This is a genomic window from Delftia sp. UME58 (genome assembly GCF_014170385.1).
GTDB lineage: Bacteria > Pseudomonadota > Gammaproteobacteria > Burkholderiales > Burkholderiaceae_C > Comamonas > Comamonas acidovorans.
The window spans coordinates 1-54,252 of the sequence record NZ_LZZV01000114.1; the positions used below are offsets into that span (position 1 = coordinate 1).

Sequence of the window (54,252 nt, forward strand, 5' to 3'; positions counted from 1 at the left end):
GGGGTGTTCATGGGGGCGGGCTCCCGGGACACGGCGGCCTCACTGCCAGGCGGGCACGTTGGCCAGCCGCTCGACCGGGAAGCGATCGATCTCCTGGAGCAGTTGCACGAAGCGCCGGGCCACATGGTCGAGCACGGCCGCGCCCTTGTCGGCGCTGGCGCGCGACGCATCCCCGGCGGCGCCGGCGGGATTGATGTCGTGCATCTGCCAGCCCAGCTTGCCGCTGGGCGTGATCGACAGGAAGCGGTTCTCCTCGGCCAGTTGCTCCGTCATCGACGGGAAGTTGCGCAACTGGTCGCGTCGCACATGCGCGGGCGCCAGATGCAGCATGACCGAGCTTTCCAGATCGCCGGCGTGGATGCCGTGCCTTTCCTCGTGCGCAGTGAACAGGCCCTCGGGCAGGCCCAGCGTGTACCAGTGGGCTGCGACCACCATCATGCCGTGCGCCTCGCGCAGGTCGCGCGCCACGATGTCCATCACGCTCATCTGCCCGCCGTGGCTGTTGTAGAGCACCAGCTTGCGCACCCCGGCCCTGGCCACGCAGGCGCCAATCTCCGTCCACAGCGCCATCAGCGTGCGCGCCGACACCGTGAGCGTGCCTGGATAGCGTGAATGCTCATTGCTCTTGCCATAGGCCACCGTGGGCAGGAACAGCACCGGCAGGCCGTCGGGCAGCAGGGGAAGGCTGGCGCGAACCATGCCATCGATGGTCGCGGTGTCGGTGGACATAGGCAGATGGGGGCCGTGCTGCTCCGTGGCACCGACCGGCAGCACGGCGATGAGCCGTTCGCGGTCCAGCCGGGAGAACTCTTCGCTGGTCAGGTCCGACCAGAAGCGGGTGCGCAGGGGAGTCGGTTGCATCGGGACGCGCCTTTCTGTGGTGGCATCGATAAGCAAAATTATCCATATGATCAAAAATAATTGGATAAGTGATTACCCATTGGGTAAAAACTCTGTAGTTTTTGATGACAGATAAGAGCATATGGATGAATTTGTGCACCTGGCACACGCCTGCGGCGCGGCACCAGGGAGCGATCCGGCCCCAGGCCGTGCCCCGCCAGCGCCCGGAATGCTCGCAATGTTCTGGCCTGAATTTTGGAAAATTCTGGCCAGAATGATAGAATCCGGCCTGTGCCTGATTCCAGGCCTTTTCCGTTTCCAGCCCAGCCATGCAATCTGTCGGCATCTACGAAGCCAAGACCCGTTTCTCCGCCCTGATCGAACTTGTCGAGCAGGGCGAGGAGGTGCGCATCACCCGCCACGGCAAGGAAGTGGTGCGCATGCTGCCGGTGCGCCGCCGCCCCGTGATCACCGACGAGCAGATCGCCCGCGAGCTGGAGCAGATGCAGGCGTTGCAGGCCACGGTGCGGCCGGCCCAGTCGGCCCCGGCGGCACAGGCGCCGGACTCCACCACCCGACTGCGCCACGCAGGCCGGAGCCAGGCATGACCTCCTTCGTGCTCGATGCCTCCGTCACCGCCGCCTGGCTGCTGCCCGATGCCGCCAGCGTGCACACCCAACGCCTGTACACCCGCATACGCCGCCACGAAGTGGACCCGCAAGCGCCCAACCTCTGGCAGTGGGAGTGTGGCAACCTGATCGCCTCGGGCGTGCACGGCGGCCGCATTCCGCACAGCTCGGTCGAAGGCCTGTGGAGCGTGCTCGAGGCCATACGCCACCGTGTGGAGCTGCACGAACTGGCGCCCGCCCAGCACAAGGCCGTGCTCGACGTGGCGCTGGACACCCGGCTGCCGGTCTATGACGCGGCCTACCTGTGGCTGGCGCAGTCGCTGCGCCTGCCGCTGGCCACTTTCGACCCGGCCCAGGCCGCCGCCGCCCGCAAGCGCGGCCTGGCGCTGCTGGCCCCTGAAGATTTCTGATTCCCTCCAATCACCTTTGCCTGAGATGACCATGCAACACGACAAGATCCTCATTCTTGACTTCGGCTCCCAAGTCACCCAGCTGATCGCCCGCCGCGTGCGCGAAGCCCATGTCTACTGCGAAGTCCATCCCTGCGACGTCAGCAGCGACTGGGTGCGCGAATTCGCCGCCGATGGCCGCTTGAAGGGCGTGATCCTGTCGGGCAGCCACGCCAGCGTCTACGAAGTGGACGACCGCGCCCCCGACGCCGTGTTCGAGCTGGGCATTCCCGTGCTGGGCATCTGCTACGGCATGCAGACCATGGCCACCCAGCTGGGCGGCAAGGTCGAAGGCTCGCACACCCGCGAATTCGGCTACGCCGAAGTGCGCGCCCATGGCCACACCGAACTGCTCAAGGGCATCGAGGACTTCAGCACGGCCGAAGGCCACGGCATGCTCAAGGTCTGGATGAGCCACGGCGACAAGGTCACCGAACTGCCCCCGGGCTTCAAGGTCATGGCCTCCACGCCGTCCTGCCCCATCGCCGGCATGGCCGACGAGGCGCGTCGCTTCTACGCCGTGCAGTTCCACCCCGAAGTCACGCACACCGTGCAGGGCGCGGCCCTGCTCAACCGCTTCGTGCGCGAGATCTGCGCGGCCAACGCCGACTGGATCATGGGCGACTACATCGAGGAAGCCGTCGCCAGGATCCGCGAGCAGGTGGGCGACGAGGAAGTCATCCTCGGCCTGTCCGGTGGCGTGGATTCCTCCGTGGCCGCGGCCCTGATCCACCGCGCCATCGGCGACCAGCTGACCTGCGTCTTCGTGGACCACGGCCTGCTGCGCCTCAATGAAGGCGACATGGTCATGGAAATGTTCGAGGGCAAGCTGCACGCCAAGGTCATCCGCGTGGACGCCAGCGACCTGTTCCTGGGCAAGCTGGCCGGCGTCAGCGAACCCGAGGCCAAGCGCAAGATCATCGGCGGCCTGTTCGTGGACGTGTTCAAGGCCGAAGCCGCCAAGCTGAAAGCTGGCGACGGTGGCCACAAGGGCGCCACCTTCCTGGCCCAGGGCACCATCTACCCCGACGTCATCGAGTCGGGCGGCGCCAAGAGCAAGAAGGCCGTCACCATCAAGAGCCACCACAACGTCGGCGGCCTGCCCGAACAACTGGGCCTGAAGCTGCTCGAACCCCTGCGCGACCTGTTCAAGGACGAAGTGCGCGAACTCGGCGTGGCCCTGGGCCTGCCGCGTGAAATGGTCTACCGCCACCCCTTCCCCGGCCCGGGCCTGGGCGTGCGCATCCTGGGTGAAGTCAAGAAGGAATACGCCGACCTGCTGCGCCGCGCCGACGCCATCTTCATCGAGGAACTGCGCAACTGGACCGACGAGGCCACCGGCAAGAACTGGTACGACCTCACCAGCCAGGCCTTCACCGTCTTCCTGCCCGTCAAGAGCGTGGGCGTCATGGGCGACGGCCGCACCTACGACTACGTCGTGGCCCTGCGCGCCGTGCAGACCAGCGACTTCATGACCGCCGACTGGGCCGAGCTGCCCTACGGCCTGCTCAAGAAGGTGTCTGGAAGGATCATCAACGAAGTGCGCGGCATCAACCGCGTGACCTACGACGTTTCGACCAAGCCGCCGGCGACGATTGAGTGGGAGTGATTTGACGTCCTTCGGGGACTATCGCCAGCCATCGATAAAGCTGCCGTAACGTGTTGATTTAAAAGCAAATGCGTCGCGGCAACTATCGGTGACTATCGCCGGCCAGCAAAAACGGCTGACGGTAGGGCTGACGGTAAGAATCGAGGCGGAATTAAGACACTCTCGTTCACTATTGAGCCTTTTACCGTCTTTGACGGTAAAAGGCTTCTCAGGAAAGCTTGTTTCATGCGGCTTTCCGGGCATCAGCGGGTCTCCTGGTCCCTGACTCGAGCGCAAGACCTGGACGATTCCGAAGCAGCGAATGAAGGGGCGCAACCCGCACGTGGTCTACCTGTCGCGCCAGGCGCTCGATATCTTCGTCACGTTGCACGCCTGCTCGGCAGGCTCAAGCTTCGTTTTTCCTTCCCGCTACGATCCACGGCGATGCATGTCCATGCGACCCTGAATCGCATCACGATGCTCGTGGCAGAAGGCGCCAAGGCCAAAGGCCTGCCGCTACAGCCGTTCACCGTCCACGACCTGCGCCGCACCGGCTCGACGCCCTGAACTTGCCGTTGAAGCTTTCGATGTAGGCGTTCTGGGGCGGGCATCCGGCATCGTTGAGCAGATGCCGAACGCCGCGTGCCGTTGTCCACGCCATGAAGGCCCGACTGGTGAACTCAGGCCCCTGATCGGTGCGGATGGCCAGCGGGTAGCCGCGGAACTGCGCTGCCTGGTCCAGCAAGCGCACGACGTACTCGCCACCCATGCCGTGGTCCACCGCGATGTCCACACACTCGCGGCTGAAGTCATCGACCACCGTCAGGCACTTGATGCGCCGGCCGTTGGCCAGTGCGTCCATCACGAAGTCTGCGCTCCAGGTGTCATTGACGTGCTGGCTGGCAGCCAGGGGCTGGCGCTCGCCAGTGGGGCGTTTGACTTTGCGGCGCTTGCGCACCGACAGGTTGGCCAGCTTGTACAGGCGCCACACGCGTTTGTGGTTCACCTGGTGGCCTTCAAGGCTCAACAGGTCGTGGATGCGCCGGTAGCCAAAGCGCCGGCGCTCGTGCGCCAACTCGACGATGCGCGTGCTTAGGCTGGCCGTGGACTGGTTCATGCTGAGCGGCTCCCGGTAGCTGGTTCTGGACAACCCCGCATAGCGACAGGCGCGGCGCTCGCTGACGGACAGTCCCTGAACCATCCTGGCAGCGGCCTCGCGCCTGGCCTGCGGGGTCAGCGCTTTACCCCGAAGCCCACCTTCAGCGCTTCGATGTGCAGGTGGGCCTCGGCCAGCAGCTTCTTGAGCCTGGCGTTCTCGCTCTCGATCTCGCGTAGCCGCGTGGCCTCGCTTGCCCGCATGCCGCCGAACTTGGTGCGTCACTTGTAGAAGGTCGCATCGCTGAAACCGCCAAGGCGACACAGTTCCTTGACAGGCATGCCGCCCTCGGCCTGCTTGAGAAAACCGATGATCTGTTCGTCGATGAATCTGCTCTTCTTCATGTCCGTTCTTCCTCTGAAAACGGACTCTACTAACCTTCGACTGGTACGCCCTATGGGGAGCAGGTCAGAGAGGGCGTGGCCGCCAATTTGCGCTCCTTCAGGAACTGAACGAACGCCGACACCACCTCCGATTGCACGCCCTTTCTATAGGCTACCCCAATCCAGATCCCCAGCTCCTCGCCTTCAGACAACGCCTTGTAGACCACGCCGTCGTGCTTGACGCTTTGAAGCGAACTGGGAAACAGCGCGATGCCCCGTCCGTCAGCGACCAGACTCAGTAATACAGGGTAGTAAGGCGGTTCGATGGTTCGAGGGGGATTGAACTTCAATCGGGTGAACACGCGCTCGCAATGCTCGTGATACGCAGGGTTCTGTTTGCTGTCGAACCAGTAGAGGTTGTCGTCGCTCAGGTCACGCAGCGCCAATTCTTGTCTCATCGCAGCGGGATGTGTGATTGATAGCCCCACGACCATGGGCTCATCGCGCAGATGCTCTACGGTCAGCCCGCTGGTGTGCGACGGCATGCCAATGATTGCGGCATCCAATGTGCCTGCGTTGAGATTCTGGATTGATTGCACGGACGTCTGTCTCGTCACGTGAAGCCGAATGTTGGGGTGCCGCGCTGCGAACTCGGGCTCAATCCACGAAAAAAGGCCGGCATCGATGACCATCGTGATGCCGATCCGCAGCTCCATCGGTTGTTCGGCGCGTGCGAGGAACGCCGACACCATGCCGTCGGCGTGACGCATCAACTCTCGCGCCTGGTCAAGAAATCGTTCGCCCGCGGCAGTCAACACAGTACTGCGGCCTCGTCGATCGAACAGCCGCGTGCCCAACCGATCCTCCAGCGCTTTGATCTGCCGGCTGAGCGGTGGTTGCGTCATGTGCAGCCGTTGCGCCGCGCGGCGAAAGTTCAGCTCCTCTGCCACCACGATGAAGCACTGAAGCTGTCTCAAGTTCATTGTTTTCGGCACGCATCTCCCCCGTCTTGCTTGTTTTGATACCCAAAAGATGCCGACTTAGAAAGCAATAGTCAATGCAAATGGAAATCACTAACAATTTGGCATGGACAAACAGCCGCATATTCCATCCAGCGTCAGCACGTATGAGACAGGCCTAGCTTGCCTTTGTTCCGTTGAGGGAAGTACTACCCCAGCGATCGTCGGCGCGTTGGCAGACATCGCGCCTGATCTTGCAACGCTTGTCGTGAGCGTCGTGTATGGCGAAATTTACCAGCGCAAGCACTTGAGCCTGCCTCAACGACAACTGGCAACGGTGGCAGCACTAGCGGCTCTGGGCAACGCGCGCCCGCAGCTGAAGTTCCACATTGCGGGCGCATTGAATGTCGGTTGCAACCCTGCTGAGGTCATCGAGTTGATGATGCATCTGGCCGTCTATGCAGGCTTTCCTTGTGCCTTGAACGGAGTGTTCGCAGTCAAGGAAGTACTGGATGAACGGGGGCAGATTTTCGATCCGTCGAGCGTGTGCGTGCCGGCAGGCTCCGGGCGCTATGAAGCCGGGCTGGAAGCCTTATGTCGGATTGATGGTGCTGCGGGAAAAGAAGTCATCGCATCGTTGGCCTCCATTGCTCCGGATCTTGGTCGATTCGTCATCGAATTCGGCTTTGGAGATATCTACACGCGCCCAGCCCTCGGCCTACTGGAGCGCGAGATCGTTACGGTTGCGGCGCTGTCAGCGATGGGTATGGCCGAGCCGCAACTCAAGGTGCACTTGAACGGGCTGCTCAACGTCGGCGGCTGCCGTGAACAAGTGATTGAACTGGCCATACAGGTCGCAGCCTACGCAGGGTTCCCTGCCGCAATAAATCTCGTGTCGACCGCTCGTGAAGTCTTTTTCACTCGCGAACGGTCAGAGGGTGGGACCTAACGTTCGACCCGTCCCGACCTGATGGCCCGCCCATCCCAACCTTGTCAACCAGAGCAGAGAAGGATTGTTCATGTCTACACGGTATCTCTTGGTCACTGAAGTACTGCCGCAACCTGGCCGATGTCTGTCTGTCGCGCGCGAATGGTCGCAAATTTCTCCGACTGCCGAAGGCGGCGTGGACCGCGCGGTGTTCATCGCGTTGGACGACAGCAGCGTGCTGGAACTAAGCGCCTTTCCATCTGTGGAGCAGGTCGCAGCGATGGAGCCTCGCTGGTCTCAGGACTGGGAACAACTGGGTGCTGAGCTGGGCAGCGATTTTCGACGCCAGTTGCTTGTGTTCGTCGAGGCTCCGAAAGATACGCCGGCTGCCTTGCCAACCACACCGTTTCTACAGCTTCGACATGTTGAAGTGCCGCCCGGACGCTTCGAAGCATACCGGGCTTGGCGTGAGAAGACCATCTTTGAGGTGGTCCGGGAAAGCGCCTCTGTCGAGCAGTTCATCGCCTATCACTCCGTCATTAGCTCTGAGCCAGGTGTCCTGTTCCTGTCGGGATTTTCAGTGGACCCCGAGGTCTACGCGGCGACCTTCACCTCGTCCCGTTATCGGCAAATCGTCCAAGAGGCTGGGGACCGCTACATCACAGGCGGAGAACGAGGGCTCTACACGAAGTTGTATCGACGTGTGGTTGTGAAAGACGGGGTGGACACATGACAGACACGACCGAAACCAAGCACGCTAATGGCATGCGGCGCTTGGTGCTGGTAAGCGGCGCGACTGGTGGTATTGGGATGGCAGTGTGCCAACGGCTGCTCCAAGATGGATATCACGTAGTCATGCTGGGTCGTTCCAAGTCCAAGTTGGAACACGCCAGGCGTGTGCTGCTGCAAGCGCAATCGCAGGCGATTTCCGATCGGCTCTCTGTCCAGGTCGCCGACATCGCGCAGCCCAGCTCAGTCGATGACGCAACGCATTCGATTCTTCAGAGTCACGGGGATATTACCGACCTCGTCCATGCGGCAGGTGACGGTCCTGTTGCGCCGCTCATGGAGACGACCGAGTCCATGTGGCAAGGAACTGTCCAAGGAAAGCTGCTTGGCACGGTCCGGTTAACGAAGGCGGTGGCGTCTCGCATGGTGCAGCAGCGGCGTGGAAACATCGTGATCGTGAACGGCATTTTTAGTCGAGAAGCGGACCCCCTGTTTCCGATCAGCACGTTGGTCAACAGCGGGTTGGCGGGGTTCGCGAAAGCGATATCGCACGATCTTGGCCGCAGCGGCGTTCGGGTCAACATAGTTAACCCGGGCGCGACGGAGACTTCGTTGTGGAAAAAGATTTGCGGTGAGATCGCCGTGCGACACAACACGACCGCAGAAGCCATCCATCAGCAGGTCAGGGAGGCGTCTCCGTCTGGCTCGATCGCCGCACCGGCTGATATCGCGGACGTGATTGCATTCCTCCTGTCTCCAGGCGCGCGGCACATGTGGGGTGCAAGCGTCAATGTGGATGGTGGCGCAAGCAGAGCCGTGGGGTGAGCCCGTGATGAATAAGACCGTGGCGCTGTCCAAATTCCAAATTTCCGTCGCATGTCTGATTACCTGCGTTGCGGTAGCGTCGGTCTACTGGACACAGACGGTATTGCTGGAGGTTGGCGTGGCGTTCAGCGTTACTGCCGCTCAGGCTCGGCTGGCCTTCGGTGCGTGCAGTATTGCCTATGCGATAGCTTTCTTTCTTGTTGCGCCGCTGGCCGACAGAATCAGCGCGCGCAGTCTTGCCCAGTTCGGACTCGCGGCAACGGCCATCGCTGCAAGCATATCAGCGTCGCTCAATAGCTTTCATGCATATATCGCCATCGTTATTCTGCACGGTGGCTTTGCTGCGGCCGTACCGGCGGCGATGTTCGCGCTTATGTCGAGAGTTGCGAGAAAGGAGCGGCTGGGAAGTTACTTCGGATTCCTCATTGCGGCCTCCGTGGTTGGAATCACCATAGGACGGGTTGCCATGGGATGGCTCGCCACGCTATTCGGCTTCCGTGAAGGATTGTTGATCGGTGCTGTTGCACTGTTGATTGCGATGGGCTTGGCACAAGCGTTGCCAAAAGAGGACATGACGCGCAAGACCAGATTCATGGATTTTCCGATCATGTACTTGAAAACGGTAAGGATCTTGGTTAATCCTGTGAGCAGCTGGCTGTATCTCATCGGATTTCTGTTGTTCTCCGGATACCTGGGTGTCATCACATTCTTGACACTTCGACTCCAGCAGGCACCTTTTCTATTGGATGGATCTGCGATAGGGGCTGTAAGCCTGGCTGGTTTGAGTGCCGTGTTAGGTGCGCCTATCTCCGGTGGAATTACATCGCGCATAGGTTCATTTCAAATTGCTTTGGCAGGTCTAGCGTGCGTCTTCGTGGGCGTGGTGTGCATCTTCGTGGCGCAATCGATTGCCGCAGTTGTTGTTGGCGTATTTTTGATTTTTCTGGGTGTCTTTGCTTGTCAGCCCGCAATGCTCGTTCGTTTATCTGAGCGCGTGGGATCTGAGAATCGTGGCGCGGCATCATCCCTCTACATGTTGACTTGCCTTGGGGCAGGGGGGGGTGCCAGCGTTGCGCTTGGGCCCGTTTGGTCAAACTATGGCTGGAGGGGCGTATCGATTGTTTGCGGCGTGGCTATCGTGCTAGGGATGGCTGCGCTGAAGTGGGATGCATATCTTTTCACAACCAGGAGGCACGTCCGTGATAGCTAAATCCAATTTTACTGCTGTTCTTAGTTATTCAGGGCAAGGCCAGTTGCTCGTTTCGAGACTGTCTATTTGAAATTGAAGGAGATGCACCATGGTTCAAACGATATATGTGGTTGGGAACAAGTTTCACGAATTTGGGAAGCATGAAAGCGTGAAGACGTTGGCCGAAATATGCGAAATGATCCGCACAAGCTCATTTGATGGCTTGCCAGCTGGTACTCGTATCGCCCCAGGCCAAGGTCTCCGGGAGGCGGATGTTCAGGCTCTGCATGATCACGGCTTGTGGTCACTTGCTGCGCATGGAGTAGATGTTTCACCTACGCTGCTAAGGCCTTCACGCGCAAGCCGTGTGCAAACACATAAGCACCATTTTAGAAATTCCATAATTTCACATCCGGAACGCATAGGGAATACCCACTACAGGGCTTCGCTCCTGCTGGATGAGCGCTCTGAATTGATGGGAGATCACCAGACAGGTCAGCACATACAAGGCATGGTTTTAGTTGAGGCCGCGCGACAGATGTTCCTGGCTGTGACGGAAGAATATTTCATCGGAGATGCGTGGGTCGAACCGTACTACTTCGTCATCAACGAGATGTCGGCGAATTTCTCGGCCTTCGTATTTCCAGTGGAGGCGACGCTGGACTATCACATCAGATCCCATGATGTCGCGAATGCTTCACGTCTTGCATTTGATGTGACTACGTCGATTTTCCAGGCAGGGGAGCCAGCAATGGAGATCTCTTTCCAGTTCACGGCCTACCACGCTTCAAGAATCAAGGAGGCTGAAGACAGGCAGGCCAGAAAGTTGCTTGCGTCGCTCAATGTCGTCGCAGGCGCTCAGCTGGTTGACAGGCCCGCCGGCACCCAGCGGTTGGATGCGTGATGGCTGGAGGGCACCGTCATGCACAAAAAGGCTATTTATGACCTGAATTTGACAACGCAAGGGCCGAGCTATCCACCTAGCGAGGTGATGGATCAAGAAGGTAACTTCATTGTCATTGGGCGTGTGAATCGTAGAGATCAACAGGGCACAGTGGTATCACCATGGGCTAGAGCCATAGTGTCCCCGTCAAGTAGCTTGCCGGTATTTGGCGTGAATTCGCATTATGACATCGTAAGGGAGCTGCCTGATCCGCTTACTCCCTCAGATGCAGCCTTGGTGTTGCACACACTGCCCCTTCCATTACCGTGCAACAACTATCCGATGACGTTTGCCCCGGACCAGCACCCCGCGACAAATTCACTGGAACTGCCAAGCTACCCATTCCACAGGGTTCCGATACCTGATATGCGGATGGAGGACGGATGCAAGATCCAACATCCGATCACGCTTGGACAGTGGAGCCGGGCCCGAGGGCAACTGGAGATTCGAGTTCCATCTGATCGAGCCAATGCTCAATTTCTCTTTGATTTCTCAGGATTAATTCCGAACAGTTTATATACCGTCATGTCGTTGCGTCGGCACGACTTGAATCCGCTGTCTCCAACCAGGCCAGGTCCCCTTGGCATTCCGAATGTGCTGATCGCGGATGAGGCAGGTTCGGCACGCTATCAAGCCACGCTACCCAATCCATTTCCATCAGAGGATGACCCTCGTGCGAATCGGATTGTGAATGTTGTGCTGTTGTGGATGAGCTACCAGATGAATCGCGGTGGTGCGATAGGCTGGTACGGATTGGGTGGAGATGTGCATGCGCAACTGAAGCTGAAGGAGGCGAGTTTTCATGAATTTCTGACGGTTTCTTGTTAGATGTAATTGACCGTCTTTGTGTACAGCATGCCGCTATTAATGCTTGCAACGGTGCCTTAGGTACTCAAGGGAAAACGATGGTGCAACTCGGAGGGAAACAACATGCCAATACTGACGATTACGACGTGGCCCAATTTGGGTGATGAGATCAGCCAAACGTTGATAGAAAAATTGACCGACGTAGTTCATGAGGTGACGAAGGCACCTTTAGATAAAGTGACTGTCATTATCTTGGAGGTGCCTTCATCGCGCTGGGGAGAGGGTGGGGTGCTTGGAAGCAGCCCTGACTTTTCCATTCTTAGCCGACGAGTGAAGAAGACAGACTAATCCGAGCCAGGGCCTGGCTAAGCAAAAATGGAGGAAAAGATGAAGGTGTCTTACGCGTTTTTTGATGTCGATGGAACGCTGCTGCGCGGCAAGAGCATGTTTGAATTCCACGATTTTTGGTATCAACGCTGGATTGGTGTTTCTGATCTTCATCGCCGGGAGGAATATGAAGATGCTAGCGCAGTATTGCGAATGCAATGTGAAAGCACGAATTCTCGCAGTGTGATCAACCTTCGCTATTACGAGCTGTTCGCCGGTCGCCAGGTTGATGAGGTCCAGCGATGCGCGCAGGCATGGGCCAGCGGAAAAATCGCTGACCCAAAGTCCTTGATCACGCATGTCGTGGCGGAGGTGCAATCTCTTCGAGATCGTGGAAGTGAACCTGTTTTTGTTTCGGGATCTTTTGTGGAAGCTCTTCAGCCTATCGCGCAGCATCTAGGCGTATGCCATATTCTTGCCACGCGGCTGTTGCATGATGGCATCCGATATAGCGGGCGCATAAAGCATCCTCAAACGATCGGACCAGGCAAGGCCAACGCCATTCGGAAATTCGCGACTGAGCAGGCTATAGATTTGAAAAATAGCTGGGCCTATGGTGACGATATTTCGGATCTCGAAATGCTGGAAGCAGTAGGAAATCCCGTTGCGGTGGTAGGAGACCCCTTGTTGGAACGCGCTGCCAATGAACGGGCGTGGCGACATATCTCGGCCAACCATTCCTGATGCTTTACTCATTTTTCCATGAGCAAATTTTCTACTTTGGAGGTCTTCATGAATCGCCGACATGTACTCAAGCTGGCTGCAGGCTACTCGCTCACCTCATGCATTTACGGCCGCTCCGCCATCGCTTCCACAACCCAGTGGAGCAGGACGTCCACGATCGCCACGGGCTTGTCATCGCCGGTAGGCATGGCTATTGATTCGGCGGGGTCGGTCATCATTGCCAACTGGAGCGCAGGCACCATCCTCAGGGCTGGTCGCGATGGCAAGGTGGCTTCGTTGGCATCCGGTCTCAGTGGCCCATCTGGGCTGGCGATTGCATCCAGCGGGGACATTTATGTCGCTTCATACAGTCAGGACTTGGTGTGGAGGATTTCACCGACCGGAGGCGAGCCCTCAGTGTTCGTGCGGGGCTTGGCGACCCCCGCAGGACTGTCGTTCGACAACCAAGGTCGCTTGCTGATCGCCAACCGCCGTACCAATCAGATTCTCGCCGCTACTCCAGATGGCAAGCTGTCGGTCGCCGTACAGGGAGAGTTGCAAACACCTGTGGGTGCCGTACAACTGCCGGATGGAAGCTACTTCGTTTCCAATATCAGTGGAGGTGTCTCCTATGCGAAGGCCGACGGCGCTGCGCGAACGATATCGCGGGAGTTCGCGTCTCCGGGTCCGGGCATCGCGATGGCCGATGCCGAGTCCGTCTATGTCGTTGACTATGGCGGAACAGAGGTCAAGCGTGTCTTCAAGGATGGCAAGACGCATGTCGTGGCAGGCGGCTTCCGCAGCCCGGTAGGCCTGGTGGTGGAACGTACGCGGGATCGCGCGATCGTTGCTGACTGGGGGTCCAACTCGGCATATGAGATGGCAATACGCGCTTAGATGTTCAGTCCCACAGTGAGATGGTGCGGATGAAGTCTAAAGCGGCTTGGATCTTTTTCCCATGCCTCGCAAATCGCCCGGAATGGTGTCTTCCACCTGAGCGCCTTCAAGTGCTTGCCGAAGTTGTAGCGTTGAACGAAGGCATGGGATTGTAGGCATTTTTTTTGCACTCTAGATATTTCTGTTAAAATAATCTAAAAAACCCGCGAGGAATTTTCAAAGACTCTATTTCATGATCCAACATTTCAAAAGAGGATCGAATAAAAGAATCAAGTTCATCATTGTTGTTTGATGCAATGGTTAATTGCAGAGAGGAAATTCTCTGAATCACTTCGTTAATTCTCCGTAACTTAGCAGGATCTGTGACGCCGTCAGAATTAATTTCATAGGTGTCCCGGCCGGCCATTGATATGGTATGAATTATTTTTCCAAGTTCTAGCATTTTTTTCAAGGAATCAAATTCAATGAATTCTTGGATTTTTTTTTCAAATTCAGTCGGCATATATTACCCTTGGTAGTTTATTGATGTCATACCCACGCTCTTCGAGAATTAGAGTTCTTGTATTGCCTTGCATTATTCGTCCATCTCGCTTGACCGTTAATGGCTCCTTTTGCCCAGGCGCCAGAGATTTGACGATTTCATTGTCGGTCTTCTTCCCCCAATACTCATAACTTGAGCGATTACTTGAAAGAAGGCGTCTCGGCTGGACTGTTGTTCCAGTGGCGCAAGCTCGAACGCCAGGGTGCTTTGACCGCCGTCTCCGCTGGCGAGGAAGTCGTGCCCGCATCCGAGCTGGCGGCTGCCCGCGCGGAAATCGCCAAGCTGCAGCGCGTGCTCGGCAAGAAAACCTTGGAGAACGAAATCCTCAAGGAAGCCGTGGAGTACGCCGCAGAAAATGTATGGTCCGCCTCGCATTTGCCAAGCACTTTCTCTCGGACGAAGGCAGTTTGCACAAATGTATCCGGCCTCTCGCGAGTGGGCTGCGGTTGCAGCCAGGCCATGATGAGATCCGCACGCATCGTTCCCAATAAGTGGACCGGGTTGGAACACCCGTTTTTTTTTGTCGGGCTTACGCTGCGTCGATCGACTGTTTCGTCATCAATCCAGAGCTCAGCAAACTTCGGAAAGCAGAAGTGAGATTAATCGTTTGGTGAAAGGGTCAGATGCGGGCTTCATCGGTCAGGTAACCAACTGAGGGACTTGGCGCTCGTAGAGCGCACCCGGTTTGGTCAGGACCACCCACGCAATGCGCGCCAGCTTGTTGGCCAGTGCGACCACCATCTTGTTGTGATGCAGTCGTCCTTCAAGCGCCTCGATCCACAGTCCCAGCCGGTCCTTCGTTCGGTCAAGGTGCATGCTGCAGGATCGTGCACCGTGGATAAGGAGCTTGCGTACGTAGGAGTTTCCGCGCTTGCTGATACCTGTCAGGTGCGTCTTACCGCCGGTCGAGTACTGCGCCGGAGTCAGCCCAAGCCAGGCGCTCAAGTCGCGTGCTGTCTTGAACTGGCGCGCGTCGCCAACGGCAGCGACGAGTGCGGTGGCAGTCAGTTGCCCCACGCCAGGAATCGTCGCCAAGCGCCGTGCGATGTCGGACGCATCGGCCTGTGCATTGATTTTGCGTGTGAATTGCGCGATCCGATCTTCAAGCGTGGAGAGTTCCTGTGCGAGATCGACCAGCAATTCGCGCATGCCGGGCGTCAGGTCATTGCTCTCGTCGCTCAGCACGGGCGGCAAGGCAACCTTGAATGCCCCAACCCCATTGCGCATGGCGACGCCGTACTCTAAGCAAAAGGCTCGCATCTGGTTGATGAGTCGTGTGCGCGTGCTCACCAGGAGATCGCGGCTGCGGTGCAGTGCCTGCAGGTCAACCTGATCGCATTGTTTGATCTGCACGAAGCGCATGGTAGGCCGGGTAATGGCTTCCGCGATGGCTGCGGCATCGATGGTGTCGTTCTTGTTCGACTTCACATAGGGCTTGACGAATTGCGCCGGCACGATACGCACTTGATGGCCGAGGGCCTGAAGCTTACGAGCAAGCCACTGAGAGCCTGGACATGCCTCCATGCCGACGAGTGCGGCGGGTATATTGATGAAGAACCGGATGATGCTGGCACGGTTGAGCTTGGCACGCTTGATCGGATTGCCGGTGTGGTCAAGCCCAACCACGTGGAACCAAGTCTTGCCGAGATCGATTCCATAGGTGACGGCGGTGCATTGCTGGTTGCTCATGACGGTCTCCTGCAGTGGATGGTGGCGGTTCGCGCTTTGTACTCCCGCACAAGCACGATGGCGAGCTGTGGGGAGGAGCGAGGCGGACCATCTCATTAGTGGATTGCGCGCTCGCCCTTGTTGCCCGGGGAACACCAGTGAAAACGGTCTGCCGGGCGATGGGACTGGCGTGCTCGCATGTGCGCGACCTGCTTGGGCGCGGTGAAGGCTGGGCCGATGGCCGCAGCCATCGCACACCCAGCGACGACGCCGGGTTGCTCGCCGAACTGCGCCAGCAAATTGCCGACTTGCCCAGCTATGGCTACCGACGTGCCTGTGCCTTGGTGAACCGCCAGCGTGCGGCACGGGGCACCCCGAGGGTCAATGCCAAACGCGTCTATCGCGTCATGGCACAAGCCGCTCTGCTGCTGCCCAAGGCGCCTCGCCGGCGCCAGTCCGCACGCACGCATGAGGGCCGTGTTGCGGTCTCGCGCAGCGACCTTCGATGGTGCTCCGATGGTCTGGAAATCAAGTGCGATTCGGGTCAAACCGTGACGGCCGCCTTCGCCAAGGACTGCTGCGACCGTGAGGTGCTGGCCTGGCGTGCATGGGAGGGCAAGGGGCTGCCAGGCGAGCTGGTTCGCGAGATGCTCGTCGAGGCCGTCGAACGCCGATTCGGCTCGGTCGAAGCGGTCCCGCAGGGACAGGAGTTGGAGTTCCTCAGTGACAACGGCGGTGCCTACATCGCCGCCGAAACGAGGGCGCTGGCGCGCGCTCTGGGCCTGAAGCCCATCAACACGCCCGTCTGCAGCCCGCAGAGCAACGGCATGGCCGAGAGCTTCGTCAACACCTTCAAGCGCGACTATGTGGCGCGCATGGACCTGAGTGACGCGCAGACGGTACTGGCACAACTGCCAGCAGCCTTCGAGCACTTCAACGAGGTGCATCCGCATTCTTCGCTGAAAATGCGTTCACCTCGGGAGTTCAGGCGGCAACAGGCTGCAGAGGCTGACCAAGTGCTTTATTGCGAATAGGGTGGGGTCGGGAATACGGGGGCAACATCACCAGAAGATGGGCAAATTGCCCAAGGGTTGACTTAGTTGGTGGCATAGCTGTTACTCGTTGCAACTCATGAGAGAGATTGAACTGTAAAGCCAGAACCCTAGCCAACTCGGGGTTCTTGGTGTTGAGGCTTTGCCTTGTGGACTTGAGCCGTCCTAGATGGTCTCTGTAGTAGATACGGAGACAGAAGACACCGAAACGGTTTGTTGTGAGCCGTGGAACTTTTATCACTAGTGACACCAAGTAGTGACACCGATCAATTTTTTTGCTAAAAATTCTTAAAAATCAAAGACTTATGAGTCTTGGAGCGGGCGAAGGGAATCGAACCCTCATCATGAGCTTGGGAAGCTCAGGTCCTGCCATTGAACGACGCCCGCTTCTACTGGTGGATCAGCATCTTACGCGATGCCGGTATTTGACCAAATGCGTAGCGCTCCGCATCTTCAGTTTCCTGTTCTTCATGCCGACGCGCACCCGGTCGATCACCTCGCGCCCGTACTTGGCCACCACGTGCAACAGGTCGTAGACGATCTCAGCCTGCGGGCAATGGGTCTTGATCTCCAGCCCATAGGCGGTGGTCATGTCAATTGCCACGGCCTTGATACGCTCGGCCACGCCAGCAGAAAGCTGCTGGAGGAAGGCGCGCGCCGTCTCCCGTGGGTGCCCCTGGCCAATCCACGGCACTTGGCGACCAATCGGATCGACCACCATGGTTGGCATAGCGGCGGCCCTTGTGCAACGCGAACTCGTCCATGGCCAGCCGGGCTCTGGCAGGCTGGCCTGCAGGCGCATCTAAAACCACCCGGTACTCGAACATCGGCGGACCGTTGTCTCATGGATGTGCTGGCAGTGCATGACACTGCCAACAGCTTGAGATGAAGTGACAGCGTGCGTCTGCCGCCTTGCGGCCATTGCACTGACTCAAGCCGATAGTCTGATCAGCAGCCCAGTGCCTGAGGTGTCTCGTGGTCTAGCAGTGGAGCCCCCTGATTGCCGTTGCCTCAGGCATCAGGGTACTCAAGCGCTTGCCTGCATTCCACGAAGAGCCTGAAAAAGCCACTCGACGGTGGCTTGTGCTTCAGCGCTGGCGGCGGCGCATTCTCGAGATGCCAAGCATGGCCAGGATCGAAGACGTGAAGATCAGGCCCCACTCGTTCAGCGTGGGGATGCTGGCTGCTGAGGCGACGGGGGTTACTCCGCCAGGCGTGGCAGACGCTGTGCTAACCAAGCTAGCCAAAGTCAACCACCCGCCGTCGGCGGCCCCTTGAGGAGGAGCGTTGAACCAATCCCAACCCATGAAGATCACTTGGCCGGTGCCATTTGCGACCGTGAACATCACGCTGTTGGTACCACCGTCCGGGCTGTATATGCTTTTCGCTCCAGCGGGGAGTGCCGCTGCTGCAACCTGTGTTGTTGCGCTATTGCTCGTTAGTAAAGCGGGCCCGCTTGCGAACGGAGTACCTGCGGCAGCCGCAGTTTTGGTAGATGAGCTAGATGCGTTGCTGTTGGTAGTGATGGTGTATCCGAAAACTCCATTCAGGAAATTCACATCGTTTGGTGTGGTTCCGCCATGTACTTGCACGGTGCCGCCAGCGCTGACAAAGTTAGCGATGGCTGCGCGCGTGGGAGCATCAATTGCTGCAGCCAGGTCTCCATTCTGAAGCTCGGGAATCACTAAAATTGTTTTGCCCGCCAAGCCGGTGTTGAAATCTGCGAGTGTTGACCCGGTGATGTCGCTTACCGTATGGCCTCCCGATACCAGCGTGGTGCGCAGGTTCAGTCCCTCTTGTGCCACATCCACAAACGCTGGGTTGTTGAAGAAAGCCACGTTTGCGGCGTGGGCCGAGAAAGCTGAACAGGCGATCAGTGCCGCAGCGATCTTGCATTTCATTGATCAATCCTCCTAGATAAATCTATTGATAAATCCTAACGTCTTGAAACATATTGAATCTGAGCAAATCTGAGCGGCGGACGGCTGGAACATCGAACTTTTCCTGGGCAAAGCCTGCACGAACAGGCCGCGTGCTTGCTTGGTCAAGGGCGGATGTAGGTGCCCCAGAACGCAAAAAGCCCCCTCGGCTGCCGCGAGGGCGCCGAGGGGGCTTTTTGCGTTTCAGCTGGGGAAAACACCTGGTGGGCGCTGCGCAGTCTGCGGGTGCGCACGAAGACAAGCGGCTTTGGATGCTGTTTAAATACTCAGTGCTGCGGAGCGGAAATCCTGCTCAAACCCGCATGAATCCTGGATTCTCATATCGGCCTGGGAAGCTCAGGTCCTACCATTGAACGGCGCCCGCTTTGGCTAAGTCATTGTCAAAGCGCGAATCTCTTTGCCAAGCGCTTGCTATTGCCATTCGGTTCGCGGTCTGCAAAGCAGCTTCAGCCAGGTTCGCTCCTGCTTGCAGGGTACGACGGCTGGCGATTGGTTGCCGCCTCAGCTCATGACGAGCATTGCGAGATGGCGCCCGCCTTCTGAGTCCGCGCAAGAAAAAGGCTTGCTGGCGGGCACCGTTGCCTGCACGGCAGTGAGCCGAGCGTATGGCTGTGCTCTGCGCAGTGACGGCGAGGCGTTAACGGCTTGCTTCTGTTGCGTGCAGGGCGCTGTCTCACTACTTGGCCGGATGGTCCTTGCGGTACAGCGTCCACTCTTCCATTTCCGTACCGTTCGGCAGTACGCAGATGCCTTCCTGGCCCTGGGGCGTCCTCTCCATCCGAACTTGTCCGCCGATCTCTCCGCAATAGACCGACGCGGGATTGGCCATGCCCACGGACGGTGCCAGCTTCTGCTGGGCGCATGCGCTGACCGCCAGCGCCACCAGCGCGATTCCTGAAAGTTCCAGTGCTTTGTTCATTGCGTCACTCTATACCTCTGGGGGGTGGGAGTGTTGTTGGGTCCGCAACCTTCGGTTTGCGATGCAAAGGCATGTCAGAGCAGCATTTTGTGCATAGAATGTAGACTCGCTAGCATACAACCCAAGAAAAGTCCATGACACCTGATTACAAGACGCTCCTGCAGCAAAAGGCAGAGATCGAGGCACGCATTGCCGAAGTCCTGAAAGCCGAAAAAGGCGGGGCCATCGCCAAGGTTCGCGAGCTCGTCCAGCAATTCCAATTGACCCAGGAAGATGTGTTCAGCACGGGCAAGCGCAAGTCGCCCGTCGGTGCAGGCGTGGCCAAGTACCGTGATCCGTCCACCGGCGCAACGTGGACCGGCCGGGGCAAGCCTCCTGCATGGATCAAGGATGCAGTGGACCGGACTGCCTTCGAGATCTGATCAACAGCCCGCAGTCGCGGGCTTTGTCTTTTCTGGCCATGCGCGCTCAGTGGACCCGCGGCAGTCTGGAAACGGCACCATGCGCCAAGGCCGACGCCCTTGTCCTGCTTTGCGCTGATTGCCTCAGCTGTGCTTGTCCGACAGAGCCGGTCCTGGGCGGCGACCATGCTTGAGGCCATGAACACACCTCCGCCCAACACCCCTGGCCAAGTGCCCACCTCGTCGTCCCGCAACCGGTTCGCCACCAAGCGAACCATGTACATCGCCGCAGCTATTGTGGCTGTGGTGCTGGTGATCATGTTTGCGCCCTGGTAGGCGCTCCTCGCCGTCGCGCTCCCGATCATGTCCGCGAGGGCATGAGAAAGCCCGCCATCTGGCGGGCTGTCGTTTTGGGGAATCGCTTGCCTCAGTGCGTGTGATGCGCCGTGGGTGCTTGCGCCGGGGGGAGTTGGGCCAGCTTCTGCGAGCAGTCGCTGCACACATGCCACGCGTGGAATTGGCGGGCTCCTGTGGCGGGTTTTTCCTGTTCGCACTGGATGCAGAAGACGGCGGGGGCCAGGTCCATGAGCCGGATCGGCTCTCGGCCTTTCTTGGGACTACGCATAGCTCTCCTTCAAAGTGTTGCTCCTCGGTATCCATTGGGCGCCGGGTTGGGGAAGGCCGGTCGTCAGCGGGCGCGCCATGGCGCAGCAGAAGCCAGCGCCATCGAGGGTGCGTGTTCAACTTACAGCCTGGCCGTCTCACCGTTGTGACTTCCGCGTGACCGTGTTGGGAACGCGCCGCAGTGATTTGACAGTGCAATTTGCGCAGTCCTAGAATTTGCCTTTTCCATACTGCGACCGTTGCGAGCCTGACATGAACCTGTGACGCCTTCGGACCCTTGTCCGCCCGATCCCCTTAAGCCCGTTCACGGCCCACGGCGGACGCCCGCGTCACCATCTGCATGCCCGTTGACTGCTCCGCGTTTTTTGAACGCAACCTCGCGTCGCCGTGCGGCCTCTTTTTGAAAGAGTGCCCATGACAGAACCCATCGACATCCTTGCCCACAACTGCGCCGCCTGGAATCTGCAGGCAGCGAAAGACTGCGACTGGTCGCGTCCGGTCGACAGCGCTGAAATAGCCCGGGCCCGTGCCGGAAGCTGGCAGGCGCGGCTCACGCCCGGCCCCTTGCCGGCGGGCTGGCTGGATGATGCGCGCGGCCTGCGCATCCTCTGCCTTGCCGGTGGCGGCGGCGGCGGCCAGCAGGGTCCCATTCTTGCGGCGGCGGGTGCCCAGGTCACCGTGTTCGACGCCTCTGCCGGCCAGCTTGCACAGGACCGACATGTAGCGCAGCGCGAAGGCCTTGCGCTGACCTGCGTGCAGGGCGACATGCGCGATCTGGGCGCTTTTGCAGATGCCAGCTTCGATGTGATTTTTCACCCCATCTCCAACCTCTACGTGCCTGATGTGCGGCCCGTATGGCGTGAATGCGCGCGGGTGCTCGCAAAGGGTGGGCGCCTTCTGTCCAGCTTCTGGAATCCGGTGGTCTTCGTGGAGGATCGCGATCCCGCATTGCGCGAGCAAGGGCTTGTGCGGCCTGCGTGGCGCCTGCCGTATTCCGATGTGGTGGATTTGCCGCCCGCAGCGATCGATGCCAAGCGGGAGCGCAATGAGGCGCTGGTGTTCGGTCATACGCTGGCCGATCAGATCGGCGGCCAGCTGGATGCGGGGCTGGTGCTGACGGGCTTTCATGAAGACTGGCAGCCTCATGCCCGTTTTGTGATCGAGAAGTTCGTTCCGACCTTCATCGCGACACGTTCGGTGAAGGTCTGAAGGTGCTGCGGCCTGGCCTTGCCGCCCTCAGGTCGCTCTCAGGTGCGCAAGGCCGGCGTCCAGGTCTGTTGCTGGGCGGGTTCGGTCACGGGCTGCGCCGGCTTCGGTCGGGGAGCCGGGCCTTTGGCCTGGGACGATGGCTGGGCCTGCCGCACTTGCTCTGCGCCGGATTTGGCCAGCAGCATCATCACGGCCATGCAGATCAGCGTCACCATGAGCACCACGCAGATGGGGCCCAGATCCACGGAGGCGATGTCCAGCCCCTTCAGCGACTGCCAGCGTTCTGAGCGTACTTCCAGTGGTTCTTCGGGATCGGTCATGGCACCTCCACTGCGTTGAGTGTGGGCACATGCTAGGCGTAAGTGAGCATGCAAACAATATGGGGACTTCGCCAGGATGTGAGGGTATACAGCAGCACCGGCTCGGTTGGCTTCACGCTTGAAGGGCTCTTTCCGGTGTTGCCGTGTGACTGCTACCTGACCCACATCAACTGTACCGCCACGGCCAGGGCGATGGCCAGCAGCGCCAGCAGCACGAGCATTGCCATGACGGTGAACGCCTTGCGGCGCTTTGCCTTGCGGGTGTTGCGCAGACGGGGCGGGGCGGCAGGGGGTTGCGTGGCATCCAGGGCCGCAATTCTTGCCAGCCAGTCTTCGGCCGTGGGCATGGTGGAAGTGGGCGTGGGCGTTGCGGGCGGTGGCACGGGCTTGCCACGTTTCATGGCTCCAGCTCCTGCCACATTTCCTCGAGCACCTGGATGGCCCCCTGGATCATGGCCTGTCTGTGCTCCAGCGCAGCTTTCTGGGCCTGCAGCCTGTCCAACTGCTCGGCGACCAGCACCTCGTCGGCCCGCAGCTTCTTCAGTCGCTCCTGCATGGCCTCGATTTCAGGGGCGCTCATCTGCCAATCCTCCAGCACACGAAGGGGCGGCGCGCGGCCGGCTCCCCTTTCACAATTCACACGAATGCCAGGAATTATCTGTGCGCCTTAGTGATTGGCTATGAATGAATTGACATAGATTGTCATCGGCCGACGCAGAAGGCCGAAGACTGTGCAGTTGTTCAAAGCAGCCAGGTCCTGTTGGGCCGGTTGCCGTCGATTTCCACAAGTCCTGCGTCCTGCAGTATGGGCAGGATGTAGGTGATCACCACGGCTGCGTTGTCGTTGGCCTGTTTGGCCGCAAAGCCCAGAAAGCCGGGCCGGTGCTGGCTGGAGGCCACGATGCAGGGCCGCTCGGCGCCGTGATGCTCCTGGGCCAGATGGCGCAGCACGGCGCCGAAGGCTTCCCGCCTTATGCGCACCGTGTTGCCCTTGTGCGTTCTGACTTCCAGGCCGCTGTCGCTGCGGCGGATGACAGTGAAGGACGCGGTGCGTCCCTTGTCGGGCGTCTTCAGGGGCTTGTCCTGGGCGATGCCGTCCCAGAAGGCATTGAAATCGTTGTTGGAGAGCACGCGCACGAAAAAGAGGTCCATTGCCTGGAGGTTTTCTTGGACGTGGAGTCTCCCTGGCTTCGACTGGCCGAAGATGAGCAAATCTGAGCAGTGCCGCTCAATGTGCGAGAAATTTGAGGAAGATCCGGCCTTGCCGCGTTCTGACCTCGGTCCCTTCGATAAAGCCCATCAGTCTGGCCGAACCGTCCATGGAGTACAGCGCCGGTCCATCGATGCGGTAGATGGGCCTGGTCCCGCACCGGACGAATTCATCGCCTTCGACACGCCCGATTTCGTTTCCGTGCCCATCAAGCACAGTCCACGAGCCTCCTGCAATCATGGCCTCACCCGGCAGTTGCCGGTTCCCAAGTGAAACCACCAATCTAAGGAACGCGAGGTGTCTGAATCTGAGCGAATCTGAGCAGTCGTGTAAAGCTGGGCCGCCGACGCCTTGGACAGGGTCCTGTGGAAATTCGTGTGCGCCAGGCCCAACCCGCATCGCACCAGCCAAAAGAAGCTGGCTGCGATCTAGGGGCACTGCATGCGTGGGCGATTGAGCGGTTCGCAGCCAAGTAGAATTGTTTCATATCAAAGACATGCTGCTCTGAAAGTTGCAGCGACCAGGCCCGCTTGCGGGCCTTGTGCATGAGGTGCGCCTCCCGCTGCCTGTATCTGGGTGCATGTCCTGATTCTCTGTAGGCCCGGCCTGCGATCCAATCTCGCGCATGGGGCTGAGCCTTCTCGTCAAATTGCTCTCATTTATGAAGATCTGCTGTCGCCAACCGGATGCGCCTGCGGCATTGCCTTTCGGCTTGCCCGGGGGCCATGCCGTGTGGTGCATGCCGCGCTGCGGAGGGCGGGCGTGAGCGAACAGGCGCTGTACGATCTGGCCCCCGTTCTGGAGCTGATGCTGCTGGGCCTGTTGCTGGCGCTGGGTCCCCTGGCCTGGGTGTGGCTGCGCAATCGCAGCGGCGGCTCGCTCAAGCGGCTGCAGGCGCTGTCGGTGCTCACGCTGTTCCTGACCTTCGATCTGGTGCTGTTCGGCGCCTTCACCCGCCTGACCGATTCCGGCCTGGGCTGCCCCGATTGGCCGGGCTGCTATGGCAGCGCCAGCCCCATGGGTGCCCGCGCGCAGATTGCCGAGGCCCAGGCCGCCATGCCCACCGGGCCGGTGACGCATGGCAAGGCATGGATAGAGATGGTCCACCGCTATCTGGCAACCACCGTGGGCGTGCTCATCATCGCCATGACCATCATGGCCTGGCGGCGCGCGCGGCGCCTGGGCAGGGCGGGTGGCGCAGGGGCCGAGCGTACAGGGGCGGAGGGCACAGGCGGTGCCCTGAGTCCGTGGTGGCCCACGCTGGCGCTGTTCTGGGTCTGCCTGCAGGGCGCCTTTGGCGCCTGGACCGTGACCATGAAGCTTTTCCCGGCCATCGTGACCCTGCACCTGCTGGGCGGCACGGGCCTGCTGGCCTTGCTGTGCGTGCCCGCCGTGGGCTTGAGCCGTGCTGCGCGCCAGCAAAGGGCGACCGTGATTGCACCCGCGCTGCGCGCGGGGCTGTGGCTGGGCCTTGCGCTGCTGGTGCTGCAGGTGGCGCTGGGCGGCTGGGTCAGCACCAACTATGCGGTGCTGGCCTGCAGCAGTTTCCCGACCTGCCAGGGCAGCTGGTGGCCGGCCATGGATTTTTCGCAGGCGCTGCAGATCTGGCGGCCGCTGGGCCTGCTGCAGGACGGCAGCAACATCAGCTTTGCGGGCCTCACGGCCATCCACTATCTGCACCGCCTGGCGGCCTATGTGGTGGTGGCTGCGCTGGCCGGGCTGTGGTGGCGTTTGGGTGAAGTGCCCGCACTGGCGTCGCAGCGCCGCGTGCTGGGTGCGTTTTTGGTGCTGCAGGTGCTGACAGGCCTGTCGAACGTGGTGCTCGATTGGCCGCTGGTGGCCGCGGTGCTGCATACGGGCGGCGCAGCTGCGCTGGTGACCGTGATTGTTTGGTGCCTGGCGGCCAGCCGCCCGGGCGCACTGCGGGACGGACTGCCCGTTGCCCGTGGAGAGATTGCATGAGTAAACAAGCTTCCCTGAGTGTCGAGCCCTCGCGCTGGACACAGTTCTATGCCCTGACCAAGCCGCGTGTGGTGCAGCTGATCGTGTTCTGCGCACTGATCGGCATGGTGCTGGCCGTACCCGGCTGGCCCAATGCCGACCAGTGGCTGCACATGGCGCTGGCCTGCCTGGGCATCTGGCTGGTGGCGGGCGCGGCGGCCGCCTTCAACTGCCTGGTGGAGCGCCACATCGATGCGCGCATGAAGCGCACCTCCTGGCGGCCCACGGCGCGGGGCGAGTTGAGCAGCCAGCAGGCGCTGGCCTTCTCGGCCATCCTGTGCACGCTGGGCGCACTGGTGCTGCTGCTGTGCACCAACCCGCTGACCATGTGGCTGACGCTGGCCACCTTCGTGGGCTATGCCGTGATCTACACGGTGATCCTCAAGCCCGCCACGCCGCAGAACATCGTGATCGGCGGCGCCTCCGGTGCCATGCCGCCCGTACTGGGCTGGGCCGCGATGACGGGCCAGGTCGGCCCCGAGGCGCTGATCCTGTTCCTCATCATCTTCCTGTGGACACCGCCCCATTTCTGGGCGCTGGCGCTGTACCGCGTGGAAGACTACCGCCAGTCCGGCCTGCCCATGCTGCCCGTGACGCATGGCAGCGAGTACACGCGGCTGCAGATCCTGCTGTACACGGTGATCCTGTTTGCGGCCTGCATGCTGCCCTTCATGTACGGCATGAGTTCCTGGCTGTACCTGGTGGTGGCCGTGGTGCTGAGCGTGGGCTTCTGCGGCTATGCCTTTGCGCTGTGGCGCAATTACTCGGACCAGCTGTCGCGCAAGACCTTCCGCTTCTCTCTGATCCACCTGAGCGTGCTGTTCCTGGCGCTGCTGATCGATCACTACCTCTGGCTGGGCTGATGGCCTGAGGGCCATGGCCGCGCAATGACAAACCGGGCCCTTGAGGCCCGGTTTGCCTTGGTGCCTGCCGCCTTACTTGATCTGCCGCTTTTCCAGCTTGCGCGCCAGCGTGCGCCGGTGCATGCCCAGGCGGCGGGCGGCTTCGGAGATGTTGAAATCGCTCTCGGCCAGGGTTTCGTGGATGTGTTCCCACTCCAGCGTCTTGATGGAGGTGGGGTTGCGTGACAGCTCCACGTCGGTGCGGCCTTCGAGGCGGCCGAAGGCGGCCTCGATATCGTCGGTGTTGGAGGGCTTGGCCAGGTAGTGGCATGCGCCGAGCTTGACGGCCTCCACGGCGGTGGCAATGCTGGCATAGCCGGTGAGCACGACGATCACGGCCTCGGGGCTGTGCTGGTGCAGCATCTGCACGCAGCTCAGGCCCGACGCGTTGCCCGCCAGCTTGAGGTCCATGACGGCGTACTGCGGCGTGTGCGTCTGCAGCAGCTCGCGCACTTCCTCGGCACTGGCGGCCTGCAGCACGCGGTAGCCGCGCCGCTCGAACGAGCGCGTCAGCGTGCGTGCAAAGGTCGCATCGTCTTCAACCAGCAGCAGGAGGCGGGAGCTGTCCATGGGCGATTCGGGTTCCTGTGGGCGCCGCTTCAGGCGCCGGGTTCAATGGCAATCGATGACAGGGGCAGGCGGATCTCCACCTCACTGCCCCGCGGCGGGGTGTTCCTCACCTGAACGCGTCCGCCCAGCGAGCGCGCCACGTTGAGCACCAGGAACAGGCCCAGCCCCCGGCCCGGGCGCTCCGTCTTGGTGGAGATATGGCGCTGGCCCAGCTGTTCCAGCACGGCGGGTGCAAAGCCCGGTCCCTTGTCGCGCACGGTGATGCACAGCATGCCGGTGCGCACGGCCAGGTGCAGCGCCACATGGCGGGGGGAGGCTTCGGCCGCATTGTCGAGCACATTGCAAACCATTTGCTGCAACGCGGTATCGGAAAGAATGGGGAAGTCCTCGTCGGCCTGGACGTAGTCGAAACGCTCCACGGCGTGGCGTGACTGCCAGTGCGCGACCACGCCGTCCATGAAGGCGCGCAGCGTGGTGGCCTGGGGCGCATCGGCGCGAGTCTCGCCGGCCGACATGAGCACGCTGGAGACGATGGACTTGCAGCGCAGCAGCTGCTGCTGCATTTCCTGCAGGTCGGCCAGCAGGTCGGGGTCTTGCGTGATGGCCGGCATGCGCTGCCAGTCGCCCAGGATGACGGACATGGTGGACAGCGGCGTGCCCAGCTCATGCGCCGCGCCCGTGGCCAGCAGGCCCATGCGCACGATGTGCTCCTCTTCGCTGGCACGCTGGCGCATGTTGGCCAGCCGTGCGTCACGCCGGCGCAGGTTGGAGACGATGCGGCGCAGGAAGACCACCAGCAGCACCGTGGTCAGCCCGAAGCTGATCAGGATGCCGCTCACGTACAGGCCGGGCAGCCCGTCAGGGCCTGCAGCGCCAATGGGCAGGGGCCAGTGCACGATGGCCAGCACCAGGGTGCACAGCGAGGTGCTGGCAACGATGATCCAGGCGTGCACGGGCCTGAGCAGCACGGCGCCCAGAATGCCCTGCAGCAAAAACAGATAGATGAAGGGATTGCTGGCGCCGCCGCTCAGATACAGCTGTATGGCCAGGGCGAGCACGTCGGCCAGCAGGGCCAGGAACAGGTTGCGTGCCGAGATCTGGCGGCGGTGGCTGCGGTACCAGTAGATGTAGCCGAGATTGGTGAAGACGCTGGCCAGCAGCACCAGGGCCATGGCCGGCAGCGGCAGGGTGATGCCGAAGCCGTAGTGCACCAGGGAGATGGTGATCACCTGCCCGACCACGGCAAACCAGCGCAGCTGTATCAGCAGCTGCATGTTCTGGCGTTCGGTGGTGCGCTCGACGCGGAACAGGGACTCTGAAGGCGAATTCACGCGGGCGATTGTGCGCTACCGGGCGGTGGCCGTGGTGCGGCAGGGTCTTGCAGAAGACTGGCGGAAAAAGGGCCACCGATGTCATCGGTGGCCCTGTTGCCTGCAGCGACAGCTTTGCGGCCTTACGGCTTTACGGCTTTACGGCTTGCTGCTCGCCTGCCGGTCATTGCGCCTGACCAGCCAGGCCGCACCGACCACCATCAGCGCCAGCCCGTACCAGGTCAGCGCATAGACCAGGTGGCTGTTGGGGAAGCGGATCACGGTCATGGCCGGGCGCGGCCAGGTGCCGTCTGCCACGGGCTGTCCCGGCAGGCCTGCGTCGATGAAGTAGGGGGCTGCATGGTCCAGTCCCTGGGCCTGCGCAATGGCCGCCACATCGCGCGAGAACCAGCGCTGCTGCGCGGGATCGTTCTCGCGCAGGAAGCCGCCGCGCGGCTCGCTGATGCGCAGCAGGCCGGCCACCGTCACCTGGTCCTGGTCCTGGGGCGCCTGTGCGGGCTCATCCTGCCAGCGCGCGCGCTGCGCTGTGGGAATGAAGCCCCGGTTCACCAGCACCTGGTTGCCGTCGTCCATTTGCAGCGGCGTCAGCACCCAGAAGCCGGCGCCCAATTCGGTCACGGCCTGGGTCAGCACGGTCTTGCCGGCCAGCCAGTGGCCGCTGGCCTGCACGGCGCGGTACTCGTGGTCGGCGGCCGTGATCTGCGGCCATTCGGCGGGCGGGGGCAGGGCGGCAGGCGCGGCGTGCACGCGCTGGTCCACGCGCTCTATCAAGTCCAGCTTCCAGGCACGGCGCTGGACCTGCCAGCTGCCCAGGAAGATGAAGCCCAAAAACAAGGCGATGCCCACCGAGATGAGCATCGCCTGAGCGAGTGGGCCACGCCGGCGCGATGCGCCGGCGTGGCTGGAGGGCCCGGAGTTTCCGGATGCGGTCAAGGCGTGACCGAGGCCGGAGCCGTCTGCGCGGCAGGGTCGGCCGGCATGGTGTGCTGGGGCATCATGTTGGTGTTCATGTGGAACATGACCCACAGAGTGCCCGCAATGCCGATGGCCACGAAGACCACGGTGAAGATGGTGGACAGCAGGGTCCAGCCGCCTTCGATCTTGCCGTTCATGTGCAGGAAGAAGACCATGTGGACCAGGATCTGCACCACGGCGAAGCCGCCGAGCACCATCACGGCCGTTGCACGGTCCGAGATGACGTTGCTCATCACCAGCCAGAACGGGATGGCCGTCAGGATGATCGAGAGCACGAAGCCCCACATATAGCCCGAGAACGTGCTGTGCGGGCCTGCGTCGTGGTGGTGATCGTCATGGCCGTGATGGTCGTGGTGACCGTGGCCATGGCCGGCGTGGATGTCGTGTGCAGCCATTTACAGCACCCCCATCAGGTAAACAAAAGTGAAGACGCCGATCCAGACCACGTCCAAGAAGTGCCAGAACATCGACAGGCACATCAGGCGGCGGTTGTTCTCGTGCGTCAGGCCGTGCTTGTTGATCTGGATCATCAGCGTGACCAGCCAGATCAGGCCGAAGCTCACGTGCAGGCCGTGGGTGCCCACCAGCGTGAAGAACGAGGACAGGAAGGCGCTGCGCTGCGGGCCCGCGCCCTCGTGCAGCAAGTGGGAGAACTCATAGAGTTCCAGGCCCAGGAAGCACAGGCCGAACAGGCCGGTGATGGCCAGCCACAGCTGGGTGCCGCCCAGCTTGCCCTGCTGCTTTTGCAGCATGGCGAAGCCGAAGGTGATGGACGACAGCAGCAGGAAGGCCGTGTTCATCGCCACCAGGGGCAGGTCGAACAGCTGGGCGCCCGTGGGGCCTGCAGCGTAGTTGCGGCCCAGCACGCCATAGGTGGCGAACAGCGCTGCAAAGATCAGGCAGTCGCTCATCAGGTAGAGCCAGAAGCCCAGAGCGGTGCCGTTTTCGGGATGGGGCTCCTCGGCGAGGTGGTACTCGCGCGGGGCCAGGGCGGCAGCGCCGCCTGCGGTGTAACGGGTATCAGACATGACGTGCCAGCTGTTGTGTGCGCAGTTCTTCCGTGGCCGCGACTTCTGCGGCGGGGATGTAGTAGTCGCGCTTGTAGTTGAACGTGTGGATGATCGATGCCAGCACGGTGGCGGCGAACGACGCGATGGCCAGGGGCCACATGTGCCAGATCATCGCGAAGCCGAAGACCGTGGACAGCGCTGCGATCACGACGCCGGCGCCGGTGTTGGACGGCATGTGGACGGGCTTGAAGCCGGTCAGCGGACGCTGGTAGCCATGCTTCTTCATGTCCCACCAGGCATCGATCTCATGCACCACGGGCGTGAAGGCGAAGTTGTACTGGGGAGGGGGCGAGGAGGTGGCCCACTCCAGCGTGCGGCCTTCCCATGGGTCGCCGGTCACGTCGCGCAGCTGGTCGCGCTTGAAGTAGCTGACCACCAGCTGGATCAGGAAGCTGCCGATGCCCAGTGCCACCAGGCCGGCGCCCAGGGCGGCGATCACGAACCAGATCTGCAGCGAGGGGTCCTCGAAGTGGTTGGCACGGCGTGTCACGCCCATCAGGCCCAGCACGTACAGCGGTGTGAAGGCGACCCAGAAGCCGACCAGCCAGAACCAGAACGAGCACTTGCCCCAGAACTCGTCGAGCTTGTAGCCGAAGGCCTTGGGGAACCAGAAGTTGATGCCGGCGAACACGCCGAACACCACGCCGCCGATGATCACGTTGTGGAAGTGGGCGATCAGGAACAGGCTGTTGTGCAGCACGAAGTCGGCCGGAGGCACGGCCAGCAGCACGCCGGTCATGCCGCCGATGGCGAAGGTGCACATGAAGCCCACGGTCCACAGCATCGGCACCGTGAAGCGGATGCGGCCGCGGTACATGGTGAACAGCCAGTTGAAGATCTTGGCGCCCGTCGGGATCGAGATGATCATCGTCGTGATGCCGAAGAAGGTGTTCACGCTGGCGCCGGAGCCCATGGTGAAGAAGTGGTGCAGCCAGACCAGGTAGGACAGGATGGTGATACACACCGTCGCGTACACCATGGAGGTGTAGCCGAACAGGCGCTTGCGGCTGAAGGTCGAGACGATCTCCGAGAAGATGCCGAAGCAGGGCAGGATCAGGATGTAGACCTCGGGGTGGCCCCAGATCCAGATCAGGTTCACGTACAGCATGGGGTTTCCGCCCAGCTCGTTCGTGAAGAAGTTCGTGCCGACGTAGCGGTCCAGCGACATCAGCACCAGGGCTGCGGTCAGGATGGGGAACGAGGCCACGATCAGCGCGTTGGTGCACAGGGCGGTCCAGGTGAAGACGGGCATCTTCATCAGGTTCATGCCGGGTGCGCGCATCTTGATGATGGTCACGATCAGGTTGATGCCTGACAGCGTGGTGCCGACGCCGGCCACCTGCAATCCCCAGATGTAGTAGTCAAGCCCGACCCCGGGGTTCTGCGCCCCCAGGTTGGACAGTGCCAGCCAGCCGGAGGTGGAGAACTCGCCCAGGAACAGCGAGATCATCACCAGCACGGCGCCGCCCGTGGTCATCCAGAAGCTGAAGTTGTTCAGGAACGGGAAGGACACGTCGCGGGCGCCGATCTGCAGCGGCACCAGATAGTTCATCAGGCCGGTCACGAAGGGCATGGCCACGAAGAAGATCATGATCACGCCGTGGGCCGTGAAGATCTGGTCGTAGTGGTGCGGAGGCAGATAGCCCAGGTTGTCGCCGAAGGCCATGGCCTGCTGCAGGCGCATCATCAGCGCGTCGGCAAAGCCGCGCAGCAGCATGACCAGACCGAGGATCATGTACATGATGCCGATCTTCTTGTGGTCGATGCTGCACAGCCAGTCGCGCCACAGCGGGCCCCACAGGCGGAACTTGGTGAGCAGGCCCAGCACGGCAAGGCCGCCGAGCACCACGGCGATGAAGGTCGCCAGCACGATGGGCTCGTGCGCCATCGGGATGGAGTCCCAAGTGATGCGTCCCAGCAGCCAGTGGGCCTGTGCCGGGGAGGTATGTTCAGACATATCGAGTCTCTTAGGTCGTGATGGGAGCGGGCGGCGGTCTGGCCGTCGTCCGCGTCCGCTAACTGCTTATTGCTGCGCAGCGGCTGCGGAGCCGTCGCGCTGGTCCAGGAAGGCCACGACGCGGTCGGCGTTTTGCACCGTGCACACATCCTGGGGCAGGTTCATGCCCACGGCCTTGAGATAGGCTTCGCCGCCGGCAGCGTCGATGGCCATCATGTGATGCATGCACATCTTGCCTTCTTCGACACAGCGGTTGAGCACCTTGTCGTACAGGCCTTCGTCCACCGTGGCGAAGCGCTCGACCGGGTTGCGCTCGCTGGGCTTGACCAGGTTCAGGTAGGTATCGCGCGTCAGGGCCTTGCCTTCGGACTTGGCCTTGGCAACCCACTGCTCGAACTCTTCGTTGCTCAGGCCATGGAACTTGAACGTCATGCCCGAGAAGCCGGCGCCGCTGTAGTGCGATGCCAGGCCGTGGAACACGCCGGGCTTGTTGATCACGGCGTTCAGCTCGGTCTGCATGCCTGGCATGGCATAGATCATGCCGGCCAGGTCAGGCACGTAGAAGGAGTTCATCGTCGAGGTGGCGGTCAGCTTGAAGTGGATGGGACGATCCACGGGAGCGGCCAGCTCGTTGACGGTGGCGATGCCTTTTTCGGGGATGAAGAACAGCCACTTCCAGTCCATGGCCACGACCTGCACCTCCAGCGGCTTGACATCGGTGCTCAGCGGCTTGGTGGCCGAGACGCGGTCCAGCGGACGGTAGGGGTCCAGCTTGTGGGTGCTGATCCAGGTGATGGCGCCCAGCGCGATGATGATCATCAGCGGCACGGACCAGATCACCAGCTCCAGCGTGGTGGAGTGGTGCCATTCGGGGTCGTAGTGGGCCTCGGTGTTCGACTGGCGGTATTTCCAGGCGAAAAGCAGCGTGAGGATGATCACCGGGATGATGATGATCAGCATCAGCAAGGTGGCCGTGACCACCAGGTTGCCTTGCTGCGCGGCGATGTCGCCGGCGGGGTTGAGCACGACGGCTTTGCTGCAGCCAGTGAGACTGGCTGTCAAAGCGGCCGCGGTGAGCCACGCAGGCCCACGGAGTTCCTTGATTTTTAGCATGCTAGGGGCGCAACAAGAGCGCGTTTACATAGAAACGCGGATTACAAGATCCGGGCAAATGTATTACGAAGTATAAATTTGTCCATTGGACATTTTGTCCAACGTCAAGGAGAAGCCGGGAACTTTCTGCTACCTGGGCGGGTGCGCGGCAGGTGCCTGGTGGTCCGGAGGCCGCAATTTCGCGTCGCGCGCAGCAGGACAAACACCGAGGCCGGTCGAGGTGGAAACCGCCTTGCGCCAGATCAAGCGAGGGCGTAGAACAGAGCTGTCAGTGAGACGAGACAAGGAGCATCCATCTATGAGCGGCCTCGACACAACTGCAAGCTTCCCCCACGGAAGCTATGAGAGCAAAGAATCTCTGTCCCGCGCCGACACCCACGAAGATGTCACGCCCAACGAAATCGCCGTCGGCGTGATCATCGGGCGATCCTCGGAGTACTTCGACTTCTTCGTGTTCGGCATCGCCTGCGTGCTGGTCTTCCCGGCACTGTTGTTCCCCTACCTTTCCAAGCTCGACGGCACGCTGATGTCGTTCGCCATCTTCTCGCTGGCCTTCGTGGCACGGCCGCTGGGCACGGCGCTGTCCATGGCCGTGCAGCGGCGCTGGGGGCGGGCGACCAAGCTGACGCTGGCGCTGTTTCTGCTGGGCGTGTGCACCGTGGGCATGGCCTTCCTGCCCAGCTACCAGCAGGCGGGGGTGAACGCCATCATCGTGCTGGCGCTGCTGCGCATAGGGCAGGGCATTGCGCTGGGCGGCTCGTGGGACGGGCTGCCTTCGCTGCTGGCCATGTCGGCCCCCAAGAACCGGCGGGGCTGGTATTCGATGATGGGCCAGTTGGGCGCGCCCCTGGGCTTCGTGCTCGCGGCAGGGTTGTTTGCCTTCATCTACGCCCATGTGGGAGCCGACGAGTTCCTCAGCTGGGGCTGGCGCTATCCCTTCTGCGTGGCCTTCGCCATCAACGTCGTGGCACTGTTCGCCCGGCTGCGCCTGGTCGTGGGCCAGTCCTACACCGAACTGCTGCAGCAGCGTGAGCTGGAGCCCATGGGCGTGCTGCCGCTGATGCGCGACGAAGGCCGCAACGTGGTGATCGGCGCGTTTGCCGCCCTGGCCAGCTTTGCGCTGTTCCACCTGGTGACCATCTTCCCTCTGTCCTGGATCTCGCTGTACTCGGACCAGTCGGTCACCCATGTGCTCGGGGTGCAGATCGTGGGCGCCTTCTGTGCGGCTGCCGCCATCATGGTCTCGGGCTGGCTGGCCGACCGTGTGGGGCGGCGCAACACGCTGGGCACCATGGCCTGCCTGATCGGCATCTTCAGCTTCCTGGCGCCCTGGCTGCTGGGCAGCGGAACCACGGGCAACAACGTGTTCATCATCGTCGGCTTCATCCTGCTGGGCCTGTCCTATGGCCAGGCCGCAGGCACGGTGACGTCCAACTTCCCCTCACGCTATCGCTACACGGGGGCCGCGTTGTCCTCGGACATGGCCTGGCTGGTGGGCGCGGCATTCGCTCCCTTGGTGGCCCTGGGCGTGTCCTCGCGCTTCGGACTGGTGGCGCTGGGCATCTATCTGCTGTCGGGTGCGCTGTGCACGCTGGCGGCGCTGGGTATCAACCGCGCCATCGAGACGCGTGACTGAACAGGCTCCAGCAAGCCAAAGGCCGGCTCTGCCGGCCTTTTTCGTTGTGACTTCGCCTCAGGGGTTTTCACCGTAGCGCTGCTTGAAGTCGAATTCGAGCCTGTCGCAGTCCTGCACCGATTCAAACTGCTGCGTCTTGCGCTCGGCCTCTGGCCGCGCGGTTTCCTTGCGGCAGATCTTGATGGTTTCGCGCTCCACCCAGCGCGCCTCGCCTTCGGGCGTTGACAGCAACTGGCCAGCCAGCATGAGCACAGCGAAGAAGGCCACGGGCAGGCCGATGAGCCAGGGCACGATGCGGCTTTTTGGCGGCTTGGGCGGCTTGGCCGGATCGGATCCGTTGGCGCTGGAAGCGGGGGGCGGTTCGCTGGAATGAGGCTCGGGTGTCTGTGGTTGCGCCATGGTGTGCTTGCTGTGGTTCCGGCTGGCGATTATCAAGGGCGCAAATCGCGCGCAGCCTGAGCTGGATCAGTGAACGGCGAGATCGCCTGTGCTATCCATCTCGCCCATCTCGCCCATCTCCTGCTCGCGCATCTGCGGTACCTTGGCCGCGCCCAGCCCTTTGGCCAGGCGCAGGCCCGCGCATGGCGACGATCCGGCCAGCGACTGCTTGGAGATCGTGCTCAAGGGCGGGCAGATGGGAGGATAGGCCTTCTTCGGCCAGGTGCGTGATGGAGGCTGGGCAGGGCTCGCTGCCGCAACCATGGGGCAAACCTATAATGCGCGTTGGTCCCGACGGGACACCCTCCCGCCAGGGACAGCGCCCCGCGTGCGCGCTCCGAACTCCTAGACACCATGAGCACACCCACTTTCACCGTTGCCGACATTCGCAAGAGCTTTCTGGACTTTTTCGCATCCAAGGGCCATACCATCGTGGAGTCGAGCCCCCTGGTGCCCGGCAACGATCCGACGCTGATGTTCACCAACTCGGGCATGGTCCAGTTCAAGGACGTGTTCCTGGGCACCGACAAGCGCCCCTACAAGCGCGCCACCTCGGTGCAGACCTGCCTGCGCGCAGGCGGCAAGCACAACGATCTGGAAAACGTGGGCTACACGGCCCGCCACCACACCTTCTTCGAGATGCTGGGCAACTGGTCCTTCGGCGACTACTTCAAGCGCGAGTCGCTCAAGTGGGCCTGGGAGCTGCTGACCGAGGTCTACAAGCTGCCCAAGGAACGCCTGCTGGCCACGGTCTATGCCGAGGACGACGAGGCCTACGACATCTGGACCAAGGAAATCGGCCTGCCGCCCGAGCGCGTGATCCGCATCGGCGACAACAAGGGCGGCCGCTACAAGAGCGACAACTTCTGGATGATGGCCGACACCGGCCCCTGCGGCCCCTGCTCGGAAATCTTCTACGACCACGGCGCGCACGTGGCCGGCGGCCCCCCCGGCAGCCCTGACGAAGACGGCGACCGCTTCATCGAGATCTGGAACAACGTGTTCATGCAGTTCGACATGGACGAGCAGGGCAACGTCAAGCCACTGCCCGCGCCCTGCGTGGACACCGGCATGGGCCTGGAGCGCCTGGCCGCCATCTTGCAGCATGTGCACAGCAACTACGAGATCGACCTGTTCCAGGCGCTGATCAAGGCCGCTGCGCGCGAGACGCACATTGACGACATCGAGACCCCGTCGCTGAAGGTGATCGCCGACCACATCCGCGCCACCGCCTTCCTGGTGGCCGACGGCGTGATTCCCTCCAACGAAGGCCGCGGCTACGTGCAGCGCCGCATCGTGCGCCGCGCCATCCGCCACGGCTACAAGCTGGGCCAGAAGACCCCGTTCTTCCACAAGCTGGTCAAGGACCTGGTGGCCGTGATGGGCGATGCCTATCCCAAGATCCGCGAGCAGGAAGCGCGCATCACCGAAGTGCTGCGGGTCGAGGAAGAGCGCTTCTTCGAGACCCTGGCCAACGGCATGGAAATCCTGGACGCGGCGCTGGCCGGTGGCGCCAAGGTGCTGCCCGGCGACGTGGCTTTCAAGCTGCACGACACCTACGGCTTCCCGCTGGACCTGACCAACGACGTCTGCCGCGAGCGCGGCCTGAGCGTGGACGAGGCGGGCTTTCAGACCGCCATGGAAGAGCAGAAGAACAAGGCCCGCGCAGCAGGCAAGTTCAAGATGGACCGCGCCCTGGAATACACGGGCGATGCCAATGCCTTCACGGGCTACCAGAAGCTGGCCGAGGCCGCCAAGGTGGTGGCGCTGTATGCCGAAGGCAGCGCCGTGCAGGAACTCAAGGCCGGCCAGAGCGGCGTGGTCGTGCTCGACACCACGCCTTTCTATGCCGAGTCCGGCGGCCAGGTGGGCGACCAGGGTGTGATCAGCACCACGGGCGCACGCTTCGCGGTCGAGGACACGCTCAAGATCAAGGCCGATGTGTTCGGCCACCACGGCGTGCTGGAGTCCGGCAGCCTCAAGGTGGGCGATGCCGTGCAGGCCGAGGTGGACACGCAATTGCGTGCCGCCACCATGCGCAACCACTCGGTCACGCACATCATGCACAAGGCCCTGCGCGAAGTGCTGGGCGACCACGTGCAGCAAAAGGGCTCGCTGGTCAACGCCGAGCGCACGCGCTTCGATTTTGCCCACAACCAGCCCGTGAGCGCTGAAGAGATCCGCGAGATCGAACGCCGCGTGAACGCCGAGATCCTGGCCAACACGCCCACCGATGCGCGCGTGATGGACATCGAGTCGGCCAAGGCCACGGGCGCCATGATGCTGTTCGGCGAGAAGTACGGCGACTCCGTGCGCGTGCTGGACATCGGCAGCAGCCGCGAGCTGTGCGGCGGCACCCACGTGCAGCGCACGGGCGATATCGGCCTGTTCAAGGTGGTTGGCGAAGGCGGCGTGGCCGCTGGCGTGCGCCGTATCGAGGCGGTGACCGGCGAGAACGCGCTGGCCTACCTGCAATCGCTGGAATCCACGGTGGACCAGGCCGCCGCCGCGCTGAAGGCGCCGACGGCCGAGCTGAACACCCGCATCGGTGGTGCGCTGGAGCAGATCCGCGCGCTGGAGAAGGAAGTGGCTGCCCTCAAGGGCAAGCTGGCTTCCAGCCAGGGCGACGAACTGGCCGGCCAGGCCGTGGACGTCAAGGGCATCAAGGTGCTGGCCGCCAGGCTCGAAGGCGCCGACGCCAAGACCCTGCGCGAGACCATGGACAAGCTCAAGGACAAGCTGGGCGCCGCAGCCATCGTGCTGGCCGCCGTCGATGGCGACAAGGTGCAGCTGGCCGCAGGCGTGACCAAGGCCGAGACCTCACGCATCAAGGCCGGCGATCTGGTGAACTTCGTTGCCAGCCAGGTCGGTGGCAAGGGCGGCGGCAAGCCCGACATGGCCATGGCCGGCGGCACGGACGCTTCGGGCCTGCCCGCGGCGCTGGCCGGTGTGCAGGCCTGGGTGGCAGAGCGCGCCTGATCCTGCAAGCGCGGCAGATGATTCCTGCTGCCCCTTCTTCGGGACGCCCCGGTGGAATCCACCGGGGCGTCTTGCCGTGGGCCTGGCGCTTGACCTGCATGGCCTGGGTGATGGGCGTGCTGGCGCAATCGACCGCTGCCGCCGCGCAAAGCGTGGTCTTCATCAACCCGGGCCGCTCCGACGAGCGCTACTGGACCACGGTCAGCGAGGTCATGCAGGACGCGGCCAGCAGCCTGGGCATGCAGCTGCAGGTCCGCTACGCCCAGCGCGACCACCTGCGTCCCATCGAGATTGCGCGCCAGATTGCTGCCCTGCCCAAGGCGCAGCGGCCCCGCTACGTGATGTTTACCAACGACTACAGCGTGGCGCCTGAAATCCTGCGTACGCTGGAGGCCGCGGGCATCGACAGCTTCATGGCCTTCAGCGGCGTGCCCGAGACCTTGCGCGGGCAGACCGGCGTGGCCCGAGAGCGCTATCGCCACTGGCTGGGCAGCCTGGAGCCGGGCGCCGAGGAGGCCGGCTACCTGACCGCCAAGTCGCTGTTCGCCGCTGCGCGGGCATCGGGCCAGGCGCGTGCGGCCGATGGCCGGCTGCACATGGTGGCCATTGCCGGGGACCGCTCCACGCCCTCCTCGGTGGAGCGCAATGCCGGCATGCGCCGCGCGGCGGCCGAGGCCAGCGACGTGGTGCTGCAGCAGGAAGTCTTTGGCGAATGGCGCCGCGAACGCGCCGAGCAGCAGGCGGCCGTGCTGTTCCAGCGCTATCCCGAGGTGCGCCTGGTCTGGGCGGGCAACGACGAGATGGCCTTTGGCGCCATGCAGGCTTGGCGCGCGCGGGGCGGCTCGCCGGGGCGCGACGCCTTCTTCAGCGCCATCAATTCATCGGCGGCCGCCATGACGGCGCTGCGCACGGGCGAGCTGTCGGCACTGGCGGGCGGCCATTTCCTGACCGGCGCCTGGGCCCTGGTCATGCTCTACGACCATGCGCACGGCACCGATTTCGCCTCCGAAGGGCTGGAGCAGGTGCGGCCCATGTTCACGCTGCTGGACAAGTCCCAGATCGACCGCTACGAGCACAGGATCAGCGCGCCGCCGGCCCCTCTGGATTTTCGCAGCTACAGCAAGCACCTCAACCCACGGCTGCGGCGCTACGGATTCGAGCTGAAGCACCTGCTGCGCTGAGCGCCTTCCATGCCCCGCTTCCGCTCGATTGCCTCCCTGCTGATCCTGCGCATCATGCTGCTGGCCATGGCCTGCATGCTGGTGTTCGGTGGTGCCCATGCCTGGTGGGAGTACCGCAAGGGGCAGCAGGAATTCCGACGCTCCATGGAGACGCTGGTGGCCAACAGCATGATCTCGCTGTCCGCCGCGCTGTGGGACATCGAACCGGCCCTGGTGCGCGAGCAGGTCCAGTGGCTTGGCAAGCTGCCTTTGGTGGGTCATGTGCAGCTGCGCGTCACCTCCACGGGCGAGATGTACGAGGCTGGAGAGCCCAGGGATGGCCGTCCGCCCGCCGTTTCCATGGTGATTCCCGCGCCCAGGCACAGCCAGTCCAGCCTGCCGCTGGGCGAACTGCAGGTCTGGGAGAACCGGGGCCATTACCTGGAGGTGCTGCGCGACTCCACGCTGCGCGTGCTGCTGGGCTATGCGCTGTTCACGGCCCTGGTGTGCCTGATGGTGGCCTGGGTGATGCGCAGGGAGCTGCGCCAGCCGCTGCAGCAGATTGCGGGCTTTGCGGCCAGCCTCAAGCCCAACGAGTTGTCGAGGCCCTTGGTGCTGGAGCGGGCGCGCCGCGGGCAGCGCGACGAGATCGACATGGTGGTGCAGGGCTTTGGCCAGCTGCAGCATGACCTGCGCGGCCACATCGAGCATCTGGACCTGCTGGTGGCCCAGCGCACGGCCCAGCTGGAGGAGCTGGTGGAAGAGGTCAAGCGCATGTCGCTGACCGATGCGCTGACCGGATGCCTCAACCGCCGTGCCATGGACGAGCGCCTGGCCTCCGAGGTCGCCCAGGGCCAGCACCTGGGAGCGGCCCTGAGCGTGATGTTCGTGGACGTGGACCGCTTCAAGCAGGTCAACGACAGGCATGGCCATGCCGCAGGCGATGCCGTGCTGCGCGAGGTGGCACTGCGTTGCCGGCACGCACTGGAGCGGGAGCCTTCTGCGCAATGGATGGCGCGCTATGGCGGGGAGGAGTTCCTGATCGTGATGCCCGGTGTCGCTGCGGCCCAGGCCTGGGCGCTGGCCGGGCAGCTGCGCGAGGCCATACGCTCCACGCCCATACAGGTCCATGGCCTGGAACTGGCTGCGACGGCCAGCTTTGGCGTGGCGCAATTGCAGGGCGCCGAGAGTGCGCAGGAACTGCTGCAGCGCGCCGATGCCATGCTCTACGAGGCCAAGCACGCCGGGCGCGACTGCGTGCGCGTGGCCGGCCTTGACTGAGCGGCGCGGCGCCAGGACCGGCTCAGAACAGCTCGATGTCGTTGCTGTTCACCTGGGGCGCCAGCAGCCCCTGGGTGATCAGATCCCCGTAGTACCAGGTCTGGTTGCGGCCATGTTCCTTGGCGTGGTAGAGCGCCTGGTCCGCCTGGCCCAGCACCTCCACGGGCGCGCCCGTGCCCATGGCGGCAAAGCCCGTGCTCACGGTGATGCGGCCGACCTGGGGGAACTCGTAGCTCTCCACGTCGTGGCGCAGGCGCTCCAGCGCCTTGCGTGCATTGGCCAGGCTGACCGAGCGCAGCAGCACCACGAATTCCTCGCCGCCGAAGCGGAATACGCGGTCCTTGGCGTCGAAGCAGCTGCGCAGGATGTTGGCGACCAGGATCAGCACCTCGTCGCCATACAGGTGGCCAAAGCGGTCGTTGATGCGCTTGAAATGGTCGATGTCGATGGCGGCCAGCCACTGGCCGGGAACGTCTTCCGTGGCCACTCCCGGCATGGCCATCGGCGGCTCCTGCAGCGACAGGCGCAGGAACTGCTCGTCGAAGGTCTTGCGGTTGAGCAGGCCGGTCAGCGCATCGCGTTCGCTGTAGTCCAGCAGGCTCTGGTAGTTGTGATAGACGCCGAAGATGCCCTGTATCACATCGAGCCGGCTGGGCGAGAAGGCCGTGGACTGCGTGATCTCCAGGCAGTGGTAGGCCGTCTCCTGCCGCCACAGCGGAAGCCACAGCACGTGCTGGCCATCGGGCTGCACGGCCGAGGCGATCAGGGCGCGCTGCTGCAGCGCCTGCTGCAGCGCGGGCATGGATGCCAGCTCCACGCTTTGCGGGTCATACAAGGCCTCGGCATCGGTGGACATGACCTGATCGCCCTGGCTCCAGGTGCGTGCACGCACGCAGTGCCTGCCGTCGGGCATGGCGAACAGCTCCAGCGCCCGCACCTGCACCACGCCATTGAGCTTGAACAGGGTGGACAGCACCGAGATTTCCAATCGCAGATGGTCCCTGTGGGCCGTCATCTCGACCAGATTCTGTAGCAATGGCTGCATGCGAGGCCTTGTATTGGAGGAGGGCGCGACCGGCTCAGCGGCGCTCAAACACCAGATCCCATACACCGTGGCCCAGGCGGATGCCACGGTTCTCGAACTTGGTCAGCGGCCGGTAGTCGGGCTTGGCGGCATAGCCTTCGGCCGTGTTGGCCAGCAGAGGCTCCGCGCCCAGCACTTCCAGCATCTGCACCGCATAGGGCTCCCAGTCGGTGGCGCAGTGGATGTAGCCGCCGGGACGCAGCCGGCGCGCCAGCTTGGCCACCAGAGGCTCCTGGATCAGGCGGCGCTTGTTGTGCTTTTTCTTGTGCCAGGGATCGGGGAAGAAGATGTGTATGCCGTCCAGGCTGGCCTCGGGCAGCATGTTGTCTATGACCTCGACGGCATCGTGCTGCAGGATGCGGATGTTGGAGATGTCCTGCTCGCCAATGCGCTTGAGCAGGGCGCCCACGCCGGGCTCGTGTACCTCGCAGCACAGGAAGTTGTCATCGGGGCGCACGCGCGCAATGTGCGCCGTGGCCTCGCCCATGCCGAAGCCGATCTCCAGGATCAGAGGGCCCTGGCGGCCATAGGTGGCCGCTGCGTCCAGCGGCGCGGCCTGGTAGTTCAGCACAAAGCGCGGGCCCAGCTCCTCGAAGGCCTTGGCCTGGCCGGTCGTTGTGCGGCCTGCGCGGCGCACATAGCTCTTGATGGTCTTGGGATGGGCCACGCCCTCGGGCGGCTGGCTGGTACGGGCGGCCGCAGGTGCGGAGGGGGAGGATGAATCGTGCGGCGTACCTGGGGCAGCGGACATGGTGTTCGGGGTATCGCCGTCCATGGACTGCTCGGCGTGGGGGGAAGAAATTGGGTTCACGGGCTCAATTGTATGTATGGCGCCAGCCCCGGACCCAGAACTGCAGTGCTTCGCCCAATGCGGCCTGGGGAGAAGGCTGGGGCAGCCCCAGGTGGGCGGCTGCGGTGCGCAGCGCGGCCACAGGGGAGCTCAGGTCCAGTGCAGGGGCGCCGTGCTGCTTGGAAAGCTTTTCGCCGTCGGGCATGAGCACCAGCGGCGTGTGCAGGTACTGCGGGTGACCCATGCCCAGGGCGCGCTGCAGCAGCATCTGGCGGGGCGTATTGTCGGCGAGGTCGGCGCCGCGCACCACATGGGTGATGCCCTGCAGGCCGTCATCGACGACCACGGCCAGCTGGTAGGCCCACAGGCCGTCGGCCCGGCGCAGGACAAAGTCGCCCACGCCGTGGATCACATCCTGCTGCTGGGCGCCCAAGCGGCGGTCCTGCCAGTGCAGCACGGGGTCGTGGCGGGTGAAGCGGTCCAGCGCAAAGCGCCAGGCCCGGGCGCTCTTGCCGTGCAGGCCGTCGCGGCAGGTGCCGGGGTAGGGCCGCTCCACATGGCGCTCATGGGTCCAGCCCAGGTTTTCCCAGGCTGCCTCGACGTCCTTGCGCGTGCAGCCGCAGGGATAGGCCAGGCCGCGGGCCTTGAGCCGCTCCAGTGCGCTTTCGTAGACGTTGTGGCGGCGGGACTGCCAGACGGGCTCCTCGTCCGGCAGCAGGCCGCAGCTGGCAAGCTGCTTCAGGATGGCGGTGTCGGCACCGGGCTGGCAGCGCGGAGGGTCTATGTCCTCGATGCGCACCAGCCAGCGGCCGCCATGGGCGCGCGCATCCAGCCAGCTGGCCAGCGCCGCCACCAGAGAGCCTGCATGCAGCAGGCCCGTGGGTGAGGGGGCAAAGCGGCCGACATATGGTGGCGTGGCAGGTGCGCTGCCGGTTTCGGCGGATTCAGGGGCGGCGGGAATCATCGGGGCCGGATGTTAAGGCCTTGCGCCGCCCCTTGCCATGACCTGGTGGGCGGGTTCAGTCTGCAACCAACGCCAGGGCCATTTCCAGTCCCGAGACAAAGGCATCCTCCACGCGGCGGCCAATGCACCAGTCGCCGCAAAGGCCCAGGCCGGCATCCTTGTTGCGCAAATGGCTGCGGCCCAGCGGCGACAGGGTCTGGGCATGGGGCCAGAGGTAGACGCTGGCATGGCGGGCAGGGATGCGGATGCGCGTGATCTCGCCAAAGGCCTTCTGCATCTTGGCCAGCACGCGCGGAGCGTCGTCGGCGCGGTGCTCCTGCGACCATTGGGGGCTGGCCAGCACGGTCCAGCGCTCGCTTTGGGAGCGGCCCGGCTTGGAGGATTCACGTGCTACCCAGATCGCGCGCTCATGCGTGGTGCGGGCTGCATTCCACTGCGGCCCCAGGGTGGACAGTCCGGCCTCTGTGGCCATGGGGTAGGACAGTGTCAGCGTCCAGCAGGGCGCCATTTCCACGGCCGCCATGCCCTGCACCAGCGACAGGGCCAGGGGCGTGGTCTGCAGCAGCTGGCGTGCCTGTGGAGCGGGCAGGGCGAGTATCACTTCATCGAAGCCTGCGCGGATCTGCGTGGTCGGCTCGGTCGTCTCCACATGCAGGCTCCAGCCCCGCGGGCCGGGCTGGCGCTCGAGCTTGGTCACGCGCTGGCCCAGGTGCAGGCGGTCGGCATCCCAAAGCGGCGCGGCCCAGGCCAGGGGCAGGGCCTGCATATCGGGCGTGGCCACCCAATGGGCTTCGGTGGGTGCGGGCGCGGCGCTGGACTGGCGGCCCTGCGCGTCCAGCACGCGCAGCGTGCTCACGCTCCAGGGGCGGCACAGGCCGGGCACGGTCTGCAGGGCCAGCTCGAAGCGCTTGTCGCGCACGGTGAAATACTGCGCGCCGATGTCGAAGGCGCCATGCGCGGCGTTGACGGAGCGCATGCGCCCGCCCACCTGGGGCAGCCGCTCGTAGACATGGACATCGTGGCCGGCCTGCATCAGCGTGCGTGCGCAGGCCAGGCCCGCCATGCCGGCGCCAATCACGGCAATGCGGCGTGCGCCGGCCTTGGGGCGCGCCTTGGAGGCTTCGGGGGGCTTGGTGGCCTTTTTCTTGACCGTGGACTTGGAGGCGGCGCGGGAAGCGTTCATGGAGCAGACCTTTGCGGGCAGTGGCAGATTCCGGGAAGCATGTCCGTTCCGGCCTGTTGCACCGCTGCGGCGGAACAGGCCGGGACCTGTAACCACTCTACACCCGCTCGGACCGCCCGACGGCGTGCGCCAGCTCAATGTCGGTGATGATTTTCCATGAGAGCGCGGCGCGTGGCGGGGCTCTCCAGCTGCTGCAGCCACCACTGCAGCGCACGTGGCGGGACCTGCTGCGGCGGGCAGGACCAGGCGTAGTGCATGCGCACATTGCGCGAGGGGCGGGCGACCTGGCGCGTCACCAGCAGGCCGGCCTGCACATACACATCGGCCATGAAATGGGGCAGGAAGCCGCAGCCTATGCCGCGCACCTGGGCCTCGATCTTGGCCTGCATGGAGTCCACGGTGAAGATGTCCTGGCCGCTGAGCAGGCCCATGCTGGCGCTGTCGCGCAGGCCTGAATCGGCCACGGCGATGATGCGGTGCTGCAGCAGCGTCGCGTCCGTGATGGGCTCGGGCGCCGTGGCCAGCGGATGGTGGGGCGCCACGGCAAAGACGAAGTCCAGCTCGCCCAGCTCGCAGGCCTGCAGGCCCGCCACGTTGCTGGAGTTGACGGCCACGCCGATGGCCAGGTCGGCGCGGCCCGAGGTCAGCGTCTCCAGCGTGCCGGTGAGGATGCCGTCGCGCAGCTTCAGCCGCGTGGGCGGCTGCATGGCGTAGAAGGCCTCGACCAGCTCCAGCATCGGCGTGCGCGCCACGGCGCCATCGACCACGATGGTCAGGTGCGGCTCCCAGCCCGTGGCCACGCGGCGCACGCGGTGGGCCACGGTGTCGATCTCATGCAGCAGCCGGGCGCCCTCGCGCAGCAGCTCCCGGCCGGCCTCGGTGGGCTGGGCGTGGCGCGAGCGGCGGTCGAACAGCAGCACGTCCAGCGCATCCTCGATCTGGCGCACACGGTAGGTCAGGGCACTGGGCACCAGGCCCAGCTGGCGTGCAGCGGCGGCAAAGCTGCCGGCCTCGGCAATGGCCTGGAGCATGGCCAGGCTGTCGGGAGTGAGCACGTCGCGGGGGCTGGGCATGGGGCGTTATGGCTTCAAAAGCTTTGAATGATGCCATCAATCCTGCTGCGCCTTGCCTGCGGCAGCGGCTTCTACAGTGGAGCCATCGACGCAAGAATTTCGAAGACCTGACACGTTGGAAAGGGACAAAAAACATGATCGCCCTGCGCAAATCCCGGGAACGCGGCCATGCCGACCACGGCTGGCTGCGCTCGCATCACAGCTTCTCGTTCGCGGGCTACCACGATCCGCGCCACATGGGCTTTGGCAACCTGCGCGTGATCAACGAGGACCACATCGCCCCGGGCACGGGCTTCGGCTCCCATGGCCACAAGGACATGGAGATCATCAGCTACGTGCTCGAAGGCCGGCTCTCGCACAAGGACAGCATGGGCAACGAGCAGACCATCTCGCCCGGCGAGGTGCAGCGCATGAGCGCCGGCTCGGGCGTGGTCCACAGCGAGCACAACCATGCGCCGGGCCAGACCACGCATTTCCTGCAGATCTGGCTGCTGCCCAGCGAGACGGGCATTGCGCCCGGCTATGCGCAAAAAGCCTTTGCCGACGAGGAAAAGCGCGGCCGTCTGCGCCTGGTGGCCTCGCCCGATGGCGCCCAGGGTTCGGTCAGCGTCCATGCCGATGCCCGGCTCTACGCCGGCCTGTTCGACGCGGATGAGCAGGCCGAGCTGGAACTGCCTGCCGGCCGCAAGACCTATGTGCACCTGGTGCGCGGCGCGCTGAGCGTCAATGGGCAACGGCTGACAACGGGCGATGCGGCCCTTGTGGAGAATGAACCGCGACTGCGCCTGCACGACGGGGAGCAGTCCGAGGTCCTGGTGTTCGATCTGCAAGCCTGAGAGCGCAGCACGCGCTGAAGATTCACGAGGAGTACCCATCATGTTGAACCGTCTGAGCAACCCGCTGGCGCTGGCCGGCCGCATTCTGATCGCGCTGATGTTCGTGCCCGCGGGCTTTCAGAAAATCGGAGGCTTCGCCGGGACCGTGGGCTATGCCGCATCGGTCGGCATGCCCATGCCGCAGATCGGCGTGGCCATTGCCCTGGTGGTGGAGATCGTCGGCGGCCTGGCCTTGCTGCTGGGCTGGTGCACGCGCTGGGCGGCCCTGGTGCTGGCGTTCTTCACGCTGGTGGCCAGCTTCTTCTTTCACACCTACTGGAGCGTGCCGGCCGACGCGGCCATGATGCAGCAGTTGCTGTTCTGGAAGAACATCGCCGTGACTGGCGGCCTGCTGGGCTTTGCAGCCCACGGTGCCGGCGGCTGGAGCGTGGATGCGCGCCGCCATTGAGAGGGTGGGGCAGCGTTGGCCATGCCCTGATTTTTGTTAGGCTACTGCCTTGAGTGGGCCCCGCAGCAGCGCTGCGGGGCCCTTTGGCGTGGATGGATTGATGAATGCGGCGCTGGCTGGCCTGTGGCTGCGCAGGGCGTCCGAGGATTGGATTTCTTGTATGGCAGATATCGTGGTGGTCTACCACTCGGGTTACGGACACACCCAGCGCATGGCCCAGGCCGTGGCCGACGGCGCAGGCGCACGCATGCTGTCGATCGACAGCGATGGCCAGCTGCCTGCGGGTGGCTGGGAGTTGCTGGCGGCGGCAGACGCCATCGTCTTTGGATCGCCCACCTACATGGGCGGGCCCAGCTGGCAATTCAAGCGCTTTGCCGATGCCTCGTCCAAGCCGTGGTTCGTGCAGGCCTGGAAGGACAAGCTGTTCGCCGGCTTCACCAACAGCGCCAGCGTCAACGGCAACAAGCAGACCACGCTGGACTACCTGTTCCAGCTGGCCATGCAGCATGGCGGCCTGTGGGTGGGCAGCGGCATGCTGCCGTCCAACGCGCGCGCCGCGCAGCGCAATGACCTCAACTGGATAGGCGCCTTCAGCGGTGCCATGGCGCAATCGGCCTCGGATGCGTCGGCCGCCGAGATGCTGCCGGGCGACCTGGAGACGGCGCGCGTGTTCGGCGAGCGCGTGGCGCAGCAGGCGCTGCGACTGAAGGCCTAAGCCTTGCCTGGCGGGCTTGTCGGCTGTATCGGCTCCAGCGGCTTTGCCGCAGCCAGGGGCGTGATGGCCAGGTCTGCGCCCACGGCCCGGCGCTCGTCAAAGACGAAGCAGCCGCCGTCATAGAAGGCGCCGTCGGTTTCCTCGAAGTACTTGAGGATGCCGCCTTCCAGCTGGTAGACATGCTCCAGGCCCTCGTCCCGCATCAGGATGGCGGCCTTCTCGCAGCGTATGCCGCCCGTGCAGTAGCTGACCACGGTCTTGTCGGCCAGATCGGCCTTGTGGGCGCGCAGCGCGGGCGGGAACTCGGTGAACTTGGTGATGCGCCAGTCGATGGTGTCCTTGAAGGCGCCGGCATCGACCTCGAAGTCGTTGCGCGTGTCCAGCGTCACCACCTCGCGGCCCTCGTCATCGTGGCCCTGTTCCAGCCAGCGGCGCAGCGTGGCGGGGCTGACCGATGGCGCGCGGCCCTCTGCCGGGCGGATGGTGGGGTGGTCCATGCGGATGATCTCGCGCTTGACCTTGACCAGCATCTTGCGAAACGGCACGGTGTCTGACCAGCTTTCCTTGGGGGCCAGGTCGGCAAAGCGCTCGTCGGCGCGCAACTGGCCAACGAAGCTGTGCACCGCCTGTGCGGGGCCGGCCAGGAAGAAGTTGATGCCTTCCTCGGCCAGGAGGATGGTGCCCTTGAGCGCCAGGGCCTGGGCGCGCTCGGCCAGGGTGTCGCGCAGCGCCGCTGCATCGGGCAGTGGCGTGAACTTGTAGCAGGAAATATTGAGGATGTCGGACACGGGCAGGCAGGCGGGTGCGGCACAGGCCGCGGGTTGGATCGGGGCGCCCCTTGCCGGGCGCCCGGCGAGGGGCGGCCCTATCAGCCGCCCGACACCAGCAGGGCCTTGATTTTATTGGCCAGCTGGGCCACTGCCAGCGAAGCCGGTGCACCGGGCATGGACTGCAGCAGCAACTGGCGGCGCATCACGGCCTCGCGCACGGCCGGGTCGGAGGGAATGTCGCCCAGGTGCGTGAGTCGCAATGGCTCGCCGGAGGCCGTGCTGACAAAGCGGTTGAGCACCTGCTGCAGCTGGCCCGTGATGGCGCGGCCATCTCCGGGGCGTGCCGCCTGGTTGATGGCCAGGCGGATCTGCTGGCGCTTTTGCTGGATGGCCAGCACCTTGATGGCCGCATAGGCATCGGTCAGCGAGGTGGGCTCGGGGGTGGCGATGACCAGCACCTCGGTAGCCATGGACACGGAGAACAGCACCACGTCCGAGATGCCTGCGCCGGTGTCCAGTAGCACGATGTCGTAGCGCGGGGCCAGTGTCTCGATGGTGTGCGTGAACTGCTGGCGGATCTCGGGCGTGAGCCGCGAGTACTCGATCATCCCGGAGCCGGCCAGCAGCACCGAGTAGCCGCCGGGCGCGGGCAGGATGGCTTCCTCCAGCGAGGAACGGCCGGTGAATACATCGTGCAGCGTGACCTTGGGGTAGAGGTTGAGCACCACATCCAGGTTGGCCAGACCCAGGTCGGCGTCAAGCACCAGGACCTTGAGGCCATGGCGTGTCAGCGCTGCGGCCAGATTGGCCGAAACGAAGGTCTTGCCCACGCCGCCCTTGCCGCTGGTCACGGCGATGATGTGTCCGCGCGGCTTGGCGCGCACGGCATCGCTCATCGGAACGGCAGCGGGCAGGGAGGGGTGGGGAATGGCGTTGTCGCTTACCACCTGGCTATCAGCGGAGTCCATCTTCGGGGTCCACATCGGTTGCAATATCTGGATTCAGCCCATTGTCAAACGGGGACGGGGCATACAAAGGTCCGAAAAGCAGGCTTTTTTCCTCCGCGCTTACCGTACTGTCAGGTTGTTCTTCAATGTGCACGCGGTTGCGGCCGGCAGACTTGGCCAGATACAACTGTTTGTCGGCACGCTCGGTCCACAAGGTTGTGGTGCTGCGTATCCACTGCAGCGCATAGGCGCCGCCGATGCTGATGGTGATCTGCAGTGTCAGCGTGGGTGAGATGACGACCGGCATGCGCTCGATGGCGCTGCGTATGCGTTCGGCCACGGAGACGCCGAAGGTCGCAGGGCAGGCGGGCAGCACGATGGCGAATTCCTCTCCTCCGTAGCGGGCCAGCGTGTCCATGGGGCGCACGCAATTGGTCAGGGTACGGGCCACCGACTGCAGAACCCGGTCGCCCACGATATGGCCGTGCTGGTCGTTGATCTGCTTGAAATGGTCGATGTCCAGCATCAGCATCAGGGCCGCTTCGCCAGACCGCGCCACGCGGTCGATCTCGCGCTCGGCAATGGTGCGGAAATGGCGGCGGTTGGCCAGCCCCGTGAGCGGGTCGCGCAGCGACAGCGAGCACAGTTCATCGATCAGCGCCTGCAGATATCGCGTCGGCGAATCCGTGGGCAGATGGACCGCCCCACCAGCGTGGGTAACCAGCGCGTGGGCTGTGGCCAGGCGCAGGTCGCGCAGGTATACGGATTGGTGGGATGCGGGGGCAGTCACGGAGGGCTGAATGAAAAGCCAGTGAAGTGTATCAGTGTGTAGGCTCGATTGTCGCCGCGCCGGCATCGACTTTTGCACCATCGGTGGTAACAGATGTTGTTCCTGGTGCAGGCACGAACGGCGGCAGGGCAAGGGAGGCGAGGAATTCCGCATCGGTGCGGTACAGCCGCAGGTGCGGTCCGCGGTGCAGGGCGCCCGCCCGCAGCAGCACCTGCTCGGCCGGCAGCTTCAGGCCCACCACATGCAGCACGCCGCTGCGCTTGGCCGCCAGCAGTTGCAGGCGCACGAAGGTTTCCACGCCCGTCACGTCGATGCGGTTGATGGGCTGGGCCAGCAGGCACAGATGGTGTGTCTCCGGGCGCAGCGCCCATTCGTCACCGATGCGGCGCTCCAGGGCCGAGGCCGAGCCGAAGTCCAGCTCGGCATCCATGCGCAGGGCCAGCAGGCCCGGCGCCAGTGGCGGCAGTTGCCAGAGGTTGCGGTCGCGCAGGCTGCCGTCGGGATGCTGGCCCACCTCGATGATGCGCGGATGCAGGCGCTGGTAGAGGAAGTAGCCCAGGCTCAGCACAATGCCCGCGAACACGCCCCAGTACATGCGCGGCGCCGTGACGATGGTCAGCAGCAGCGTGGCCAGCGCAATGCTGCCCTCCACGCGCGACACCTTGAACAACTGCAGCAGCACGCGCGGCTTGACCAGGTTGACCACGGCCGTGATCACGATGGCCGCCAGCGCCGCCTTGGGCACGTGGTACAGCGCCGGGATGAACCACAGCACCACGATGACCACCAGCAGGATGGAGAATACGTTGGACCAGCCTGTCTTGGCTCCGGCCAGCAGGTTCACGGCCGAGCGCGAGAACGAGGCGCTGGTGGCAAAGCTGCCGAACAGGCCCGCACTGATCTTGGACAGGCCCTGGGCGACCAGGTCCTGGTTCTCGTTCCAGCGCGTGCCGGCCTGCTGGTGCTCCACCTGGGCGCTGGAGGCCGTCTCCAGGAAGCTCACCAGCGAGATCACCAGCACCGGCATCACCAGGGCGCCGAACTCGTCCCAGCTCAGCAATCCCGGCAATTGGAAGCTGGGCAGGCCTGCCGGCAGGTGGCCGACCACGGCGCCACCGTCATCGGCAAAGTCCGTGGCCCAGCTGATCACGCCGGTCAGCGCAATGATGAAGATGGCCGAGGGAAAGGCCGCGCGCCAGCGCTTGGCCAGCACCAGCAGCGCAATGCTGGCAATGCCGTAGAGGATGGACTGCCAGTCGAAAAGCTGCAGCGAAGGCGTGTTCCAGACCGCGCTCCAGGTCGAGCGCAGTCCCAGCAGGGTGGGCAACTGCGAGGCCAGGATCAGCAGCGCTGCGGCCTGTGTGAAACCCGTGAGCACGGGCGAGGTCACCAGATTGAGCAGCCAGCCGGCACGCATCAGGCCCAGCGACCACTGCACCAGGCCCGAAAGAATCGCCATCCAGGCGGCCAGGGCCACCCAGTGCGCGGAGCCGGGTTCGGCCAGGCCCGTGAGGGAGGCTCCGATCAACAGGGCACTCAAGGCGGTGGGCCCCACACCCAGCCGCGGCGAGCCGCTGAACATCACGGCCACCAGGGCAGGGACGATGGAGGCGTAAATGCCGGTGATCAACGGCATGCCGGCAAGCGCCGCATAGGCCACGCCCTGGGGCAGAAGCATCAGACCAACGGTGAGACCTGCCCAGAACTCCCCGCGCAGCACGGCTGCCGAAGGTCTGGGCCATGCCAGGAAGGGAAACCAGCGCGCCAGGGAATGCATGGCCGCTATTGTCATGCTAACTGGATGGTGCCGGGATGTTCGGGCTTGTCCTACAGGCGCTTGCGTCGGCGTCGTATGGGTTTGTCCCAGGGCCATAAATAAAGTCGAGGCCTGTGTTGACCGCCTCACAACTATTCAAGGAGTAACCGCATGACTTTCATCACCCAACGCTGCTGCCACATCCTCGCCGTGTCCGCCCTGGCCTTCGGCCTCGCCGCATGCGGCAAGACCGAAGACACTGCCGGCCAGAAGCTCGACTCCGCCGTCCAGCAGTCCCAGCAGGCCGCGCAAAGCGCAGGCCAGAAGATCGACAACGCCATGAGCAGCGCCGGCACCAAGATCGAGGAAGGCGCGATGAAGGCCGAAACGGCCACCAACAACGCCATGAGCCAGGCAGGCGCCGCGCTCGACGATGCAGGCATCACCGCCCAGATCAAGGCCGACCTGATCAAGGAACCCGATATCTCCGCCCTCAAGATCGACGTGGACACCAAGGCCGGCGCCGTCACGCTGACCGGCTCGGTGCCCAGCGATGCGCTCAAGATGCGCGCCGGCGACATTGCCAAGGCCGTCAAGGGCGTGAACAACGTCAGCAACATGCTGGAGATCAAGGCCAGCTGATCGCAGCCACCGGCTTTGCTCCCCCAATGAAAACCAGGCGCTCTGTCCGCCTGGTTTTTTTATGCCTGAACGCCGTGGCCCAGCGCATAAGATGCGCTGCATGAGCACACCCGACCTGCAGATCAGCACCCATCTCATCCACCATCCCTACCAGCCGCCCGAAGGCTTTGTCGCGCCGCAGCCGCCGGTGCACAAGGCCTCGACGGTGATCTTCGAGAACGTGGCGGCCATGCGCCGCCGCCAGTGGCTGGACAAGAGCAGCTACACCTACGGCCTGCACGGCACGCCCACCACCTTCTTGCTGGAAGAGCGCCTGAGTGCGCTGGAAGGCGGCCTGCAGTGCCTGCTGGTGCCCAGCGGCCTGGCGGCCATCGCCACCACCTCCCTGGCCCTGCTGCGCACCGGCGACGAGATGCTGCTGCCCGACAACGCCTACGGTCCCAACAAGACCCTGAGCGAGGGCGAGCTGGCCCATTTCGGCGTGCGCCACCAGTGCTACGACGCCATGGATGTTGCCGACCTCGAAGCCAAAATCACGCCCAAGACGCGGCTGGTCTGGCTGGAGGCGCCGGGCTCGGTGACCATGGAGTTCCCTGACCTCATCGCCATGGTGCGCCTGTGCCGCGCGCGCGGCATCACCACCGTGCTGGACAACACCTGGGGCGCGGGCCTGGCCTTCAATCCCTTCGACCTGCTGGGCGACGGCTCGCACAGTCTGGGCGTGGACGCCACCGTCCATGCGCTCACCAAGTACCCCAGCGGCGGCGGCGATGTGCTCATGGGCAGCATCATCACGCGCGACCAGGCGCTGCACATGCGCATCAAGCTGGCCCATATGCGCCTGGGCCTGGGCGTGGGCGGCAACGACACCGAGGCCGTGCTGCGATCGCTGCCCAGCATCGCACTGCGCTACCACGCACAGGACCGCGCCGCGCGCGAGCTGGCGCGCTGGCTGCAGCAGCAGCCGGCCGTGGTCCAGGTGCTGCATCCCGCGCTCGAGGGCGCTCCGGGCCACGAGAACTGGAAGGCCCTGTGCGGCGCAGCCGGCGGCGGTGAGGGCGTGGCGGCCGGCCTGTTCAGCGTGGTCATCGACCCGCGCCACGGCCAACAGGCCGTGGACCGCTTCTGCGACAGCCTGCGCCTGTTCAAGATCGGCTACAGCTGGGGCGGCCCCATCAGCCTGGTCGTGCCCTATGAGCTGCCGTCCATGCGCAGCTGCCCCACGCCCCAGCTGCGCAGCGGCACCGTGGTGCGCTTTGCCATCGGCCTGGAGGCCGTGCAGGACCTGCGTGCCGACCTGGAGCAGGCCCTGGCCGCCGCGTTCGCATAGTTGAGTGCCAGGCGCCGGTGACATGCGCCTGTCACCGGCAGCACCGATGCTCGTTGGCTTCATACCATCCCACGGGGGCCTCCAGGCCCTGGTCCAGCATGAAGCACAAAGAGAGCATCACCAATATCCTGCAGCACGCGAAGACCGCGTCCGATGGGTCCGGCATCGTGGCCAGCCGCCGCCATTTCGTGCGCGGCATGGGCGTCTCGGCGCTGGCCTTGCCACTGGCCGGCTGCGGCGGCTCCGATGGCGACAGCAGCATTCCCGTCGAGTTCCGCCACGGCGTGGCCAGCGGCGACCCGTTGAGCGACCGCG

The 54,252-nt window shown here is 63.4% G+C and carries 56 protein-coding genes, 1 tRNA gene and 5 pseudogenes (1 of these 62 only partly in view); 30 read left to right on the forward strand and 32 right to left on the reverse strand.

The window, feature by feature from the left end:
• Positions 1-39: 39 nt before the first annotated feature.
• Positions 40-861: a creatininase family protein gene (locus A9976_RS29360; protein WP_183021891.1), complete on the reverse strand. Its 822-nt coding sequence runs from the start codon at positions 859-861 to the stop codon at positions 40-42.
• 308 nt (positions 862-1,169) lie between these two features.
• Here A9976_RS29360 and A9976_RS29365 point away from each other — a divergent pair, with 308 nt between their 5' ends.
• From A9976_RS29365 to guaA, 3 genes are read left to right on the forward strand one after another with little or no spacing between them, the layout of a single operon-like run.
• Positions 1,170-1,448 carry a type II toxin-antitoxin system Phd/YefM family antitoxin gene (locus A9976_RS29365; protein WP_183021892.1) on the forward strand — a complete coding sequence of 93 codons (279 nt, stop codon included), beginning with the start codon at positions 1,170-1,172 and terminating at the stop codon, positions 1,446-1,448.
• The gene (locus tag A9976_RS29370; protein WP_183021893.1) at positions 1,445-1,879 is read left to right on the forward strand and encodes a type II toxin-antitoxin system VapC family toxin; all 435 of its coding nucleotides are present in this window, start codon (positions 1,445-1,447) and stop codon (positions 1,877-1,879) included. Before A9976_RS29365 ends, A9976_RS29370 begins: the two co-directional genes overlap by 4 nt.
• A gap of 31 nt (positions 1,880-1,910) precedes the next feature.
• A complete protein-coding gene (gene guaA / locus A9976_RS29375) occupies positions 1,911-3,527 on the forward strand; it encodes a glutamine-hydrolyzing GMP synthase (protein WP_183021894.1) in 1,617 nt (538 codons plus the stop codon).
• A gap of 18 nt (positions 3,528-3,545) precedes the next feature.
• On the opposite strand, the gene A9976_RS29380 is transcribed toward guaA, so the two are convergent.
• On the reverse strand, positions 3,546-3,770 hold the full coding sequence (locus A9976_RS29380) for a hypothetical protein (protein ID WP_183022067.1): 225 nt from the start codon (positions 3,768-3,770) through the stop codon (positions 3,546-3,548).
• Between the two features lie 25 nt (positions 3,771-3,795).
• Between A9976_RS29380 and A9976_RS31670 the strand changes: the two are divergent.
• A pseudogene (locus A9976_RS31670) lies at positions 3,796-4,067 on the forward strand (tyrosine-type recombinase/integrase); the annotation flags it as partial.
• Between the two features lies 1 nt (position 4,068).
• On the opposite strand, the pseudogene A9976_RS29385 reads toward A9976_RS31670, so the two are convergent.
• Positions 4,069-5,006 (reverse strand): annotated as a pseudogene (locus tag A9976_RS29385) (IS3 family transposase); the annotation flags it as partial.
• A 50-nt stretch (positions 5,007-5,056) separates the two neighbouring features.
• Complete coding sequence (locus A9976_RS29395; protein ID WP_220808960.1) at positions 5,057-5,968, reverse strand: LysR family transcriptional regulator; 912 nt, start codon at positions 5,966-5,968, stop codon at positions 5,057-5,059.
• Positions 5,969-6,071: 103 nt separating this feature from the next.
• On the opposite strand from A9976_RS29395, the gene A9976_RS29400 reads away from it, so the two are divergent.
• The 9 genes from A9976_RS29400 to A9976_RS29440 all read left to right on the forward strand — a co-directional run bounded on the left by A9976_RS29400 (position 6,072) and on the right by A9976_RS29440 (position 13,312).
• Complete coding sequence (locus A9976_RS29400; protein ID WP_183021898.1) at positions 6,072-6,893, forward strand: carboxymuconolactone decarboxylase family protein; 822 nt, start codon at positions 6,072-6,074, stop codon at positions 6,891-6,893.
• A 70-nt stretch (positions 6,894-6,963) separates the two neighbouring features.
• On the forward strand, positions 6,964-7,605 hold the full coding sequence (locus tag A9976_RS29405; RefSeq protein WP_183021899.1) for a hypothetical protein: 642 nt from the start codon (positions 6,964-6,966) through the stop codon (positions 7,603-7,605).
• Positions 7,602-8,426 carry an SDR family NAD(P)-dependent oxidoreductase gene (locus A9976_RS29410; RefSeq protein ID WP_183021900.1) on the forward strand — a complete coding sequence of 275 codons (825 nt, stop codon included), beginning with the start codon at positions 7,602-7,604 and terminating at the stop codon, positions 8,424-8,426. The genes A9976_RS29405 and A9976_RS29410 overlap by 4 nt, the downstream gene beginning before the upstream one ends.
• A 7-nt stretch (positions 8,427-8,433) precedes the next feature.
• Complete coding sequence (locus A9976_RS29415) at positions 8,434-9,636, forward strand: MFS transporter (RefSeq protein ID WP_183021901.1); 1,203 nt, start codon at positions 8,434-8,436, stop codon at positions 9,634-9,636.
• Positions 9,637-9,724: 88 nt separating this feature from the next.
• Positions 9,725-10,519, forward strand: coding sequence for an AfsA-related hotdog domain-containing protein (locus A9976_RS29420; RefSeq protein ID WP_183021902.1), 795 nt, complete (start codon positions 9,725-9,727; stop codon positions 10,517-10,519).
• An 18-nt stretch (positions 10,520-10,537) separates the two neighbouring features.
• On the forward strand, positions 10,538-11,386 hold the full coding sequence (locus tag A9976_RS29425; protein WP_183021903.1) for a hypothetical protein: 849 nt from the start codon (positions 10,538-10,540) through the stop codon (positions 11,384-11,386).
• Between the two features lie 102 nt (positions 11,387-11,488).
• Positions 11,489-11,713, forward strand: coding sequence for a tautomerase family protein (locus tag A9976_RS29430; protein WP_183021904.1), 225 nt, complete (start codon positions 11,489-11,491; stop codon positions 11,711-11,713).
• 39 nt (positions 11,714-11,752) lie between these two features.
• The gene (locus A9976_RS29435; RefSeq protein WP_183021905.1) at positions 11,753-12,436 is read left to right on the forward strand and encodes an HAD family phosphatase; all 684 of its coding nucleotides are present in this window, start codon (positions 11,753-11,755) and stop codon (positions 12,434-12,436) included.
• Between the two features lie 18 nt (positions 12,437-12,454).
• Positions 12,455-13,312: an NHL repeat-containing protein gene (locus A9976_RS29440; protein WP_183021906.1), complete on the forward strand. Its 858-nt coding sequence runs from the start codon at positions 12,455-12,457 to the stop codon at positions 13,310-13,312.
• A 184-nt stretch (positions 13,313-13,496) separates the two neighbouring features.
• Here A9976_RS29440 and A9976_RS29445 read toward each other — a convergent pair whose 3' ends face one another.
• Complete coding sequence (locus A9976_RS29445) at positions 13,497-13,814, reverse strand: hypothetical protein (RefSeq protein ID WP_183021907.1); 318 nt, start codon at positions 13,812-13,814, stop codon at positions 13,497-13,499.
• 186 nt (positions 13,815-14,000) lie between these two features.
• Between A9976_RS29445 and A9976_RS29450 the strand changes: the two are divergent.
• Positions 14,001-14,231 (forward strand): annotated as a pseudogene (locus A9976_RS29450) (IS3 family transposase); the annotation flags it as partial.
• A 261-nt stretch (positions 14,232-14,492) separates the two neighbouring features.
• Here the strand turns inward: A9976_RS29450 and A9976_RS29455 are convergent.
• The gene (locus A9976_RS29455; RefSeq protein ID WP_183021908.1) at positions 14,493-15,542 is read right to left on the reverse strand and encodes an IS110 family transposase; all 1,050 of its coding nucleotides are present in this window, start codon (positions 15,540-15,542) and stop codon (positions 14,493-14,495) included.
• A gap of 98 nt (positions 15,543-15,640) precedes the next feature.
• Between A9976_RS29455 and A9976_RS29460 the strand changes: the two are divergent.
• Positions 15,641-16,555 (forward strand): annotated as a pseudogene (locus tag A9976_RS29460) (IS3 family transposase); the annotation flags it as partial.
• A 331-nt stretch (positions 16,556-16,886) separates the two neighbouring features.
• On the opposite strand, the gene A9976_RS29465 reads toward A9976_RS29460, so the two are convergent.
• From A9976_RS29465 to A9976_RS29480, 4 genes and pseudogenes are all read right to left on the reverse strand, one after another.
• Positions 16,887-16,960 (reverse strand) — tRNA-Gly (locus A9976_RS29465).
• Between the two features lie 37 nt (positions 16,961-16,997).
• Positions 16,998-17,500: pseudogene (locus A9976_RS29470) on the reverse strand (transposase); the annotation flags it as partial.
• 161 nt (positions 17,501-17,661) lie between these two features.
• Positions 17,662-18,474 carry an IPTL-CTERM sorting domain-containing protein gene (locus A9976_RS29475; protein WP_183021909.1) on the reverse strand — a complete coding sequence of 271 codons (813 nt, stop codon included), beginning with the start codon at positions 18,472-18,474 and terminating at the stop codon, positions 17,662-17,664.
• A 715-nt stretch (positions 18,475-19,189) separates the two neighbouring features.
• The gene (locus A9976_RS29480; RefSeq protein WP_183021910.1) at positions 19,190-19,432 is read right to left on the reverse strand and encodes a DUF333 domain-containing protein; all 243 of its coding nucleotides are present in this window, start codon (positions 19,430-19,432) and stop codon (positions 19,190-19,192) included.
• Between the two features lie 134 nt (positions 19,433-19,566).
• On the opposite strand from A9976_RS29480, the gene A9976_RS29485 reads away from it, so the two are divergent.
• The 3 genes from A9976_RS29485 to A9976_RS29495 all read left to right on the forward strand — a co-directional run bounded on the left by A9976_RS29485 (position 19,567) and on the right by A9976_RS29495 (position 21,666).
• Positions 19,567-19,854, forward strand: coding sequence for an H-NS histone family protein (locus A9976_RS29485; protein ID WP_013802147.1), 288 nt, complete (start codon positions 19,567-19,569; stop codon positions 19,852-19,854).
• Between the two features lie 177 nt (positions 19,855-20,031).
• On the forward strand, positions 20,032-20,169 hold the full coding sequence (locus tag A9976_RS29490; protein WP_183022068.1) for a hypothetical protein: 138 nt from the start codon (positions 20,032-20,034) through the stop codon (positions 20,167-20,169).
• Between the two features lie 702 nt (positions 20,170-20,871).
• Positions 20,872-21,666: a class I SAM-dependent methyltransferase gene (locus tag A9976_RS29495; RefSeq protein ID WP_183021911.1), complete on the forward strand. Its 795-nt coding sequence runs from the start codon at positions 20,872-20,874 to the stop codon at positions 21,664-21,666.
• A gap of 38 nt (positions 21,667-21,704) precedes the next feature.
• Here the strand turns inward: A9976_RS29495 and A9976_RS29500 are convergent, their stop codons facing one another.
• From A9976_RS29500 to A9976_RS29515, 4 genes are all read right to left on the reverse strand, one after another.
• Positions 21,705-21,986, reverse strand: coding sequence for a hypothetical protein (locus tag A9976_RS29500; RefSeq protein ID WP_183021912.1), 282 nt, complete (start codon positions 21,984-21,986; stop codon positions 21,705-21,707).
• A gap of 152 nt (positions 21,987-22,138) precedes the next feature.
• Positions 22,139-22,387, reverse strand: a complete 249-nt coding sequence (locus tag A9976_RS29505) for a hypothetical protein (protein ID WP_183021913.1) — start codon at positions 22,385-22,387, stop codon at positions 22,139-22,141.
• Positions 22,384-22,566 (reverse strand): hypothetical protein, encoded by a 183-nt coding sequence (locus A9976_RS29510; protein WP_183021914.1) that lies wholly within the window; start codon positions 22,564-22,566, stop codon positions 22,384-22,386. The genes A9976_RS29505 and A9976_RS29510 overlap by 4 nt, the downstream gene beginning before the upstream one ends.
• Positions 22,567-22,727: 161 nt before the next feature.
• A complete protein-coding gene (locus tag A9976_RS29515; protein WP_013802153.1) occupies positions 22,728-23,138 on the reverse strand; it encodes a hypothetical protein in 411 nt (136 codons plus the stop codon).
• 820 nt (positions 23,139-23,958) lie between these two features.
• Here A9976_RS29515 and A9976_RS29520 point away from each other — a divergent pair.
• The gene (locus tag A9976_RS29520; RefSeq protein ID WP_183021915.1) at positions 23,959-25,158 is read left to right on the forward strand and encodes a heme A synthase; all 1,200 of its coding nucleotides are present in this window, start codon (positions 23,959-23,961) and stop codon (positions 25,156-25,158) included.
• A complete protein-coding gene (cyoE, locus tag A9976_RS29525) occupies positions 25,155-26,060 on the forward strand; it encodes a heme o synthase (protein WP_183021916.1) in 906 nt (301 codons plus the stop codon). Before A9976_RS29520 ends, cyoE begins: the two co-directional genes overlap by 4 nt.
• Positions 26,061-26,132: 72 nt before the next feature.
• Here cyoE and A9976_RS29530 read toward each other — a convergent pair whose 3' ends face one another.
• The 7 genes from A9976_RS29530 to cyoA all read right to left on the reverse strand — a co-directional run bounded on the left by A9976_RS29530 (position 26,133) and on the right by cyoA (position 33,115).
• Positions 26,133-26,669: a response regulator transcription factor gene (locus A9976_RS29530; protein ID WP_183021917.1), complete on the reverse strand. Its 537-nt coding sequence runs from the start codon at positions 26,667-26,669 to the stop codon at positions 26,133-26,135.
• A 29-nt stretch (positions 26,670-26,698) separates the two neighbouring features.
• Entirely contained in the window at positions 26,699-28,000 is a 1,302-nt protein-coding gene (locus A9976_RS29535) for an ATP-binding protein (protein WP_183021918.1), read from the reverse strand.
• Positions 28,001-28,138: 138 nt separating this feature from the next.
• Positions 28,139-28,858: an SURF1 family protein gene (locus A9976_RS29540; RefSeq protein WP_183021919.1), complete on the reverse strand. Its 720-nt coding sequence runs from the start codon at positions 28,856-28,858 to the stop codon at positions 28,139-28,141.
• A gap of 71 nt (positions 28,859-28,929) precedes the next feature.
• A complete protein-coding gene (gene cyoD, locus A9976_RS29545; protein ID WP_012205885.1) occupies positions 28,930-29,370 on the reverse strand; it encodes a cytochrome o ubiquinol oxidase subunit IV in 441 nt (146 codons plus the stop codon).
• Positions 29,371-30,003, reverse strand: a complete 633-nt coding sequence (gene cyoC / locus A9976_RS29550; RefSeq protein WP_012205884.1) for a cytochrome o ubiquinol oxidase subunit III — start codon at positions 30,001-30,003, stop codon at positions 29,371-29,373.
• The gene (cyoB, locus tag A9976_RS29555; protein ID WP_013802159.1) at positions 29,996-32,002 is read right to left on the reverse strand and encodes a cytochrome o ubiquinol oxidase subunit I; all 2,007 of its coding nucleotides are present in this window, start codon (positions 32,000-32,002) and stop codon (positions 29,996-29,998) included. The genes cyoC and cyoB overlap by 8 nt, the downstream gene beginning before the upstream one ends.
• Positions 32,003-32,068: 66 nt before the next feature.
• A complete protein-coding gene (gene cyoA / locus A9976_RS29560) occupies positions 32,069-33,115 on the reverse strand; it encodes a ubiquinol oxidase subunit II (protein WP_183021920.1) in 1,047 nt (348 codons plus the stop codon).
• A 298-nt stretch (positions 33,116-33,413) separates the two neighbouring features.
• Between cyoA and A9976_RS29565 the strand changes: the two genes are divergently transcribed.
• Entirely contained in the window at positions 33,414-34,751 is a 1,338-nt protein-coding gene (locus A9976_RS29565) for an MFS transporter (protein WP_183021921.1), read from the forward strand.
• Between the two features lie 57 nt (positions 34,752-34,808).
• Here the strand turns inward: A9976_RS29565 and A9976_RS29570 are convergent, their stop codons facing one another.
• Positions 34,809-35,150: a hypothetical protein gene (locus A9976_RS29570; RefSeq protein WP_183021922.1), complete on the reverse strand. Its 342-nt coding sequence runs from the start codon at positions 35,148-35,150 to the stop codon at positions 34,809-34,811.
• 66 nt (positions 35,151-35,216) lie between these two features.
• Entirely contained in the window at positions 35,217-35,375 is a 159-nt protein-coding gene (locus A9976_RS29575) for a hypothetical protein (protein ID WP_183021923.1), read from the reverse strand.
• A gap of 168 nt (positions 35,376-35,543) precedes the next feature.
• Between A9976_RS29575 and alaS the strand changes: the two genes are divergently transcribed.
• From alaS to A9976_RS29590, 3 genes are all read left to right on the forward strand, one after another.
• Positions 35,544-38,168 carry an alanine--tRNA ligase gene (gene alaS / locus A9976_RS29580; RefSeq protein ID WP_183021924.1) on the forward strand — a complete coding sequence of 875 codons (2,625 nt, stop codon included), beginning with the start codon at positions 35,544-35,546 and terminating at the stop codon, positions 38,166-38,168.
• Between the two features lie 98 nt (positions 38,169-38,266).
• A complete protein-coding gene (locus A9976_RS29585; protein ID WP_183021925.1) occupies positions 38,267-39,349 on the forward strand; it encodes an ABC transporter substrate-binding protein in 1,083 nt (360 codons plus the stop codon).
• A 9-nt stretch (positions 39,350-39,358) separates the two neighbouring features.
• Positions 39,359-40,609 (forward strand): GGDEF domain-containing protein, encoded by a 1,251-nt coding sequence (locus A9976_RS29590; RefSeq protein WP_183021926.1) that lies wholly within the window; start codon positions 39,359-39,361, stop codon positions 40,607-40,609.
• Positions 40,610-40,631: 22 nt separating this feature from the next.
• Here A9976_RS29590 and A9976_RS29595 read toward each other — a convergent pair whose 3' ends face one another.
• The 5 genes from A9976_RS29595 to A9976_RS29615 form a co-directional block, all read right to left on the reverse strand.
• On the reverse strand, positions 40,632-41,654 hold the full coding sequence (locus A9976_RS29595) for a GGDEF domain-containing protein (protein ID WP_183021927.1): 1,023 nt from the start codon (positions 41,652-41,654) through the stop codon (positions 40,632-40,634).
• 34 nt (positions 41,655-41,688) lie between these two features.
• Positions 41,689-42,468 (reverse strand): tRNA (guanosine(46)-N7)-methyltransferase TrmB, encoded by a 780-nt coding sequence (gene trmB, locus A9976_RS29600; RefSeq protein ID WP_183022060.1) that lies wholly within the window; start codon positions 42,466-42,468, stop codon positions 41,689-41,691.
• A 40-nt stretch (positions 42,469-42,508) separates the two neighbouring features.
• A complete protein-coding gene (gene gluQRS / locus A9976_RS29605; protein ID WP_183021928.1) occupies positions 42,509-43,447 on the reverse strand; it encodes a tRNA glutamyl-Q(34) synthetase GluQRS in 939 nt (312 codons plus the stop codon).
• A gap of 55 nt (positions 43,448-43,502) precedes the next feature.
• Positions 43,503-44,630 carry an NAD(P)/FAD-dependent oxidoreductase gene (locus A9976_RS29610; RefSeq protein WP_183021929.1) on the reverse strand — a complete coding sequence of 376 codons (1,128 nt, stop codon included), beginning with the start codon at positions 44,628-44,630 and terminating at the stop codon, positions 43,503-43,505.
• Between the two features lie 134 nt (positions 44,631-44,764).
• Positions 44,765-45,703 carry a LysR family transcriptional regulator gene (locus A9976_RS29615; protein ID WP_183021930.1) on the reverse strand — a complete coding sequence of 313 codons (939 nt, stop codon included), beginning with the start codon at positions 45,701-45,703 and terminating at the stop codon, positions 44,765-44,767.
• A gap of 134 nt (positions 45,704-45,837) precedes the next feature.
• Between A9976_RS29615 and A9976_RS29620 the strand changes: the two genes are divergently transcribed.
• The 3 genes from A9976_RS29620 to A9976_RS29630 all read left to right on the forward strand — a co-directional run bounded on the left by A9976_RS29620 (position 45,838) and on the right by A9976_RS29630 (position 47,702).
• Positions 45,838-46,539: a pirin family protein gene (locus A9976_RS29620; RefSeq protein WP_183021931.1), complete on the forward strand. Its 702-nt coding sequence runs from the start codon at positions 45,838-45,840 to the stop codon at positions 46,537-46,539.
• A gap of 40 nt (positions 46,540-46,579) precedes the next feature.
• Positions 46,580-46,987: a DoxX family protein gene (locus A9976_RS29625; protein WP_012205870.1), complete on the forward strand. Its 408-nt coding sequence runs from the start codon at positions 46,580-46,582 to the stop codon at positions 46,985-46,987.
• A 160-nt stretch (positions 46,988-47,147) separates the two neighbouring features.
• Entirely contained in the window at positions 47,148-47,702 is a 555-nt protein-coding gene (locus A9976_RS29630) for a flavodoxin family protein (protein WP_043796746.1), read from the forward strand.
• Here the strand turns inward: A9976_RS29630 and A9976_RS29635 are convergent.
• The 4 genes from A9976_RS29635 to A9976_RS29650 form a co-directional block, all read right to left on the reverse strand.
• Positions 47,699-48,490, reverse strand: coding sequence for a sulfurtransferase (locus tag A9976_RS29635; protein ID WP_183021932.1), 792 nt, complete (start codon positions 48,488-48,490; stop codon positions 47,699-47,701). The genes A9976_RS29630 and A9976_RS29635 overlap by 4 nt on opposite strands.
• 80 nt (positions 48,491-48,570) lie before the next feature.
• Positions 48,571-49,440, reverse strand: a complete 870-nt coding sequence (locus A9976_RS29640; protein ID WP_096916463.1) for a MinD/ParA family protein — start codon at positions 49,438-49,440, stop codon at positions 48,571-48,573.
• Positions 49,427-50,290 (reverse strand): GGDEF domain-containing protein, encoded by an 864-nt coding sequence (locus A9976_RS29645; RefSeq protein WP_013802174.1) that lies wholly within the window; start codon positions 50,288-50,290, stop codon positions 49,427-49,429. The genes A9976_RS29640 and A9976_RS29645 overlap by 14 nt, the downstream gene beginning before the upstream one ends.
• Complete coding sequence (locus A9976_RS29650) at positions 50,241-51,986, reverse strand: SulP family inorganic anion transporter (RefSeq protein WP_183021933.1); 1,746 nt, start codon at positions 51,984-51,986, stop codon at positions 50,241-50,243. Before A9976_RS29650 ends, A9976_RS29645 begins: the two co-directional genes overlap by 50 nt.
• A 150-nt stretch (positions 51,987-52,136) precedes the next feature.
• On the opposite strand from A9976_RS29650, the gene A9976_RS29655 reads away from it, so the two are divergent.
• From A9976_RS29655 to A9976_RS29665, 3 genes are all read left to right on the forward strand, one after another.
• Positions 52,137-52,607 carry a BON domain-containing protein gene (locus A9976_RS29655; RefSeq protein WP_013802176.1) on the forward strand — a complete coding sequence of 157 codons (471 nt, stop codon included), beginning with the start codon at positions 52,137-52,139 and terminating at the stop codon, positions 52,605-52,607.
• A gap of 100 nt (positions 52,608-52,707) precedes the next feature.
• On the forward strand, positions 52,708-53,937 hold the full coding sequence (locus A9976_RS29660; protein WP_013802177.1) for a PLP-dependent transferase: 1,230 nt from the start codon (positions 52,708-52,710) through the stop codon (positions 53,935-53,937).
• A gap of 98 nt (positions 53,938-54,035) precedes the next feature.
• Positions 54,036-54,252, forward strand: the beginning of a protein-coding gene (locus A9976_RS29665; protein ID WP_183021934.1) for an alkaline phosphatase. Its footprint extends 1,535 nt past the window's final position; 217 of the gene's 1,752 nt are visible here — the first part of the coding sequence; its start codon is at positions 54,036-54,038; its stop codon lies beyond the right edge, outside the window.

Excerpts from the sequence above, each read along its gene's own strand:
- A9976_RS29360 (WP_183021891.1), bottom strand. The coding sequence starts at position 861 with ATGCAACCGACTCCCCTGCGCACCCGCTTCTGGTCGGACCTGACCAGC.
- A9976_RS29365 (WP_183021892.1), top strand. The coding sequence starts at position 1,170 with ATGCAATCTGTCGGCATCTACGAAGCCAAGACCCGTTTCTCCGCCCTG.
- A9976_RS29370 (WP_183021893.1), top strand. The coding sequence starts at position 1,445 with ATGACCTCCTTCGTGCTCGATGCCTCCGTCACCGCCGCCTGGCTGCTG.
- guaA (WP_183021894.1), top strand. The coding sequence starts at position 1,911 with ATGCAACACGACAAGATCCTCATTCTTGACTTCGGCTCCCAAGTCACC.
- A9976_RS29380 (WP_183022067.1), bottom strand. The coding sequence starts at position 3,770 with ATGCCCGGAAAGCCGCATGAAACAAGCTTTCCTGAGAAGCCTTTTACC.
- A9976_RS29395 (WP_220808960.1), bottom strand. The coding sequence starts at position 5,968 with ATGAACTTGAGACAGCTTCAGTGCTTCATCGTGGTGGCAGAGGAGCTG.
- A9976_RS29400 (WP_183021898.1), top strand. The coding sequence starts at position 6,072 with ATGGACAAACAGCCGCATATTCCATCCAGCGTCAGCACGTATGAGACA.
- A9976_RS29405 (WP_183021899.1), top strand. The coding sequence starts at position 6,964 with ATGTCTACACGGTATCTCTTGGTCACTGAAGTACTGCCGCAACCTGGC.
- A9976_RS29410 (WP_183021900.1), top strand. The coding sequence starts at position 7,602 with ATGACAGACACGACCGAAACCAAGCACGCTAATGGCATGCGGCGCTTG.
- A9976_RS29415 (WP_183021901.1), top strand. The coding sequence starts at position 8,434 with ATGAATAAGACCGTGGCGCTGTCCAAATTCCAAATTTCCGTCGCATGT.
- A9976_RS29420 (WP_183021902.1), top strand. The coding sequence starts at position 9,725 with ATGGTTCAAACGATATATGTGGTTGGGAACAAGTTTCACGAATTTGGG.
- A9976_RS29425 (WP_183021903.1), top strand. The coding sequence starts at position 10,538 with ATGCACAAAAAGGCTATTTATGACCTGAATTTGACAACGCAAGGGCCG.
- A9976_RS29430 (WP_183021904.1), top strand. The coding sequence starts at position 11,489 with ATGCCAATACTGACGATTACGACGTGGCCCAATTTGGGTGATGAGATC.
- A9976_RS29435 (WP_183021905.1), top strand. The coding sequence starts at position 11,753 with ATGAAGGTGTCTTACGCGTTTTTTGATGTCGATGGAACGCTGCTGCGC.
- A9976_RS29440 (WP_183021906.1), top strand. The coding sequence starts at position 12,455 with ATGAGCAAATTTTCTACTTTGGAGGTCTTCATGAATCGCCGACATGTA.
- A9976_RS29445 (WP_183021907.1), bottom strand. The coding sequence starts at position 13,814 with ATGCCGACTGAATTTGAAAAAAAAATCCAAGAATTCATTGAATTTGAT.
- A9976_RS29455 (WP_183021908.1), bottom strand. The coding sequence starts at position 15,542 with ATGAGCAACCAGCAATGCACCGCCGTCACCTATGGAATCGATCTCGGC.
- A9976_RS29475 (WP_183021909.1), bottom strand. The coding sequence starts at position 18,474 with ATGAAATGCAAGATCGCTGCGGCACTGATCGCCTGTTCAGCTTTCTCG.
- A9976_RS29480 (WP_183021910.1), bottom strand. The coding sequence starts at position 19,432 with ATGAACAAAGCACTGGAACTTTCAGGAATCGCGCTGGTGGCGCTGGCG.
- A9976_RS29485 (WP_013802147.1), top strand. The coding sequence starts at position 19,567 with ATGACACCTGATTACAAGACGCTCCTGCAGCAAAAGGCAGAGATCGAG.
- A9976_RS29490 (WP_183022068.1), top strand. The coding sequence starts at position 20,032 with ATGAACACACCTCCGCCCAACACCCCTGGCCAAGTGCCCACCTCGTCG.
- A9976_RS29495 (WP_183021911.1), top strand. The coding sequence starts at position 20,872 with ATGACAGAACCCATCGACATCCTTGCCCACAACTGCGCCGCCTGGAAT.
- A9976_RS29500 (WP_183021912.1), bottom strand. The coding sequence starts at position 21,986 with ATGACCGATCCCGAAGAACCACTGGAAGTACGCTCAGAACGCTGGCAG.
- A9976_RS29505 (WP_183021913.1), bottom strand. The coding sequence starts at position 22,387 with ATGAAACGTGGCAAGCCCGTGCCACCGCCCGCAACGCCCACGCCCACT.
- A9976_RS29510 (WP_183021914.1), bottom strand. The coding sequence starts at position 22,566 with ATGAGCGCCCCTGAAATCGAGGCCATGCAGGAGCGACTGAAGAAGCTG.
- A9976_RS29515 (WP_013802153.1), bottom strand. The coding sequence starts at position 23,138 with ATGGACCTCTTTTTCGTGCGCGTGCTCTCCAACAACGATTTCAATGCC.
- cyoE (WP_183021916.1), top strand. The coding sequence starts at position 25,155 with ATGAGTAAACAAGCTTCCCTGAGTGTCGAGCCCTCGCGCTGGACACAG.
- A9976_RS29530 (WP_183021917.1), bottom strand. The coding sequence starts at position 26,669 with ATGGACAGCTCCCGCCTCCTGCTGCTGGTTGAAGACGATGCGACCTTT.
- A9976_RS29540 (WP_183021919.1), bottom strand. The coding sequence starts at position 28,858 with ATGCTCATCTCGGTGGGCATCGCCTTGTTTTTGGGCTTCATCTTCCTG.
- cyoD (WP_012205885.1), bottom strand. The coding sequence starts at position 29,370 with ATGGCTGCACACGACATCCACGCCGGCCATGGCCACGGTCACCACGAC.
- cyoC (WP_012205884.1), bottom strand. The coding sequence starts at position 30,003 with ATGTCTGATACCCGTTACACCGCAGGCGGCGCTGCCGCCCTGGCCCCG.
- cyoB (WP_013802159.1), bottom strand. The coding sequence starts at position 32,002 with ATGTCTGAACATACCTCCCCGGCACAGGCCCACTGGCTGCTGGGACGC.
- cyoA (WP_183021920.1), bottom strand. The coding sequence starts at position 33,115 with ATGCTAAAAATCAAGGAACTCCGTGGGCCTGCGTGGCTCACCGCGGCC.
- A9976_RS29565 (WP_183021921.1), top strand. The coding sequence starts at position 33,414 with ATGAGCGGCCTCGACACAACTGCAAGCTTCCCCCACGGAAGCTATGAG.
- A9976_RS29570 (WP_183021922.1), bottom strand. The coding sequence starts at position 35,150 with ATGGCGCAACCACAGACACCCGAGCCTCATTCCAGCGAACCGCCCCCC.
- alaS (WP_183021924.1), top strand. The coding sequence starts at position 35,544 with ATGAGCACACCCACTTTCACCGTTGCCGACATTCGCAAGAGCTTTCTG.
- A9976_RS29585 (WP_183021925.1), top strand. The coding sequence starts at position 38,267 with ATGGCCTGGGTGATGGGCGTGCTGGCGCAATCGACCGCTGCCGCCGCG.
- A9976_RS29590 (WP_183021926.1), top strand. The coding sequence starts at position 39,359 with ATGCCCCGCTTCCGCTCGATTGCCTCCCTGCTGATCCTGCGCATCATG.
- A9976_RS29595 (WP_183021927.1), bottom strand. The coding sequence starts at position 41,654 with ATGCAGCCATTGCTACAGAATCTGGTCGAGATGACGGCCCACAGGGAC.
- trmB (WP_183022060.1), bottom strand. The coding sequence starts at position 42,468 with ATGGACGGCGATACCCCGAACACCATGTCCGCTGCCCCAGGTACGCCG.
- gluQRS (WP_183021928.1), bottom strand. The coding sequence starts at position 43,447 with ATGATTCCCGCCGCCCCTGAATCCGCCGAAACCGGCAGCGCACCTGCC.
- A9976_RS29610 (WP_183021929.1), bottom strand. The coding sequence starts at position 44,630 with ATGAACGCTTCCCGCGCCGCCTCCAAGTCCACGGTCAAGAAAAAGGCC.
- A9976_RS29615 (WP_183021930.1), bottom strand. The coding sequence starts at position 45,703 with ATGCCCAGCCCCCGCGACGTGCTCACTCCCGACAGCCTGGCCATGCTC.
- A9976_RS29620 (WP_183021931.1), top strand. The coding sequence starts at position 45,838 with ATGATCGCCCTGCGCAAATCCCGGGAACGCGGCCATGCCGACCACGGC.
- A9976_RS29625 (WP_012205870.1), top strand. The coding sequence starts at position 46,580 with ATGTTGAACCGTCTGAGCAACCCGCTGGCGCTGGCCGGCCGCATTCTG.
- A9976_RS29630 (WP_043796746.1), top strand. The coding sequence starts at position 47,148 with ATGGCAGATATCGTGGTGGTCTACCACTCGGGTTACGGACACACCCAG.
- A9976_RS29640 (WP_096916463.1), bottom strand. The coding sequence starts at position 49,440 with ATGGACTCCGCTGATAGCCAGGTGGTAAGCGACAACGCCATTCCCCAC.
- A9976_RS29645 (WP_013802174.1), bottom strand. The coding sequence starts at position 50,290 with ATGGTGCAAAAGTCGATGCCGGCGCGGCGACAATCGAGCCTACACACT.
- A9976_RS29650 (WP_183021933.1), bottom strand. The coding sequence starts at position 51,986 with ATGCATTCCCTGGCGCGCTGGTTTCCCTTCCTGGCATGGCCCAGACCT.
- A9976_RS29655 (WP_013802176.1), top strand. The coding sequence starts at position 52,137 with ATGACTTTCATCACCCAACGCTGCTGCCACATCCTCGCCGTGTCCGCC.
- A9976_RS29660 (WP_013802177.1), top strand. The coding sequence starts at position 52,708 with ATGAGCACACCCGACCTGCAGATCAGCACCCATCTCATCCACCATCCC.